The sequence below is a fragment of the Bacillus sp. KH172YL63 genome, from assembly GCF_011398925.1.
Lineage (GTDB): Bacteria > Bacillota > Bacilli > Bacillales > Bacillaceae_B > Rossellomorea.
Genome location: NZ_AP022842.1, coordinates 3940001 through 3997671 on the forward strand (window position 1 = coordinate 3940001; position 57671 = coordinate 3997671).

Below are 57671 nucleotides of genomic sequence, written 5' to 3' on the forward strand. Positions count from 1 at the left end.
ACCCTAACCTTTTGATCCGTAGTCAAACGCTCTATCCAATTGAGCTACGGGCGCAAGATGTAATTGTTGTTTTGTTCCTTTTAAAGCACCTTATGGAAAGATATTTTGCTTGTGCAAAAATCTATGGTGCCGAGGACCGGAATCGAACCGGTACGGTAGTCACCTACCGCAGGATTTTAAGTCCTGTGCGTCTGCCAGTTCCGCCACCCCGGCTAATATGGAGCGGAAGACGGGATTCGAACCCGCGACCCCACCTTGGCAAGGTGGTGTTCTACCACTGAACTACTTCCGCAAAACAAATGGTGCGGGTGAAGGGACTTGAACCCCCACGCCTCGCGGCGCCAGATCCTAAGTCTGGTGCGTCTGCCAATTCCGCCACACCCGCAAATTGTAAGTCATTGAACTTACATAAAAAATAATGGTGAGCCATGAAGGATTCGAACCTTCGACCCTCTGATTAAAAGTCAGATGCTCTACCAACTGAGCTAATGGCTCTCAAAAACAAAATGGTGCCGGCAAGAGGACTTGAACCCCCAACCTACTGATTACAAGTCAGTTGCTCTACCAGTTGAGCTACACCGGCAAGTGAATGGTGGAGGATGACGGGATCGAACCGCCGACCCTCTGCTTGTAAGGCAGATGCTCTCCCAGCTGAGCTAATCCTCCGTTTATTGCATTGTTCTCTACACAAAAGAAAAATGGTGACCCATACGGGATTCGAACCCGTGTTACCGCCGTGAAAGGGCGGTGTCTTAACCGCTTGACCAATGGGCCGTTTATTGTCATGTCCGTTTTGGACAAGTATTAATATATCATCTGATTTCGTAGAAGTCAACTTCTAAATTATATATTTTTTAGCATTGGCTTTTAAGTTTTCCAGAAAAAAAGATACCATATAAATACTGTTCTCCGCAATAACTTATTTGGTATGCTCTTCGTTTTTTATTAATGAAGTATTTTAGGTCTTTCCAATAAAAAAACTTGAGAAATGATTCCTCAAGCTTTCAAATCCAACATATAAAATTTTTACTGCAGATAATTTAATACCTCATTTACCACTGAACCTTTCATCCCACCACCGACTTGATGTACGTGAAATGAAGATTTATCAGCAATAGTATTTATTTGAGACTGATCTAAACCTTCTTGAGATAGCAATAATACCGGTACGCCCCATTTAGAGGCGAGTGGACCTGCAGAAAGGGCGTCGACCAGTTTCATAGTTTCTGACTTGGCTATCAGGACTGTTTGATAATGGTCATCTTTATAAAACCTTTCTATGACCTTAGCATTCGTTTCGAGACGCGTCTTGCCACTGATTCTGTTCTTCGAGACGTTTGTAGCAGTAATGTCATTAAATGAATCAATGATGTTCTGTCCTAGAACCGATGCACCTCCAATGAAAAATGCTGTAGACATGCCTTCAGTCTTCAACCAATCGTACGTTTCTTGTGGGACAGTTTTTTTATCCACTAAGATAATCGGTTGTTTCTTCACCCCTGAATAGGCAGCAATGGATAATGCGTCGGGCTCTCCTTTTCCATAAGCCAGATAAACCTCATTCACATCTTTGACTTTATCAAGCTCTTTGGCTAGAAGCAACGAGGTTTCGTAACGGTCCCTCCCGCCAATCCGAGATACGTCATATCCTTTTTTCATTAGCGAAGCTTTTACTTCTTTAGAGATAATACTACTTCCCCCGACCAGTACAATTTTCTTCGTGCCCAGTCTTTTTAATTCAGAAACTGTCTCTAAAGGAAGTTTATCTTTTGTAGTGAGTAAAATAGGAGCGTCATTGGCGGCTGCCAATGGCGTGGCGGTCAACCCGTCGGCTATCGCGCTGCCATTCACTAAATATACAGTGTGTGAAGCATCCCACCCTCTCGTTGAAACTTCAACAGCAGTGGAATACCTGGTATTTCCTATTAATCTTTTTAGTAGCGGCGCTTGTCTTTGAACTTGTACTTTTGTCGAAGAACTTTGGTTGCCTGCCTGATCTACTGCAACGATACTTACCTCGGTTGCTGGTTTCAAAGAATCAATGTGAATCAAAAATTCTCCTGAAAGATCTGCAAATGCCTGCCCTATATCGGTTGAGCCAATTTTAGCATATACCATGGCTTCCGCTTCTGTTTCTCCTGTGATTACAGTTGAGTGTACACCTACTGAATGGACAATCGGTTGAGAAGGGGCGGTTTTATCTTTCACTGTAAGAATAACTGATTCGCTTTCGTTCCCAGCCTGGTCCGTTGCAAAAACTTTTAATTCTGTACCAGCTGATTGCTTAGGAATTTGCACGGAGAATGAACCATTCGCTGAACTGATTCCCGAACCGATCAGTTTAGTTCCTGACTTCACTTTAATATTAGCTTCATTTTCACTTTTCCCCTTTACGGTTGTGTCACGATCCGCTACCTCATTTACTGTTGGAATCGGCGGAGGTGTTCCATCCCTTACATTTGCAACTGTTTCTATGGACCTTCCATCCAAGTTCATAGTCACCACTATCAAAGTACCTGCTGATTGCCTAGGTATCGGTATTTTAAAATACCCATTACTAGCATACCCACTGCCAATCACTTCACCATAAACCGATACTTCAATATAACTTTGTACTTTACTCTCAACCGTTCCGCTCACATTTTCAGAATAATCATATACATCTGAGACGCGAGGAGGGATAAGGGGATATTCCAGCTTCAGTGCCTTTCTGGCATTTACCCTTCCATGGCCATAATAAATATCTTTACCAGTCTCCCCCAGATCATCAGCACTTTCATACAGACGTTCCGCTATCTCATCATTTGTTATCGACGGATCATTCGCCATCAAAAGGGCAGCCACTCCTGCCACAACAGGCGATGCCATAGAAGTACCACTCATATATCCGTAATCAGAGTTGGAAAAGGTTGAGTATATTCTTGAACCCGGTGCCGAAATGTCGATATCATCACCATAATTGGAAAAAGTCGATTTATTATCATATTCATTGGTGGATGCCACTGAAATAACATTGGGATATGAGGAAGGATAGTGGGGGATACCCAAGTTATCGTTACCAGCTGCTGCAATCACTAGAACACCGTTATTGTGTGCATATTGGATCGCTTCATTATATGAACTGCTATACGAATAACTCCCTAAACTCATATTAATAATATCTGCCCCTTTATCTACAGCGTAATAGATCCCTTCAATCACATCAGAAATATATGCATACTCAGTAGTGAATACATCAATGGGCATGATACTTGTTGATGGGGCAATCCCTACCGCTCCTACACCGTTATCCATGGAGCTTCCGATGATCCCTGCTACGTGGGTGCCGTGGTCTCCACTGGAGAGTGTATAAGGACTGTCATGAACAGTATCATAAGGTGAAACGATATGTTGATTCAAATCTCTGTGATACAAATCAATCCCATTATCAATCACCGCAACTACCACATCCGATGAGCCAATCGTCTGATCCCAGCTTCTTTCGGCCTCAATCACACCTTGGTACCATTGAAGACTGTAATAAGGGTCACTCGGTGTATATTCTAACTCCACTAGTTCATCAGTCTCTGCGTATTCTACATTGGGATTATGCTCCAAACTTTTTATAAAGTCTTCTGCCTTTTGACCATCAGGTACATCCACTGTACTAAAGGGCTGACTCTTTCCTTCTGAATTCCCCAACAGATTATCCCCACTTACGGCAGACTCTTTAAACTTTACAATAACTCGCTCCGGCAATTCATTCGCTGTATCTTCCAAAGGACCTTTTGCTTCCGCAACGGTTGGAGAATACAAAGGCAAAATGGCTAACACCAATATCATCACCCAAGCAAAGATTTTTCTCATTAACAATCAAACCCCTTTATAACTCCCATTTTATCAATTATCCATTTTTAGGTATATTCTCACCGTACTCATAGCCTACCTTTTTATCAATCTATTACACATTATTAGACAATAAAGCAGGGTATTTCGCTAATAAAAAAACAACCGAATGCCGGTTGAATTTATTAAACATTCGTAATCTGAGATTCGAGAATAAAAATGGCCGATTATCTACAATAATCAGCCATTTCACTTAGATTGCCTGAGGAAAAGCAGTGATAATCCCTCGGGATTGAAGTTCGCTCTGCGCCTTCTCATCAGCAGGACGGTAACCCTTCTCAAGTAACTCTTTAATATAGATTTTATTATATACAAATGAAAAAATAATACCCGGAATCCATGCTCCAAAGCCAAATGTAAAGAATCCTACTACACTAGCTATAATGAACATAATTACAGCCCACTTTAAATCTCCTCTAATGAGGGCAGGAAAGAATCCAAAAAAGAACGTAGTCCAACTGAATCCAACTTTTACTTCCTTGGTGACACCTGCTTCATTCTTCAATTTCACTTTCATATTTACACCTCCTATTATCATAGTACGAATAGATTATACTACAAACTTTGGAAAATGATATAAATTATTACAAAACAGTTCATTTATATGTATTTTAATCAATTCAGTACTTTCCATTATCACTCTTCTGTTCGCCCCTCCAGCACAAGTCTAACCACCTACACAATCAATGATAATGTCCCTCACTAACTAACGAATATATAGTAGCAATAAAACTTCGCTGAGTACTTGATACATTGGGGCATGAGTTCCCCCACCCCCTTGAAAAAACTTCATATCTGACATAGGGTTGTCTTGATTAATGGCAATAAAAAGAGGAACAAGTGCAGGACCTGTTCCTCAAAGAGTGACACGATCCACTTGTTGACGCAGTTGAATCATGTTATTTTTTAGCCGTTTTGATATCTCACACAAAGCTTCAATGGACTTCCCTTTGTGATGGCTGAGCTGGTAGACGATATCATCAAAGAGCAGCTCCATCTCTTCATGGATGGCCTTCGCTGATACATTGTAAAGGTGGATATTGGCGTAGCCTGTTTGATCAAAGATGGCTGAATCTATGTAGGGCTTGAAGCTCTCCAGTAACGAAGGGAACCCGACGGTCAACCTGGTTAATCCATCTCTGAGTCCTTCAATGGTGGCTGCCAGTTCGTCAATCGGCTCCAATGCAGAAGATACGTATGAACGGATTTTATCATCGAAGTCTGAGAAGATACCGAGAAGCTTTCCAGGAAGCGTACCACTTAATGCAATGTTCATCGCACCTTTGATTTGTGCTGATATCAATTCCAGCGTATTCTCAATGGCGAATGCAAGCCCGGTCAACCCACCTAGCAACGGAAGCAGCAAACGGTGTGAAACTCCTTTGAAACCTTCAAACGATCCTTCCAATATTACATCCTTCACCTTCATCCCTATAAGCATATGATCAGAGGTTTGAAGGATATATTCGTTTTTCTTCGGCATCACAACATGATGCTGGACCGCTGCCCCTGATGAAATACTGGCACTTAAGGAGGCATCACGCGCTCTAAAGTTCTCTCCTAATTGCGAGACCTGATTTTGAAACTCTGCAATGTTACTATTCAGCTTCGCCGTATTATGGTTGATAATCTTATAGTGTGCGAGTATGTCGTTTACCAGAACATCCTCAAGCGTCTCCTTCCCTCCACTAAACAGCTCTGGAATTTCTTTATGGATGATCTTCTGAAGGAAGCCGGTCAGATTTGCAATTTCATCTTTGAACGCCACTAATTGACTCCGAGCCTGCCCGAAAACACTCTCAACACTGATGCTTCTGTTGAATAAGTGTTCTACCAATTCGACAGGCGGGGAGTTCAGCACGCCATTAAGAGACCGGCTGGCATTTTCAGCCATATTGACGAGAGAAATAAGGTGGTCGATTTCTGAGGTCAACCGGTGACTGGTTGTCGTAATACCGATAAACAAGGGATTCCCAATCATATGTTCGAAGGAATCCTCAAAGATCATCTGCAGCCGGCTTAAACGTTCAGAATAGCGGTCACCTTCGTGCCTCGCAATATCTTCTGAATGGGTCAAATATTCCTGAGCATGTTTCAACCTCGACAACACATCCCCTCCCATGGCTTCAGCCAATAGATTGAGATTGTCACGATTGATTTCGATTCTTTCTGAATGGCCGCCATAAAGAGGTTCTCCGGTCCAAATGCTTGTCATGATGTGGGCATCGGCTTCGTCATAGATGTAGCCATGACCTGGGGAATCAGGCTGACCAATTTCATACTTTCCACCCTCGATATAACCGGTATGGTTGTTTTTCAGAATGTTAAATCCTTCACCAGTCTCTGGTATACCTGTTGAAATATCATATCTCTTACCAGGGATGCGTGAATCGAGATTCAGGGCGATGAGCGTGCCTGTCAGGACATCATAGTTGGTGAAGTAGTTGGTGATGTTGTCGTAGTTTTTGTTGGGATCCACCATCCCTTTTGGGAGGAGGGCAGGGTTAAGCGTGACAGATTTCACTTCTGGATGGGTAATGGCGACAGAATTGGCCAATGGCCCACCTAGAGAATTTCCCGCAACGGATTTTACTCCTCCAATAGATTCATATTTTTGGTTCATCTTATTATAGTACTCTTGGGCTGCTTTCAGTTGGGGAAGGGAAAGGTCACTAAGTAGTTGAGCATCGGTTAAAAGGTCTTGCTTTCCGTTGTCGGCTGCTGCATCCGTTCCTACATAGATTATAGAAATTTCCCTTGACTTCTGATTAATAACCGTCATTGCATCCAAGCCCGTGATGTCTCCATATACTGTATCTAATACCAAATAATCTATTCCATTTACAGTTAAAATTTCTCGCGTAGGGGCACCCTTATAAGCGTGTAATCCTGCTAGTTCAACTAAATTCTTATCATTATTTACTGCTGTGACTCCGATTTGACTGTTTGGACTACTCATTAAGTCATACCCCCTTACTCTTTAATAATTTCATTTGGGGTCGTTTTTTCTAGCGAATTTTCTTTTACCCCTTCAAACGACTGTTTGAGGACTGTATTGTCATTGACGAAAATACTGTATGTTCCTTTTGGTATATCATCCATGCTTTCAATATCGTTTACAACTCTATTAAATACTTTTTCATCCGGGTCAGTTTCTTTATTTTTCATAAATAAATTAATGACTACCTCAAAATAAGTTGGATTAAATACTTGTTCATTGTAAGCAGCCCTTAGTTTTTCTTTACTAACATGAGGATTTTCCATATATAGCTCATAAACTGGTTTAATTGCTTCATCATTTGAAACGGAAGAAGATAAAAAGTAATAAGGTGTCATATAACCAGATCCACCAACATTTTGAAGGGAATCAACGGTTCTCCCCGTAACAGGTTCGTCATTGATTACCTCCTTTAAATATTCATCCAACCGATCAAACTCGTCTTTAAATATATTCCTGTATAAGCCTTCTGTTATGGCACTTTCCACCTGTCCTTCTTGAGAAAACACACGGTCGGACAGGATTTTTTTATTTGATTGATCAATTGGAACAATGGCATACGTATAAAAATGTAGCGGATTAGTTGATTCCACAAACACTGTCGCTCCGTCTACATTGCCCACAATATTATGAACCTTTACATCAGTCTTATATTCTTTCAAGAAAAAATCTTTAACCGCCTTTTCTACTTCTTCACGATTCTCTTCAGCAATTTTGTCTGTTTCTTCCCCGTTCTTAAGGGTGTATCCTTCCCCGTTGTATTCCTGCACGCTTACATACTGATTTACAACTTGTTTTTCAGTGCTCTCTTTCTCATCTACACCATTACCATTCGCATTATTCATATTCATACATCCTCCAAGAAATAATGAAAGTCCGATTCCGTATATGATCCACTTATTTTTTCTGTTCATGAATGTCTGATCCTCCTAATTGGATGGGTTCATTTAAAGAATTATCTTTATATTGTATAAAAATCTGTAAAGTATTAACAGTTTATTCGGTAAATCCATTATTCAATTAGGGAAAACAGGAAAAAAGCAGCACCCACAATCTCATTCTTCGTTTCTTTTATCCTATTTAAATCGGTAAGGTTAACCCATGCCTTCAGACTCACACACCTGTATAATTACCCCAATTATTCAAATTATAACCTATTTAAATTAGATGGTTAAAGATCGAGTCATTAGTCCAAATGGGAATTCCCTAGCATTTTCAAGAAAGCACTTTTATATTTATATAAACAATTTGTATATTTCTATTTCTGATTGAGAAAGGGCGGGACCAAGTGCTCCCTTCCGTTCATATTGTTTTGAATCTTGTCTGTTCCATTTAATTCATGCTCACCGGCCAGGTGCATTATATTTCATGGCTGTTATGTTTTTGTAATTTCGTCATGTCTAATATCACCTTTATTTAGATTTGATTACTTCCGTCCTAATCGAATTATCCTTATATCCCTCGAATGTTTCTTTGTGTACTCCATTGTCATTGATAATGATTTGATAAGTCCCCTTAGGAATTAACTCCATACTTTCTATATCAATTGAAATTTTTTCTAGAATGCTTTTACTTGGAGACACCTTCTCTTCCTTCATAAATAAAATAATGTTAATGTCTAGGTATTCTTCATTAAATGATTCTTTATTGAATGCACTTTTTAGGTCTTCTATTTTGGTATTAGGATTTCTCATATATAAATCAAACACTGGCTGTATTGCCTCATCACCATAAAAAGATGTAATAGTATAATTTGGTGTCATGAATCCTGATCCACCAACATTCTGTAGCGATTCAACAGTTCTTCCCACAACCTCTTTTTCAGATACTATTCCCTTAAGGTAATTATCCAGATTCTTAAATTCTTCTGCGAAAATCAGATGATACAAACCTTCTCGGATCCCTTCTTCCACAGCATCTTCTTGAGACCTTACCTCTTCAGATTTAATTTCTTTCGTTTTCTGATTGATCGGAACAATGGCATAAGAATAAAAGTGTACAGGCCCAGTCGATTCAACAAGTACCGTCACTCCATCCACATTCCCTACTAGATTATGAACTTGAACCTCAATCTTATATTTATCTAAAAAGAAATCCTTAACCGCTTTTTCCACTTCATCACTTTTTTCCTCAGCAATCTTATCGTTCTCATCGCCATTATTTAGAAAATAGCCTTCCCCTTTATACTCCTGCACACTTACATACTGATTTTCCACTGCATCCTGCCTATTCTTCTTTTCATCCACACCATTACCCAGATTCATACATCCTCCAAGAAATAATGAAAGTCCGATTCCATATATGATCCACTTATTTTTTCTGTTCATGAATGTCTGATCCTCCTAATGGGATGGGTTCGTTTAAAGAATTATCTTTATATTAAAAACTTGTAAAATATTAACAGTTTATTCAGGGAAATTCAATTAGGAGAACAAACGAGATATGTAAATACAAATTCAAGACAATGAGAGTCCCAAGAGAAAATCATATTTGGTCGATTCCTAGTATGTCTCACTTTCCATTTTCAGCTATTGCGTTTGTACCAACATACACTATTGTAATTTCGCTTGGGGAATCATTTCAAACTGTAAATGCATCTAGGCCAGTGACTATTTATTTTTTTATAATATAATCCGGGTCTGCCCTTTCAATAGTAGTATCTTTATCTCCGCTCCCCGTAACTTCACCAATCATATTGTCATGCAGAAGAAGATTATAGGCCCCATAAGTTAGCCCTTCCGCATTTTCAATAACTTTCGCAATTTCATCTAGTTCTTCGGTGGTCGGATTTGAACCTTTTTTGTTCTTAAAAAGTTGAATCGTAATATTTATTGACTCAGGGCTTAATTTCTCTAAATTCAATTCCTTGTACTCTTCCCTCGTAGTGTTAGGATTTTCTAAATAAAGTTCAACGATTTGCTCTGATAATTCCATATCAAAAAGTGAAACAAAATAGTATTCATTTCCAAATCCGAATGATTTAGTATGATTAATTGCTTGAATGGATTCCCCGGTATATGGATAATCTTTTATGACCTCTTCCAATACCCTATTCAACTCATTGAACTCATCTTCATATATCAACCCATAAACCCCAGAAGAAATGGCATTTTCCACCTCTCCTTCTAATGAATAAACCTGGTCAGTGAGGATCTTTTTCTCTTTTTGGTCTATGGGTACTACTGCATAGGTATGGAAATTTGGCCTACCAATCGACTCAACAAATACACTAGCTCCATCAACATTACCTACAATATTATGAACTTCGACATCCGTTTTATATTGTTCTAAGAAAAAACCTTTCACAGCCTTTTCCACTTCTTCACGGTTCTTTTCTGCAATTTTGTCATTTTCTTGGCCATTTTTTAAAGAAAATCCTTCCCCATTATATTCCTGAACACTTGCTAAACGATCGCTTTGATCCCCTGCATTCTGCGAATTCTTCTTCTCATCCACACCATTACCCATATTCATACATCCGCCAAGTAATAATGAAAGTCCGATTCCATATATGATCCACTTATTTTTTCTGTTCATGAATGTCTAATCCTCCTGATTGGATGGGTTCATTTAAAGAATTATCTCTATTACAGCGCCTGCATCTGTGCCCACAAAAATGACTGAAATTTCTTTTGTATTTAGGTTTTCAACAGTTAAAGCATCTAGTCCAGTTGGATCTTGATACAAGGTGTCTTTCACCTCATAATCATGTCCATTTACCTCAACAACTTTATGCCTCGATAGCTTCTGGTAAGCTACTAATCCTGCTAATTCAACTAAATCCCTGTCCATTTCAACTTGGTTTACATTTGCTATGTCTTTAGCTTCTATCACAGGCTTCTCTATTTTATTCATATTAACCACCTATTCGTTACGAATAATTTCCTGTTCAATTGAATTATCTTTGAACCCTTCGAATGATTCCTTATGGACCCCGTTATCACTTACTGCCACTCTATATGTCCCTTTCGGTAGAGCGCTCATTTGCTCAATATCACTTACTACACGGTTCATAACCTTTTCACTTGGTTCTGCGTTTTTTTCTTTCATAAAAAGCATAATATTAATTCTTAAGTGATTAGGATTAAACGATTCACCATCATACACTTCTTTTAATGCATCATTTGATGTTTTATGGCTTTCCATGAATAAATCATATACAGGTTTTATAGCTTCATCGCTATTTAAAGATGACATAGAGTAATAAGGTGTCATATTACCCGCCCCCCCAACATTTTCAAGGGACTCAACGGTTCTTCCTACCACTTCTTCTTCTGAAACAACCTTCTCAAAGTACGCGTCAAGGTTCTTAAATTCCTTCTCGAATACCAATCTATATAATCCTTCACGAATTCCTCGCTCCACTTCACCTTCCTGGGTACTCACATTCCTAGTCATAATTTCTTCTGTTTCTTGATTAATTGGAACAATGGCATAAGAATAAAAGTGCACAGGGCCAGTTGACTCCACAAAAACCGTCACTCCCTCTACATTTCCTACTAAATTATGAACTTTAACCTCAAGCTGGTAATTCTCTAAAAAGTAATCCTTAACAGCCTTTTCCACCTCTTCACTTTTAGCCTCGGCAATCTTATCGTTCTCATCGCCATTGTTTAAAAAGTAGCCTTCCCCTTTATACTCCTGCACACTTACATACTGATCTTCCACTTCATTCTGCGTATTCTTCTCACCCACACCATTACCCACCTTCATACATCCTCCAAGAAATAATGAAAGTCCGATTCCATATATGATCCACTTATTTTTTCTGTTCATGAATATCTGATCCTCCTAATTGGATGGGTTCATTTAAAGAATTATCTTTATATTGTATAAAGGTCCGCAAATTATTAACAGTTCATTTAGGAAATACATTATTCAATAAGGAAAAACAGGAAAAAAGCAGCAATCTTAATTCCACTCTTCATTTATTTTTCCCTATTTAAATCGGTAGGAAAACCACAATAAACCCAACCTCATTTACATTTTTTTAGCTTCTTGACCTGCTAATTGCACTAAGTTTTTATCATCACTATAGACGATAGAATTTGTTTTATCCCTAGTAATTTGTTAACTGGTCATTTATTAAACCACCTTATTCTTTTATGATCTCATCGGGGGAGGCTCGTTCAAGGGAATTATCTTTAACACCCTCAAAGGAATCCTTATGAATTCTATTATCATTCACGAAGACACTATATGCCCCCCTTGGAAAATCATTTGAGCCCTTTATATCTTTGATAATTTGATTAAAAACCTTTTCACTTGGTTCCATACCTTCTTCTTTCATGAAAAGCATGATGGATATACTTACATCTTTGGGGTCAAATGCTTCTTTTTTAAACGCTGCCTGTAATTGCTCAAAACCCGCATCAGGATTTTTTATATATAGTTCATATACAGGTTTTATTGCCTCATCTTGAATTGGTGATGTTGAAATGAAATAGTAAGGAGTCATATAACCATCCCCTCCTACATTTTTAAGGGATTCTTTTGTCCTTCCAACAACTACTCCTTCAGTTACGATCTTCTCAATATAACTGTCTAATTGGTTATATTCATTATCGAACAATCGTCTATATAAGCCACCTGTTATTGCACTTTCTACTTGACCTTCTTGGGACCAAACCTCAACAGATTGAATTGGCTGATCACTCGAATCAATTGGGACAATAGCATAAGTATAGAAAGAAAGAGGGCCAGTTGACTCTACAAACACTGTAGCCCCATCCACATTACCAACAATATTATGAACTTTGACTTCTGTACTATATTTATTCAGAAAAAAATCTTTTACCGCCTTCTCAACCTCTTCTCGATGTTCTTCTGCGATTCTGCCGTTTTCCTTACCATCTTTTAATGTGTAGCCTTCCCCTTTATACTCCTGCACACTTACATACTGATCTACCACTTCATTCTGCGTATTCTTCTTCTCATCCACACCATTATCTACATTCATACATCCTCCAAGAAATAAGGAAAGTCCGATTCCATATATAATCCACTTATTTTTTCTGGTCATGAATGTCTGATCCTCCTAATTGGATGGGTTCATTTAATTAATATCGCATAGAAATTTGTACATGATTAACAGTTCATTTTTCAATAAGAGTATCTGCCAGTTCCTATTCTTCTCACAGGCATTCTCTTACTCCAATAGAATCTACAATTACATAAATACCTCCTCTATCCAAAACCTAATCTACAAATATAGAAATTTATGTAAAAAAGGGCAATTCGCAAAATCACCCCAACCTTTTTAAGCAGTTCAATCCCAAACGGGTGCCGGCTTCCGACTAAGAGAAGAAAAGCATTTGATACCAAGACACCCCACAGTTAGCACCGTTATTTTTCACCCCCAAAAAACAGAAGGTCAGCTACCCTAGACATTCTCAACTTTTCAAATTTCCACTGTTGAGACACCAGTGAACCAATCCCTATATATACTTCTCGCCCTTAAAAAAGCCCCGATCTACCTTTCATTTAGATGATATTTTCTATAAGAAAAAACATCCTCAATATAAATGGTGTATTACATCATCCTTAGAGTAAAGAAATTAAAACCAAATTCACCCTTCTAACCCCCCCGCGAAATTTGTCGATATAATAATGTAGATATATTTTTTAAGGGGTATGACAAGTATGAGTGTAAGATTATTGCTCTCAGGAAGCTTTGCACTGCTGATATTGGTTCTGTCAGTAGCGCTAAGTTATACAATCAGCTTCCAAGCATCCAATGAAGTGAAGAAAGAGATCGGTTCTTCCCTTTCAAGTATTGCGTTTCAAACGTCTGATCATTTGGAGCGTTTTATGTGGGCAAGAAAAGGTGAAATAGATATATTAAGTCAGCTCGATGTCATCAAGGACCCTGATGACCATGAGGAAGTTTACAATTTATTGAGTAAGTTAAAAGAATCATTCCCCTCCTTTTCATGGGTGGGATTGACCGACGAAAAAGGAACGGTGCTCAGCTCGACTGACCACCTTCTCGAAGGGGCAGACATTTCTTCGAGACCCGTTTTTCAGGAAGCGTTGGAGGAGACGTTCATCGGTGATGTCCATGATGCTAAATTACTTGCTGATAAACTGCCGAACCCGACTGGGGAACCGATTCAATTTGTCGATATCAGCACGCCCATTGAAAATCACAATGGGGATTTTATCGGCGTCCTCGCCACCCATTTAAGCTGGGAGTGGTCAAAGGAAGTAGAAAAGGCCATCCTGGATTCGGTGGAGCAAAAAGAATTGGAACAGCTTCAGGTCTTCATCATCAGCCGGAAAGATCAAATCGTGCTTCTTGGACCGAAGGAGATGGTCGGGAAGCCATTAACGCTTGCCAGCATCGATTCGGCGCAAGACGGCGTCAACAATTATATGATCGAAAAGTGGCCAGATGGTCAACATTATGTCACAGGGTTCCATAGCGGGAAAGGATACTTGGACTATGAAGGGCTCGGCTGGACCGTACTCGTGCGTCAGCCTGAAGATGTCGCATTTGGGGCGGTCCACGATCTGCGGAAGAATATCATGTGGATCGGAACGTCGATTGCCTGTATGTTTGCCGTGATCGGCTGGTTTTTGGCAGGGTTCATTTCAAAGCCGTTGCAGAGAATCTCCAATGCATCGATCAAATTGAGAAACGGTGAAGATGTATCGATCCCGCAGATCAAAGGCATCGAAGAGATCCATATGCTTTCTTCCTCACTTCACGAACTAATCACCTCTTTGCTTCATACCGAACAGAAGCTTGGAAAGATGGAAGAGTTGGCTCAGCACGATAAACTGACGGGGCTGCCCAACCGGATCGCCCTGGAACTGTTTTTACCTGAAGCAACCTTGAAAGCAAAGAAAGAAAACGTGATCCTTTCCTTTTTATTTCTGGATTTGGATGGTTTCAAGGCAGTCAACGACTCCCTCGGCCATCATGCCGGAGACCTGTTGTTAAAGAAAGTCGCAGACCGAATCAGGAACTGTATGAGTGATGACAGTCGTCCTTTCCGGATTGGCGGAGATGAATTCCTTGTCGTGATCGACGGTCCACAGGAAAAAGTTCATGAAATGGAAATCGAGATATCCGGAGAAATCATCGCTAAGCTGAACGAACCCTTCGAACTCGATGGGGAAATTGTACAGATCGGATGCAGTATCGGCGGGGCTTCCTGGCCACAGGCTGATCCGGATCCCCAGAAAGTGATCCGCTACGCAGATCTAGCGCTTTATGAATCTAAGAGGGAAGGGAAAAATAGGTGTACGTTTCATCAATTGCAGCCAGTATAAGGGGAGCAGGGGGACGGTTCTCCTGCTCCCATGGCTACCTATACAAAAAAGAAGCAAAGGAACCGTCCCCTCGCACTAGAAGCAAGCGTCATGGGTAGGCATGTCTCAGTCTCCCTTCTCATAAACTGTAAATAAAAGAAGGGAGTTGGTTTCATGCTTGAGTGGAGCGCCGCCGTTGCAGCTGTCGCCTTTACCATTCTTGTCATCTATTTCATTTTGACATTACGAAAAATCATGGCGACATTGGATGACACACAGGAAACGCTGTCTGAGGCAAGGGCTGCCGTTCATGGCATCACAGAGGAAGCAGAGGAACTGATGCATACTGCCAATCAAATTTCCGTTGATGTAAAAGGAAAAATGGAAGCTGTGGACCCTTTGATTGAGTCGGCCCATGATATCGGGGATATGATCCATGATGTGACAAGCTCGATGAAAAGGACGGCCCTGCAGAAGAATAACCGGAAAACCATTCACCCAAGGGAAAACACACCTGTGCAAATTAAGTTGAAGTAAGCAAAAAATGGGGCCAGACCAAGGCCTCTTCTTTTGCTTATGAATACTTGTTGAGTCAGTCACACGCTTTTTTAAAAGCAGTATAACAACTAAAAAAGATATACGAAAGCAAGGGGACGGTTCTCCTGCTCCCATGGCTACCTATACAAAAAAGAAGCAAAGGAACCGTCCCCTCGCTTCCCCCCCTCACCCCATCTTCATCCGCCAATTAATCTCCTTCAAATCAAACTCCTCATATCCCTGCATCTTCCCCCACTCCTTCATTTCTTCATGTTCAGGATGGGCGGGGTCTTGAATGATGGAGAGGGATTGTTCATAGCCCGGTTCTGAGCCTACATCTTCAGGCGGGGCGTTTCCTTCTCCGTCCAGGCATATTGGATCATTGGAATTGACGTCGTGGAGCACTTCCTCCAATTCGATAAGATGCTCCCAGTTATCACCGAAGTCATAGGTGTAGATGATCCTCTCCGACAGGAACGGCTTCACCTGATAATCGGTTTCCATTTTCACCGGGTAACCGCAGTCGTCGGTTAAGGCTTCTTCTTCGCATACCAGTTCTAGGCTCGGCGTGATGGATCCGTCTTTTCTCTTCTCATAAACGGTAAAATCATGGAGGTGACTGTCATACCAGCCGAACGCTGCTTGAATGGCAGTGTGGAGCCCTCTGAACGTAGTGTTTGCCGGTACCCTGATCTTCCTCCACACCGAGTGGCCTTGAAGATCCAGCGTCACCTTCAGGACAAGGGCGTCCCGGTCGAACACGGGCTTGCCGGTCATTTCCTCCAGTGCCTTGTACATCGCTTCATTCGGAGAGAAATAAGAATTTCCTCCATCTCCAACAAGCAGCGAACTGATCCACCTGCTCATCTTCACCTGCACAATCGATTCCGGCTCCCAATATTTTTCTGCAAAATGGACCGATTCACATGCTTTGTTTAACCTGGCAACAAGCTTTCTGTCCTTCGTCTTGGCGAACGTGATGTCTGGTGCCCCACTCAAATATTCGTCAATCACCTGGTCGGAAATCGATTCACCGCGGAACACTTCTCGCATTGCCCTCACAATCAGCTCCTGAATATTCTTTCGATCCTTCGCCTTCAATCCATATAGCACGATGGCATACCGGTTTTGGTCATTCACGAGCACAAGAAATTTGTATCTACCGTTCTTTACAATATTGGCGTGCCAGGAAACCAACGGATTCACATTTTCCGCCTCTGTGACAGGCGTGACCTTCAATTCGTCAAGAAGCTTTTTGGTACATTGAATTAGCATAAGGACTCTCCTTTAAGACTTTGTATTTCCAGCATTATATCATGCCCACTCTTTTACATGTCGGCACGATGAAGCATCTCCACGAATGTTTGGAAAAGGATGCTCTCCTTTAACACCGGCACATCTTTCGAAAGCGATTCTCTTAAACACTCCACCAGCACTTCATCATCCCCTCGGCTGCATTTCACTTTATATGGCCCTTCTTTAAAATGAAGCAGACAAGTAGATTGGGGCTGCAATGATCTGAGTGTATGCCTCCACCAATGCAGGATTTCTTTCGCATCCACCCACTCTTCATCGGGAAAAGCAGTGCCGTCAATCATAAAATGAATTCTTGCCAGCTTGTCCCTGTCACTTTCTTTTATCCCTTTTTCTTCCACGATCAGCCTAATGCTCATGCTCTATCCCCTTTAGTAATCATTGCGCGCTTTTCACAACTCTTCGATTTCTCCATTTCCGACCCTTACCCTATCTACTTCTTCCACTGATCTATTCCCTTAGCTCTTTTAATCAACCAATCTAACAGACTCACTTATTACGGTATAATATTCCTGGATTTATTTCTATTAAAAGGAGGTCATCCCCATATCTGTTTCTAGAATATTAAAATGGACGACAGGGGCGTTTGAAGCTGTGCTTGGCATTCCATTGCTTGGGGCTACTATCATCATCAGTTTCTTAGGGTTCCCGTTAGTCATCATGCTTGTACTTCATATCACAACCCTTGTGCTCACCGTCAGAGATAAAGGCGCCATAACCGGGAGTATCCTCGGGGAGCAAGGGGACGGTTCTCTTGCTTCCAAATGAACAGAATTTTAGAGGAAGCAGCAGAACCGTCCCCTTGCTTCCCCTGCTCCCCCTCCCACTAAACCTTAAACACCAAACTCGGAGAAACCCCTAGTATTCTGGCAGCCTGCCTTTGCGACAACCCTGGTATTGTTTTTATGTTTTTGAGTATGGTCATTCTTTCTTCCCTTGGTAAGCTTTTCACTTGTGGTATTTGATAGGAACCAATATGTTTAATAATTTCCACTCTTGCCTCATCATCAGTCAATCTTATGACAGAACTTTCATCCAGGCATTGATCATTAGCATTTCTTTCATTAAATTGTTTGAATTCAGTCCGGGCAATGGGTAGATGGGGAGAAAACATTGATAGGAGATAGTTGGGGTCCAGCAGGGTAGGGGGATAGACAGTCTGTCCATAGTAGCCGAGGCAGCTGCTCCACTTCCATTCATGTGGAAGGGAGACAATCCCTGCCTTTATTGGATTCTGATGAATATATCTAGCAACAGTCAGAAAATACTTTTGGTTCTCTACACGTTCACTTTTAAACCGATCCTGGAAAAGATGACCCGCCGTTCTATATTTAGAGTGGTAATAGAACGCATAGCTTACACCCACCCGCTTCATCACAAGTGAAATACCTTCACTTTCCTCTTTCAACAACAAGTGAACATGGTTTCCCATCAGGCACCATGCATACATGCGAAAACCTGATTGGCTTTTATATCTCTTCAATAAATCAAGGTATTTTATGCGGTCATGATCATCGTGAAAGATTTCCTGTTTATTTACTCCCCGCACAATGACGTGATAGACTCCTGTTTTACTTTGGGTTCTAGCTTGCCGAGGCATCCATCTCACCTCCTTTCACCTTTTGGTATAGGCTCGAGATTTCAGACAGATAAAAAACAATGTTAGTCGGAAGATTGGGTCCTAGGTACACATAGGGAGATTTTTTTCAACTTTAGTCATATCTGAGGGGGAAGTGGGGGCAAGTTAAATTTATCATACTACTCTTATTATGGGGAAGTTTTTGGAAGGAAGCAGAGGAACAGTCCCTCAGCTTCCACCTCAGCTTCCAGAAGCAAGAGAACCGTCCCCATGCTCCCTGCCCCCCAACGCACTCCGCCGAACACCTATCCCCCCCAATATAAACAATCCCCCGATTAGTGAAAGCATAGTCAAAGACAAGGTCCCTCCCTTTTGATAGGGCAGATTCGTGTAATATCCATATTTATGTTCAGACAGACCATTGATCCATTGTGTTTCCATTTTAGACTTATGATCAATCGTGAAATTACTTACCTTCATGACACCATTTTCATTTATGTTGTAAGTACGGTAATTCTGTGATTCAGGCGTCAGGCGAAGGGCCACTATAAAGGATTCCTTCCCGGTTTCCTTATTCACCATGACTTTGTATTGAATGGCATTGGCAAATGCACTCATCCCTTTAGCATCAGGATCAACTACATAGTCTTTCATTTCTGCTTCTGGGTCATCCTTTACTTCAAGAATAATCCTTTCGGAAGGTTCCCCTTCAAGAAATGTATTCATTTTCACTCCATGAAACACCTGGACAGGATATACCTCCCCATCTTCCTCCAATGACTTAAACTCATACTGTTGGTCGAAAGCTCTTTGGTAAAAGGACTCCCTTATCGATTGAATGACAAAGTATGCCGCAATCATAAGAATAAGGGCCCCTAACAGAAATAAGATATGACTGATGTACAACAACCGTTTATTCATAAATTCATCACTCAAATCTATAGATTTTGATAGAAACGATCGATATAATATTAATTCTTTCTCCGCTCTCCATTAACCTTTGGGAACTCTGTCAAATTTTTTGAATATTTTTGTTGAAACCCATTGAATGATGTCTCATTATAAAAGCCAAGGGGCATATCAAATAACAACTTGGTGGTGGAACAATGGATTACTCAGTCATAGGGAAAAAGATAAAAGAAATGAGAAAGGTAGTAGGCATAACACAGAAGGACCTTGCTGAAGAAATCTGTACGCAAGCACTGATCAGCCGTATTGAGAAAGGAGATATTTACCCCAGTGCCACAACCTTATACCAAATTGCCATTAAGCTTGGTGTGGATGTGAATTATTTCTTTGAAATTGGAACTACACCCCGTTTGGATTACATCACAGAGGTGGAGAAGCAATTACGGGATTTAAGAACTTTCCGAAATTACGAGGAAATGATGGAATTGATCAAGACCGAGGAAAAGAACCCGCTTTTCTATAAGGATAACGAGAAATTGCAACTCCTCTATTGGCATAAGGGAATTTATCAGTTTGAAGTGAAGAAAGATCCCGACATGGCCTTCTCCCTTTTAGACCAAGCCTACCATTTAACAGCACATCGAAAAAAAGCCATGTCCGAACGTGAAATGCAAATTCTTTCAAGTAAAGGCTCGGTGTATTTCACCCTAAAAAACTATGACACAACCCTCCATTATTATCATCAAGTGGAAAACGCCATTCATAAAACAGGAATATTACAAGACAAGTCAATTAAAACCAAATTATATTACAATATTGCCAGGGTACTTACACGAAAGGGAGAATTGGCGCAATCGACTGCTTACTGCAAAAAAGCAATTAAATGGTGCTTCTCAGAAGAATTATTATGGGGAATCGGAGAATTGAATTATCAAATCGGTTATAATTATGAGCTGGATCATAAGTATGAACAAGCACTCAACTATTTTCACCGTGCCATGAATATGTTTGAATTGAGAAATGATGCAGCCAATATTACATTTCTTACCGATAAATTAAAGAAATTATCTGGTTCCATACCAACTTAGTACAAAAAAAGGCCTCCACCGTATATAGGGAGGCCTTTTCATTAGAGCATGTTAACCAATATATTAATAGAAGAATCCCTTCACTAACTTAACCCAACCAATAAATGAAACCCAAAGCGGTACACTCAATACCGTCCCCCAATACATTCCTACTATAAAGTTGCCTTCTTTCTTCATGATTCAGCACCCCTAACGTTTATTATCGATTAGAGCTATTGAACTGTGTATCTTTATTATAAGTAGTGATTGGTCAAAACATTGTCGTAATCGCTAAAAAGTTTATGAGTATTTTTATCATATTATAGCGAATCAGCTCTTATCCTTAGTAGATATTTCCCTAACCTCTCCCCCCTCAAACTTTTTCAATCTGTCTCAAGTCCCCCTACATATCCTATCCTTTTTCCCAAATTTTTGATTCTCTAATTAGAAATCCATGCTATACTTTTATGAGACAAAAATTGACACATTAAGTGAGGAATCATAATGAAAAAAGCAGGAATCATCATCGTTGGCGTCATAGGCGTCATCATAGTGGCTGCCGGTATATATTCAGCCTCTCTCTATCAATCAGTTAAAGACACTACAAGCCAAATGCATGAAGAAATCGACAGGGAGAAACCAAAAGCTTCCCCTAAGATTACTGAAGATAAAGATACCCACGCGGAACCCATTTCTCTTTTATTAATGGGGGTGGATGAAAGATCGAACGACCAGGGCCGGTCAGACGCACTAATCGTCATGACATTGAACCCTGAAAAGGAAAAAATGCAAATGATCAGTATTCCCCGTGATACCCGGACAGAAATTGTCGGACACGGCACAACAGACAAAATCAATCATGCGTATGCCTTTGGCGGAACCAAAATGGCTATCGAAACGGTTGAGAATTTCACTAATACCCCAATCGATTATTATATTAAAGTGAATATGGAAGCTCTCAGTTCCCTGGTGGATGCAATGGGTGGGGTGACCGTTCATAATGACCTTGATTGGTATGACGAAGGGTATTACAAGAAAGGCTATCACTATCGTGAGGGGGATATTCAGCTTAACGGACCAAAGGCACTCGGCTATGTGAGAATGAGACATTTAGATCCCCGCGGCGATTTCGGTCGGAATGATCGTCAACGTCAAATCATTGCTGCCATCATAGACAAAGCCTCGAGCGCATCAACAGTAACCAAATTTAATGATATTCTAAACGTCTTGGGAAGTAATGTGAAGACAGATCTAACCTTCGACGACATGATGGATATCCAGAAAAATTACCGTAATGCCAAGAACAAGATTGAACAATATGAAATAAAGGGACAAGGCGGCCTGATTGGTGGAACCTATTACCTGACCGTCCCGGAAGAAGAACAGACCAAAGTAACAGAAATGCTCCAGGATAATTTGAATAATGGTTGATTGAAAGCATGTCTGTGCGACTCCCTTTGAATAGGAACATATTGCCCATAATCACTAAAACAGACCTCTATGCTTTATATTGGTCTGTTTTTTGAATAAATTGGGGTAAAGTTAAGAATGGACATCCTATGTATTCTGCAGTTCATCCCAATACAAGGAAACTTCAGTGAAGAAAAAATAAAGATTGGTCGGTATGAAAGTCAGATAACCATTTATTTTTTGTGAATTTCTATTTGTATAGACCCCACTATTCAGTATGTCATACCGAAACAACCATCCTTCCATGAAAGGTACGTGAACAATGCCTGTCATTTATCATGAGATTCACATCAAAGCACCCATCAATGTCTGCTTTGATCTTGCTAGAAATGTAGATATACATATAGAAACAACCAGCCGCACAAAAGAAAGAGCTATCGGTGGTGTGACATCCGGCCTGCTGGAGAAAGGCGATTTCGTCACCTGGGAAGCGACTCATTTAGGAATGAGACAAACGTTAACAGCTAAGATCACCAAAATGGAAAAACCATATTCATTTACAGATGTTATGGTGAAAGGGGCATTCCACTCATTCACCCATGAACACCAATTTATAGATAGCGGGACAAGGACAATCATGAAAGATACCTTTTCTTATAAATCTCCACTTAGCATTCTGGGTATCATGGTTGATAAGGTATTCTTAGAAAAGTACATGAATTCTTTTATAAGCAGGCGTGCAAAAGAGTTAAAGAGGATTGCAGAATCATAAATCGCTGATCCGAAAATTGCACTTTTAAAAAGACCTGGTGAGATGCAGCCAAGTCTTTGATTAACATTTCATAAGGGGTATTTCTCCAAGGAAAGCAGCAAATCCTTTAAATCATCAATATCCCTGCTTACCCATTTATTTCTGTCTGTGGTACGGATAACCTTTTTGGAAGCAGATAGTAAGGACTCCCTTAATTGTTGAATCGTAAATAGCCCTGAAAATTCTGCTTTTAATGAACCGCCTTCACAGAATGACATTTCCACATGTTTGTCATCTATCTTCTTTGCAAAGACAATAGGCGTACCATCCATGAAATCAAACTCATAGCTCCTTCCAACCTCAGATACCATCAGCCCCTTGCAAGATTTAATCCCCCAAGACAGGATCCTCACAACAAAATCCGACCAATCCTGATCCGGAAAGTAATGATGATAATTAAACATAAAACAAATGGTGCCGGTAATATTCTTTCTTCTTTCTAACGTATTTACATCTATTTCAATCCTCACATCCTGGACCAATCCACCTCCCCCTTAAACAGTTACAAACATCACTTGAAAACATTCTTTCATTAACACTGGATTCTTTTCTTCCATCGCTCAGGAACACCTTTGTATTACTAACATTTCCTTCATTTAACCATAAAAAAGATGTATAGGCTTGTCATGAGACAAGGAATGGATATCCATCAGACTTCTGAGATGGGACCCTCAAAGGCTTGATGTCCTCTGAAAAACGGGCTTTCTCTCCAAAATCGCCTCCGACCATCATTTCTATCTCAATTTCTTTATCATATGTGAATACACTTTACATTTTATGGGTAATTAATCACCATAAACCACCAGGGAAAGGACAAAAGACTTAGGATACCTTCGGAAATATGTGTTCTTTTTCCTATTACCATCCGTTCTTCCATTTGATACCATTTATACTGGAGGAACTATGACATTTATTAAAAAGGGGATGAATCCGTTGTCCTATCTATCATATATGCAAGCTCAGCTCACTGAAAAAAAAGAGCAGGTCAATCGCTTAGAATCCAGTATCCGAGTGCTTGAGAACATACAAAACGAGTTCGTTTACAACCGGAACTCAATAGAAGATCCTGAACTCTCCCCACATACATGGCAGGGCCAGTCAGCGAATGCTTTTAACGAAATTCGTAAAGATATTTCATTGAGCTACAGGGACCTTTATCAATTTCAATTGAGCGAGTCTATCAATGTATTTGAAAATAAAGTTCATGCACTCTACTCTGAGATCCAGGCCCTGCAATACAGTATCTCTCAAGAAATTTCCAGAATAAATGAAGAAAAGAGGAAAGGAGAGAACCACGTTGGGTGAAGAACTTAAAATACGCTACAGTGCTGTAGAACAAGCTGTTACGAACATTGACAACGTTGCTGGGTCTCTTGACGCGGAACTGCCGACGGATGTTGCCAGTGGGAATCAACTGGAGGTAGTTGAACGAATAAATGAACTGAATCATCAATTGAGGGAGATCAGGGATTTGTATAAAGAAATTCTGGCAAAGAATAATCAGTCTGTAAAAAAATCATTAACCAGCATGGAGGAAGCGGACCATCAACTATCTTCCTCCATAAAGCTACCTTAGGAGGGCGAAGGTATGAAGATATTGGATTCACAATCACTACATACCGGTATCGCAAAATTGATAAACAATCTTTCAGCGGAAGGGAAGCAGATTCATGCCCTTCAACGTGATATTGAAGCTTTTATTCATCTTGACGATTCTTTTGAAGGAAAAGGAGGAGCTGCCATCCGTGCTTTCTATGAGGAATTTCATGGGACCCTTCTCTCTGCCTATTCCTATCTATTAGAAGACTTCGAGCGAACCCTTAGCAATATCAAGAGTGCAGCCGAAAACTTAGAGCCCAATCAAACCGGGTATATTCAACAATCATTTCTTTCCCATGACCTAAAAGCATCCTTAAGAAAGAGCGAAAACCTGACACTTGATCTGGTTGATGAAGCTAATTCCACAATCAGCCGGGTCAGTGATATTGTTTACTCACCACTTCTTCATGAAAACCGGTTTACTAGTCTGCAACAACAGGCTCAAAACAAAGTCGACCAAACAGTTGAAGACTTGACTGCATTTGATACCTCCCAAACAAAGGAACTTGATTCGGTCGAACAAAATATTCAGCTATTAAAAAAGTATTTATACGAAGTGAACGGGATGTTTAAGAATGAAACTTTAAACATTCATACTTACGAAAGTTCCATGCTAGATGACTCAAAGTTTCATGAACACGTACATTCATATCAACAAAATCGCAAGTTATCAGTCTTTGGGGACATGTTCCTATCACCATTTGATACTATCAATAGTAAAATGAGTTGGGGAGACAACCTTCTTGCAGGCTATCAAACGCTCTCCGTCCTGTCTGCAGGTGTATTTTCTTCCAAACTTAAAGTTCACTATCTTGGCAGCAAGCCCACACTGTGGCAGAAACTAAGAGGCAAATACGAGTTCAGTGTCAGAACCGATCCTTCTTGGACAAGTAAAGGGAAACACAGCTCCAAGCTGGCGAAAAAAATCCTTACATTTTCAAGAGCAGAAACGCCAAGTAACCCCATGTTAAGACAGTTGCAAAGATTCGTTAAGACGTACGAAAGCCCTGCCCACATATATAAACACGCTGCCGGTTTCCCAAAAAACTTTAATAAGTTAACCGGAACACAGTTAAAGACGAGTATATATAATCGTATGACGACTGGTACTAAAGAGATCATTGGAAATACAGCGAAGGCAAAAGGGCTTACTACAGTAGGTAAAAGAATTCCGATTGTTGGAACGGCCGTTTCAGTTGTGGCAAACTTAGGAGAATTCACCTCTCCCGAAAATGTAAACATGAGTCGCTCCGAGCAATTCGGTCGTTTTGCAGGTGGAGTAGGAACAGACATGTTAGCAATCGGTGCTGGTGCTCAGTTAGGGGCAACAATTGGCAGTGTAGGGGGACCTGTCGGCATAATCGTCGGCGGAGCGGTCGGGGGACTAGTCGGTGGTCTTGCAAGTTCTAAATTTGGTGGCAAAGTCAAGGATGTCACAGGAAAGATCAGCAAAGAAATTGGAGAAGTAGCAACTATGAAGATCAGTAAGATAAAGGATTCTGTAACCAGTTGGTTTAACTAAGAAGAAATCCCAGGAAAAAGGAGAACGATATGTTCTGGACAATAGGCGACACGATTGAAGTTATCAAAATAGGAGTCGGAGTGATCTTGTGTACTCAATTTGCTTACGGCTGTACGATAGCACTTTTAGAGAAAACAATGTTAGGTTTCTATGAGCTTTCGATATATGATCCACCAACTACAAGGTTTCAAAAAATAACAAACGTATTTCAAAAAGGATTGCTGGGTTCCGGGCATTATATTTATACAAAAATCGGAAAATACAATTGGTTCGTGCGCAAGATATTATTCCTAATTGCACTGGCAATTCAAGGGGTTCTCTCAATCACGCTATACTATATAATATCCGGGTTGCTGGAAGGTATTTTTTTATAACGGAAAAAAGGTGAGAAAACACCATGATTAGGAGAATCCTTTACCTTAAGCAAAATCATGCAGGCTCGAAAATATATTGCCTTCTAATGTTACATACACATTATTTTACAACCAATAGTTTTTCATCATATCCAGCAATGATTCATACGAGGAGTGATCAAATGAACCATTTACTAACCTGCACATCTGAAGAACTTGCCTTAATGGTCAGCTTATCAGGCTACGAAAGTGTAGCAAAGGGGATTGCAGAGGCTGCGATCGGAAAGAAGACCGAACAGGAATGGATTTCCATCATGGAGGCAACCAGTAAACAGCTGATCATGAAGCGCATCCTGGACGAAGAGCGGGACGCAAGAGGAGAGAATCCTTTAACGGAAGAAATGCTCCACTTTATCACCAATTATGTACAGTCCAAGAGGATGATCCGTTGTTCCAACACACCCGCTCAGTCTGTTCTGATGATTCATCACTACGAAAACGATGACTGGCTGCTCCACCTCATTGAAAAGGATATCATCCATGAATTTTCCATCATTTCTTCCAATGAGATAGATCATTATATGAAAGAATATTATGGCATACAGGAGCTCGACACAAAAGAGCATCGATCCTTCATACTAAGTGAGAAGAACTTCGACCGCTTAAGCAATCCGGACAAACTAAAAAAGGTGAGAAAAAGCTCGAAATTCACATCCGAAGAAGAGATCAGCTTCGACCTGTTTACTGAGGATTTAATACGCTTTGAATGGACACTATTCAACATATCCAATTTCAGAATTGTGTCACTGGAGGATGAAATGTATCTGGAAAATATCTTATTCTTCGTTCCATCCTCTCAAGGGATTTGGCTGAGCGAATACAACGATGATACAGAGACCATCCATTTTCATTTAGCCGATGAGAAAGAATGGGAAGACATGTTGCGGAGCATCGGAGAGTTTGCCTCCCACCTGGTTGAACAAGGTTGATACTTCGAATAAAAAAACCTCACTGTCATTAGTGAGGTTTTTTTATATGGGCATGAGGGGACAAACCGAACATACTTATCGTTCAGATTTATAAGCAATATATCCGCACCAAATAGCTAAACATATGGTCACGATGACCCAAAAACCGAACATCGAATTCACCTCAATTTCATCAATTCAAGCCTATTCCACCTGTCTTTGTGGAATATTATACCTTACTATTTAAGAGATGATAATATGAGATAAGTCTAGTCTTTCACTTTATGAAACTACAGTACTCTCCATCTGCTTCTAATAAAGTCATTGGCTGTTACCTCAGTTTTAAAGAAAACAATAGATACGAAGATATGAATCCCTCTACTTAAAAATGATAATCAAAGTGACCTAAATCCCATTTGACCTCTAATTTGCAGGACATCAATGGTCAAAAATGCTCTTGATTACTTCCTTGGAAACAGCACTTTCTCCACCAAGTACATATATTTTTCCTTTGTTGTTTTTTAAAAAGTTTTTTACTTCGTCAGGTGTTATAGTTGGATGCACTAATAATACCTTTGCATGTAATTGTTTTGCTAGCCCAGATGCAACAACCGCATCCGGGTAATCTTGCTTTGTTTTAGATGTTGACTCTCCGCGAACCAATATTACATTGGGGCTTGTTGTATATAATTGCTTGGCTCCATCTACACTCGTACCATAGCGATTCTTACCTGAAATACGGTTGACACTATAACCTTTAGCTTTTAGCCGATTGGAGAGTTTTTCAGAGATAACAGCCTTCCCTCCATAAATATCTACCGTATTAATGTGATTGGGTAACTCAACAGGTAAATTGTCGTTATTCGCTAAATATATGGGTACACCTTTAATAGACGCATATGCAGAAGCAGAAAGCGCATCAGCTACTGTATATCCGTTTGCAATAATAGCTTTAGTTACTTTACTTTCTTTAGATATGAGTTCATTAATTTTGGCCGCTGTTTCAAACCGGCTTGCACCGGACAGACGCTCAGTTTTGTATCCTAATCTTACTATTTTACTTTCAACTTCTTTACCTACTGCAGCAGTTCCGCCGACAAAGTATATTTTCTTAGGACTTAATCTCTTTAGTTCATCTAGTACAGCCTGGTTTATGTTTGATGAATAGGTTAGGAGAATAGGAGCGTTTTTAAGTCCCGAGAGACTAGACGCAGCTAGAGCATCAGCGGGATCATCTGCTCTAGCAATAATCACAGATTTTTCAGGACTAGTTAATCCAGTTGGCCATCCCTGTTTAGACACTTCAATTGCTGTATCTAGTCGATTAGATCCTGAAATGCGAACATAATTCATAGCGTTCTCTCCAGGAACTATTGTATAAACAGTTAGAATTTCCTCTACATTGGGAGAGAAAGGGTTGCTTATTGCAAATTTTTGTCCGCTATACTTTACCTGGCCAGTATAAGCACCATCTAAATGAAAAAGACCGGCTTGGTAAAATCCCACAATAGCCCCTTTACAATAGTTTGTAGGGGTTGCGGCATTTTCTATGCCTAGGTTATTCGTCATAATAGTCATTTCACAGGTTCCGGTGGTTCCCTCTTCTGCAAATGAATAAGACGGAAGAATTACAAACATAGAAATAATAAAAATTACACTTAATAACTTTTTCATGAGCTTTCACCTCAAAAAATTTTTTAATAAACAATAGATCTCTTATAACATCGTCACGAAATTAACTCTATTTAGGAATTGTTTATAAAATCTGCGAAACCATTTCTTCCTTCTCCCCTCTTTACAAATTAAAAAGTATCAAACAGAGCCCGGATCCAGCCCTTGCAACCAAATGTTAAAACGTACCCCAACCATAAAAAGGGACACATAAATCAATACGATTCAGTGTCCCTTTTTATCTTCAATTTAATATTCTTTAAATCAAAAGCAAGTCCAACCAAATCTAGATTAATGAAAGAACCCCATCACAACTTTCACCAAACAAAAAAATATTATCCAAAGTGGTACACTCAACAGGATTCCCCAATACATGCCTACAATAAAGTTACCTTCCTTTTTCATCATCCAAGCACCCCTGACAACTCATGATCCATTGGAACCATTGATTTAAACTGTCCAACATCAATAAGTAATGGTATTAGATATGATGGACAAATCGACATCAATTAAAACAGCTTTTCACTCCAATTGATGATAGATTCATAAATACAGTCATTCTCTCATGGATATCGGATGCCAAGGAAGGTCTAAGTTGTTTCCATGCTTCCCTGATTTCTCCAAGTCACTTGTTAGATGGGATTATGGTGATTTCACAGCATCTTTATTTTGGCGTGAAAGTATAAATGGAATAATATGAAAAAAACGGTCTTGGCGTACATCCTACGCTAAGACCGTTCTTATAAAATATTATTTCGCCAATTCGGTTAACATCCCATCAATTTTGTTCATCAACTCTTGCTTTAACTGAGCCAATTTCCGTTCACTTTCTTCCAAGGAACTTCCCACTACACTAAAATAGAACTTGATCTTAGGTTCCGTTCCAGATGGGCGGAGACAGATCCATGATCCATCTTCTAAGAAATACTTAATCACATTCGAAGTTGGAAGTGAGATTTTCTCTTCTGTGCCCTTAGAAATACGGGTGCTGGTCTGATAATCTTCACTCGTGACTACATTCAGCCCCCCTAACACTTTAAGAGGCTTCTCTCTGCACGTCCGCAGAATCGATTGAATTTGCTCTGATCCGTCTTTTCCTTTAAGGGTCAATGATTCCAACCCTTCTTGGTAGAAACCGAAGCGTTCATATAATTCCAGCAGCACATCATAAAGTGTCTTTCCTTGTTTCTTATAGTAAGCCGCTGCTTCAGCAGCCATCAAAACAGCCTGGATGGCATCTTTGTCTCGTGCGAAGTCCCCGATTAGGTAGCCATAGCTTTCTTCATAACCGAATAAAAACTCATATTCACCAGTCTGTTCATAGTTCTTGATTTTCTCACCGATAAATTTGAATCCTGTCAGAACGTCTTCCACGCTCGCTCCATATGATTCTGCGACTTTCCGGCCCAGCTCAGACGTGACAATGGTTTTGAACACCCGTCCATTGGCAGGCATCGTGCCCTTTGCTTGTTTACGGTTGAGGATATAGTTCATCAGGATTGCACCGGTCTGATTCCCTGTAAGAAGGATATATTCTCCGTTCACATCCTTCACGGCTACACCTAGGCGATCGGCATCAGGATCGGTTGCAATGAGAATGTCAGCGTTTCGTTCCCGCCCATCACGAATTGCCAGTTCAAATGCATCCTTTTCTTCAGGATTAGGTGATTTCACCGTAGAGAACTCAGGATCTGGCATTGATTGTTCCTTTACTACATGGACGTTTTCAAATCCAAGGGCAGCAAGCCCCTTCTCCGCCATTTTCAGCCCTGTTCCATGTAATGGAGAAAAAACGATGCTTAGATCTACTTCTTTCGAAATCCCAGGTGATTCTGAAATTGTCAGGAGTTGATCCAGATAAAAACGGTCCACTTTCTCTCCAATCATTTGGATAAGCCCTTTTTCTTTTAATTCTTCTTCAGATCTAACCAAAATGTCCAACTCATTTTCAACTTTGTTTACGTGTTGGATGACTTTATCAGCTTCTTCAGGAATCAATTGACCCCCGTCCTCTCCATATACTTTAAATCCGTTATATTCAGGAGGATTGTGACTTGCCGTAATAACGATACCGGAGAAAGCATGAAGATGCCTTACAGCAAAAGAAAGTTCCGGCGTAGGAGTCAATTCATCAAATACATATGTATGAATACCGTGGGTAGCTAATGTTTTAGCGGCTTCCATTGCAAACTCAGGAGACTTGTATCTTGAATCGTACGCAATGACCACTCCACGAATTTTTGCCTCTTCTCCTTGATTTACTATGTATCTTGCCAAACCTTCTGATGCTTTGCGAATGGTGTAGATGTTCATACGGTTCGTCCCGGGTCCCAATTCTCCCCGCATGCCCCCTGTGCCGAATTCAAGATTTTTATAGAAGGCATCTTCAAGGCTTTTTTCATCTGTATATTTCTCTATTAATTGTGTATTTAACTCTTGGTCTAGTTCCTGATACGATTTCCACTTATCTAATGATGCTTGCCAGTTCATTGGTTGGACCTCCATTGATGCATAGTCTATTTGTTTTACTTTTATATTATAAAGAAAGAATGGCCTTTTGATAAGTTCATTTGACTGGAAAAATCCAAATTCTTCATATTTTCCCTACCTTCATCCCAAAGTAATGCTTTCCAAACCTATATCCCCTTCACCCCACAACTCCGCCCCGACGCTCACGGTACTCCTTCAGCTCAGCCATCAACTTTGCCTTCTCCGCTTCAAACTCTTCATCATTTGTCTCCTGCACTCCCTCCCCCTCATCGGTGAACCAGTCCGGCAGCTTCTCGGTACGGATTAGCTTTCTACCCGTGCTATAAAGTTTCCGCTTATGCACTTTCTCGAACATGAACTGAAATTCTTTCATCTTCGCATCCTTCACATCACGCACATTCATCTGCTCCCATTTCACCAGGATCGCGTCCACATAACTCCAATAATGCTTCCCCTGTTCAACCGCCCGCTTCATCGCTTCTACAACCAAACTCTCTGAAAGACTTTCACACCAAGCTTTGATTTTCTCTTTCATATGAGAACCGAGTCTGCCGAATCCATTGTCATTGAAAAAGATCAGCGGACACTCGCATGTGCTTTGTTGTTGTTGTTCATTTTTTGAAGAATTCTTTGAAGTACTCTCTGTATACGTCCCCTCTTCCAGGAAAGGAGCCCCTTCATCCGGTTGGGACAGACCTTCCTTTGAAGTGGATATCATGATACGTTCTGTCGTACCCTGCGGACAAATAGACACAAGGTCAGCCACATTACACCGTTCATCCATAATCCGCTTCACGTTCTCCACGATCGGCTGCACATACATCACATTGTTCAAAATCAAACTGGATGTTGAAATCGTCCTGAACTCACGGACAAGCAAATGGTGATCAACAAGAAAATCAACGGCATCCTTCACCTGCCGCTTCGTAAAACCATATGTATCAGCGAAAGCCTGATAGCTCTTCTGCAGCATATCCGCCTTGAATTTCGTCTTGGCACCGATGATCATTCCACTGTCATCCCTGATCATCGTAGGTCTGTACCAATAAATGATATCGGCCAGTAACGCGATGGCAACAAAATGGGGCTTGCCGCTAGAGAAAGTGATGTTCTTGTACCATAAGTGAGGGATGATATTCCCCACGATTTCTAATGTATTGATTTGATCTGCAATGTGACAACCTGATTTCATGTTCTATTCCACCCTTCTGATCTATTCATTATTTAGATAGGGATCAATCGTGAAATAGGACACCCGTGTGAAAAATTTATTAATAAGATGAATCAGGAGGTCTCTTTGCTCCTCTACTTCACCTTTTTTTAAAAGCAATATAAAAACTAAAAAAAGAAAACAGTGCAACAAATAGACTGCCCATTCTCACATCGATGCCACCTTGCATAGTGAAAAACCGAAAAGCGAAATAAACGCCCGAGTCATGGGGACGGTTCTTCTGCTTCTGCTCCCCCTCCGAAACACTTAAAAAAGAAGCAAGAGAACCGTCCCCTTGCTTCCTTTCTTTTTGTTCTATAGATCTATGAAGAACTGGGCTATTCTATCCTCTCCAACAACCCATAAGCCTCTTCCCTCGTCTCCACATTCAACAACTGATTTCGATAGGCTTCATCCATCAGCTGGCGGGAGAGCATTTGCAGGATCTTCAGGTGCTCGTTTCCTTCGCTTTCTTTCGGTACGGCAATCATGAAGATGACTTTCGCATCGGAACCGTCTAAGCTGTTCCAGTCGACTCCCTTTTTCTTTAATCCAAAGACGACCCTTGGCTTTTGTACAGCGGGGGATTTCCCGTGGGGAATGGCGATGTTCATGCCGATTCCTGTGGTACTCTCTTCTTCCCGGTCAATGATGGCTTGTTTGAAATCAGCCGAAGAGGTGATGGTTCCCCCTTGTTCCAACTTATGAATCATCTCATCAATCACTTCATCACGGGTTGTACCTTTCAAATCCACTTCAATGAGGTCTAAGCTGGTGATGTCCGTCAGTTTCTTCATTTCGATTGTTTCCTTTGGCTGAGGCGCTTCTTCTGCGACTTCCTGTGAGCTTGCAGCCTCATTTTCGCTCACTTCAGCCGGGTGAGTGCTGACGTCTTTCTTTAATAAGTTGACGATGAGTGCCGTGACCACAGCTCCGACTATAACGGCTACGAAGAACATCAAGACGTTGTCCACCGCACCAAGCACAGCTACGATCGGACCACCATGAGCCACCCTGTCCCCTACATGCCCAAGCATGGCGATGACAGAACCTGTCATGGACCCTACCATAATACTCGGGATGACACGGAGAGGATCCTGTGCCGCAAACGGGATCGCGCCTTCTGTGATTCCGAATAATCCCATGGTGAAGGCTGCTTTTCCTGTTTCTCTTTCAGACGTTCCGTATTTCTTCTTGCCGATGAACGTTGCCAATCCCATCCCGATAGGCGGGATACAGATGGCAGCTGCAATCGGTCCCATGATTTCATAGTTTCCTTCTGCAATCATCGCCGAACCAAAGAGAAAGGCCACCTTATTGACTGGACCTCCCATATCAAATGAGATCATCGCACCCAGAATGAGGGCGAGTAAAATTGAACTTGTTCCTTGCATACTTGCGAGCCATCCGGTTAGAACTTCAAAGGTTTGAGCCACAGGTGCACCGATCAAGAATACAAATGCCAGTCCCACAATGAGGGATGCCAATACTGGAATGATGATGATCGGCATGATCGGTTGTATGGCTTTCGGAACTTTAATCTTTTTAATATAAAGGGCGACATACCCTGCGAGGAAACCGGCGATGATTCCACCGATGAAGCCGGCTCCTGCTTCACTTCCATAGAAGCTGCCGTTTGCTGCAATATACCCACCGACAACCCCGGGAGCAAGTCCCGGTCTGTCTGCAATACTATAGGCGATAAATCCAGCGAGGATCGGTACCATGAATGTAAAGGACGCTCCACCGATTCCTTCAATACTTTTCCAGAATGAATCTTCCGGAATGACAAGGCCACCTGGTGTCTTCACTCCACCCATCGTCAGGGCAACGGCAATCAATAATCCGCCGATGACGATGAACGGGATCATATATGACACGCCATTCATGAGGTGGCGATAGATTGGATTTTCCTTTTTGTCCGACTTTTTCGTTTCTTGTGCAGTGGATCGATAGACCGAGACTTCTCCACCCATCATTTTCTTGATTAGCTGCTCGGGCTTCCGAATGCCATCCTGCACTCCTGCCACTAGCACTTTCTTTCCGTTGAAACGGTCTTTGTTCACTGTTTTGTCTGCAGCGATGATGATTCCGTCTGCTTCCTGTATCTCTTTTTCCGTAAATTCATTCTCCACGCCAATGGATCCCTGCGTTTCTACTTTTAATTGAATGCCCAATTCTTTCGCTGCTTTTTCAAGGTTTTCAGCAGCCATATAAGTATGGGCGATTCCATTAGGACAAGACGTAATCGCTAATAATTTCATCTCTTTCTCCCCTTTATCGTAATCGCTTACATTTACTATACAATAATATTCCGGGATAAAAAGTCGTTTCTTTTACCGGAGCTCCGGTAAAAAAGATCAAAAAAGAAGCAAAGCGCTTTTACTTTGCTTCACTCACCCGTTAGTTCGGATAAAAAGTTCATCGTATTCTTCTGTTTCATCAGCAATTGAAGCTTCTTAGGGTTTTCACTTAAGAAAGAGATTTCACTGAATAATTGCTTCATTTCTTGTTGATTTTCATTTTTCACTGCGATTAAAAAGACGAGGGAGACTTTCTCGATCCCCCATTCAACCGGTTCCTTCAAGGTTACAATCCCGACAGCTGATTGCTTGATCAGGCTTGGGTGGCCATGTGGTATCGCAATGCCTGCACCAATGGTGGTGGCTGACATCCTTTCCCTGATCATCGTGCTTTCAATATATTCTTTTTCTACATAGCCTTTTGAGTGGAGGGAGGAAGCAGCCTTCTTGATGACTTCGAATTTGTTTGTTTCTTCCTGCTGAAGAAACACCAGGAATGGATTGGTGTATTTTAATAAAACCGATTCTTCATTAAGCCGCTTTACCTGCTGTGGATCTTGTTTTAACCATTGCTCTAAGCGGGATTCGTCACTTCTTTCCAACAGTGGGGACACAACAATATGAGGAACAGGTATATCAGATAGTGATACTGTACTGATCACCAGGTCAACCTGATGCGTACGAAGGAATGTCTTCAGTTCAGATTTTGCGATACTCCCGAGAATCATGACCGAGTGGAATTTCCGCTGTATTTTCGTTCTCAACAATTGAGACATACCCATCCCCATATGACAAACGAGTACAACTTTCTTCTGCGACAGTTGTTCAGTCTTTAACCTCTCTAATGCTGATTGGAAATGCAGGGTTACATACGCCGCTTCCTCCTCAGGTATATCACGTGCCAGCTCTTCATTGATTTCTACTAACGCAAGCATCACTCGGTCAAACATATATGGGTACATTTTCTTGATTTCATTAAGCATCACATTAGAAACAGGAAGACCATGCTTCAAGCGATTGAGCGTGGATTGCAGATGAACGTTCAATCCGCCCATCAGTTCCTTATCCCCTTTAAATTCAATGTTGGTGGAAGATGAAACCCGCTCCACCAGCATGTCCAACACATTTGCAAGAATACGAGAATCATCGTTGTCACTTAACATCATCTTTTGGGATCTATATGTCCCTCCGAGGAAATGAAGGGACAGGTATGCCCTTTCTTTATCAGGAAAATGAAGTGAAAGATACGGTTCAAGTTTTTGAAGGAATTCAGATGCCCATTCAAACTCTATGTTTCTGCTAAGATAGCGAAGCTCCTCAGTGGACATGGAAATCATTTGTCCAAGCTTTGATCTTTTGATCATAAGAAGGGTATGAAGGACAATGCGTTCAAAGCTTTCGTCCGTGAGTTGTAAGGAATGGGTACGATTGAGATCATTCAACACATTATCGACCATGTTGACTTCCGAAGAAGAAAACTGTTCCTTCATAAATTCGTGGATAAGGGCTTGTTGGGGGACCATTTCATATAACCTTGCCAATGCTGCACGTTTATTTTTTTCGGTTCCCTCAAGGGTAAGTCCGACTTTTTGTTTTGAGATCACCCTGATGTCATAACGCTTTATCCATGCCTCTATTTTCTCCACATCATTTTTTATCACTGCTTTACTTACATAATATCGCTTCATTAAGTCTTGGAATGTGATGGGTGAGGTATCCATTAACAGATGATAGGCCACTTGAAGAAGCCTTTCTTGTTCATCGGGATACCCCTTTGGGCGGTCGTTAGAATGGAGATAATCGAAGAGTGTCCGTTCGTCCTCTTCCTGAAACTGCAGACATACACCCAGTCCGGGTTTTCTGAGGAGTTTAGCAGATGAGATTTTCTCTACGTAAGATTGGATTACTTTCAGATCATTTCTAACTGTTTTTTCTGAGCAGCCCAAGTGGTCTGTCATCTGTCTGATTAATAGATATTGATTGGAATGCCGAGTCAGCATTCTCAGAATGTCCGTTTGTCTCTCGTTCATGATTTCACCTTCTTTATGACAGAATCTGGCCAATGTCTATTTTATGATACTTTTTGCTCATGAAAATGTAAACCGAATGAGGCCGGACCTTCTAAAATCCCTCCCCATAAGGTAAAATAATGACATATTCGAGAGCGACCAAGGAGGATGTCGATTGATTACAATCAAGGAAGTTGCGAAAAGGGCCCACGTTTCCAGTGCAACGGTATCTCGGATGCTGAATGAATCCGGATACGTGAGTGAAGATGCAAGAGAGCGAATCTTGAAAGTCATAGAGGAAACCGGATATGTGCCGAGTGAAAACGCCAAATCCCTCCGAACAAAGAAAACGAAGGTGATTGGTGTCATATTGCCGAAACTTGGTTCAGAAACGACCAGCAGGATGGTCAATGGATTGGACCGGGTACTTGCAGAAAAGGGTTATCAAATTCTCTTGGCGAATTCAAACCTTAACGCTGATAAGGAAATAGAATTCATTAAGCTGCTAAAAAGCAGGGACGTAGAAGGGATCGTGTTATCAGCCACAAATGCCAGCGAAGGGCTTGTTGAAGAAATCCAGAAACTGAAGATGCCGGTGGTGGTCGTCGGTCAAGACCTGCCTGATATCCCATCAGTCACTTTTAATGAAATGATGGCAGCGAAGGAGATGATTGCTTATTTTATTGATCAGCAGCATGAGAAAATCGCTTTTATCGGAGTAAGTGAGGCTGACCGGGCTGTTGGTTTATTAAGGAAGCAGGGTTATCTTGCGGCAATGGAAGAAAAAGGCCTTGAAATAGAAGACAATTGGATCCAAACAGCCGTCTTTGATGTGGAATCCGGTTATCAGGCTATGAAGAATATCATGGAGAATTCAGTAGAAAGACCCACTGCTGTATTCGCGGTTACCGACCGGCTCGCCATTGGGGCCATGAATTATCTTAAAGAAATCGGGTTGAACATTCCGGGGGATATCGCGCTTGCAGGAGTGGGTGCATCTGAACTTTCTCAATATGTCACACCGTCCCTGACAACCATTGATTTTCAATACAATAAAGCCGGTCAGGAAGCAGCGACCTTGCTTCTGTCTCAAATCAACCATGAAAATATTCAATCTACCAAAATTCAATTAGACTATAGACTAGCAAAAAAAGATAGTGTATAATCCTATGTAATCGATTACATAACGATATGTCGTATATGGAATCGATTACATATACGACAAAAGAAAGTACGTTTGTATGAGCATTCATTGCTGATACTTTTATTTTTACACTATGTGTAATCGATTACACATGTGAATGAGGAGGAGAAAAAGATGTCTGAGAACAGAAAAATCGCTGAAAATATCATTGCCGCAGTCGGCGGTAATGATAATATTCTTTCCGTTGCACACTGTGCGACCCGTCTGCGGATCATGATTAAAGATAAGGAACAAATCGATCAGTCCGCTGTAGAAAATACGGATAAAGTAAAGGGAGCTTTTTTTAACTCCGGTCAGTATCAGGTTATTTTCGGAACAGGAACGGTCAACCGGATTTATGAAGAAGTGAGAAAACTAGGGGTGACTGGATCTACGAAGGCTGAGCAGTCAAAAGAAGCAGTCAAGAGCGGAAACGCCTTACAACGGGCAATCCGGACTTTCGGAGATGTTTTTGTCCCGATCATTCCTGTGCTTGTGGCAACCGGTCTGTTCATGGGTTTCCGTGGCCTCGTCCTACAAGAACAAATCTTAGCTCTTTTCGGTATGACACCTGACGATATTTCACAAAACTTCATTCTATTTACCCAGATCCTGACAGATACTGCATTTATATTCTTACCTGCGCTTGTCGCCTGGTCAACGTTCAGAGTATTCGGCGGGACGCCGATTGTCGGCATGGTCCTCGGGTTAATGCTCGTCAGTCCATCCCTTCCAAATGCATGGGGGGTAGCCGGCGGAGATGTACAGCCACTTGAGTTTCTCGGATTCATTCCTGTCGTAGGATATCAAGGTTCTGTCCTGCCGGCGTTCATCGCAGGTATTCTCGGGGCCAAGCTTGAACAGCAAATACGAAAACGTACACCAGAAGCGCTTGATTTAATTATCACGCCGTTTCTAACATTACTGATCATGATTACATTAGCCCTGTTTGTAATCGGACCTGTTTTCCACAGTCTTGAAAACATTATTCTAGACGGTACCATTGCGGTTCTCGATTGGCCATTCGGAATCAGCGGCCTGATTATCGGCGGTCTCAACCAAATCATCGTAGTGACTGGTATTCATCATATCTTTAACTTGCTGGAAATTCAGCTGCTTGCGAAATTCGGTAACAATCCATATAATGCCATCATCACCTGTTCTATTGCAGCACAAGGAGGAGCAGCGTTGGCGGTTGGTCTAAAGACAAAGTCCAAAAAGCTGAAAGCACTGGCTCTGCCTTCTTCCCTTTCAGCGTTCTTAGGTATTACAGAACCTGCAATCTTCGGGGTGAACCTGCGCTACGGGAAGCCGTTCATCATGGCCCTCATCGGGGGAGCGGCAGGTGGATTCCTTGCTTCCATCCTTGGATTGAAAGCAACCGGGATGGCGATTACCGTTATCCCAGGTACACTTCTGTATTTAAATGGACAAGTCCTGCTTTATATCTTGATTAACCTTGTCTCCATCGGGGTCGCATTCGCCCTTACCTGGATGTTTGGATATTCAGACAAGAAAGAGCTTGAACAATAACTTTCATGAAAACTGAAGCAGGCAAGTGTCCCTCACTTTCCTGCTTTCTTTTTTTACCCCCTTTACGATTAGGATGAGGTCAGCGGGAAGGGACACCAGTCCGATCAATCATCGAATCAATATAGAAGACGAAAGGATGAATGCTTTTATGGCTAAATTTACTGAACCAAAATATCGCACTCTTCATGAAGCGGAAGAAAATGAATTAGATGCACTTCGGGATAAGCTGCAAGCCTCCAAATGGAAGCCGTCTTTTCATATCTTCCCAAGCTCCGGCCTGTTGAACGATCCAAACGGCCTCGCTTATTTCAACGGCGCATTCCATGTCTTCTATCAATGGTATCCGTTTGGGGCCATTCATGGGATGAAGCATTGGGCACATGTAAAATCAGTTGATTTAGTGAACTGGGAGCGACAGCCTGTCGCGCTCGTGCCTGAGGAAGCGTACGAATCCCACGGTGCCTATTCCGGCGCGTCTCTCGAAATGAACGACGAGCTATACCTTTACTATACGGGGAATATTAAATACAGCCCTAAATCAGAAGATCGCTCGGCCACTCAGTGTCTTGCGATCATGGATAAACAAGGAAACATCCGGAAGTATGAGCAAAACCCAATCATTGACGGGGTTCCGGAAGGGTATACCGGCCATGTCCGCGACCCGAAAGTGTTTAAGAAAAACGATCATTATTATATGTTGTTAGGCGCACAAAGAACCGATTTAACAGGGACTATTCTCGTGTATGAATCAACCGACGCGTTGAATTGGGGGCTAAAAGGTGAATTGAAATTGGATCTCGACCTCCCAGCATCCTGTTATATGCTCGAATGTCCCGATTACTTTGAAATCAATGGTCAAGGGGTACTTGTAGTCTCCCCGCAAGGTTTGGACGCAGGGGAACACGCGTATCAAAACTTGTTCAACGTGATTTATGCAGTTGGGACGCTAGATATCGAAAACCTTGAATATCAAGTGATCAATTATCAGGAAGTGGACAAAGGTTTTGATTTTTATGCTCCGCAGACGTTCAATGGGAAACATGACGAACGCCTTCTCTTCGGGTGGGCAGGGATGGGCGAAACCGACTATCCCACTGACGAAGAAGGTTGGGCCCACTCCCTGACGATCCCCCGGGAACTTTCGATTGTAAACAACACGCTGCTTCAAAAACCCGCGAATGCGCTGAAACAGCTTAGAAAACAGTCCTGTCCCGGAGAAGTGACAGTTGATACTGACAGTGTTCACCTTTCATCAACGTCCAATCAATATGAGATGGAAATGACGATTGACTGTAAAGCATCCGAATCGTTCGGACTGGAACTCTTTTCATCCGAAACGGAAGGACTCCTCCTGGAATTTAACCGTTCCACACAATCGGTTACGTTAAATCGGGAAAGGTTCGACGCTGAGCTAAGATCGGAGCATGGATTTACCCGAAGTGCCAAGCTCGAATGGGAGAACACGGTAAAGATCCAGGCGATCATCGACCACAGCATCGCTGAAATCTTCATCAATGACGGGGAAACGGTCTTTACAACAAGAGTCTTCCCAAAGAAAGAATCAACAGGGATCAAACTGTTCTCAAAGCAGAAAGTTACCGCCAGCTATCGCATACACGAACTAAAGAATGGGTCCCTGTAAGGGAAAGAGAAAGGTCCGTCCCTCATCGCTTTAATGCGATGAGGGACGGACCTTTCTTCACGGCACAAGCACCGTGACCTGCTCATATTCCGAGCAGCCGCACAATCTGTTCGACCGTCACCCGAATCTGCTTCTCTGTCACGTCGCTCCTTAATGCTTCTTCGAGTGATCGGCACTCTGTCTGAATCGAGAAGACGGCATCAAGGTAACGATTCACCTCTGCCAATTCTGTATCAATACGGCCTGCAATGCCGATCACCTTCTTGTTGTGTTTCTTGGCCAGCTTCGCAACGCCTACAGGTACTTTCCCCATGAGCGACTGCTGATCCAGGCTCCCTTCACCTGTTATGATGATATCCGATTTCATGACCTTTTCTTCCAATCCAGTCAGTTCGATCATTGTATCGACGCCAGATTGAAGGACACCATTCAATGCCGCTAAGATTCCTCCCCCAAGTCCTCCTGCAGCGCCTGAACCGGGGACTTCTTGAACGTCTATCCCATACTTCTCCTTGAACAAGGCCGCCAGCCGAACCATCGCCGCATCGAGCTCCTCGATCCCTTCAGCCGTTCCCCCTTTTTGTTTTCCATAAATACGCGCAGCACCATCCTCACCATGGAACGGATTCGTCACATCACTGGCAATCGTGAACGAGCATTGGTTTAGCTCCGGGAGACGATCACGCTCTGAGAAAGATCCTATCTTCAGCAATGGATTTCCTGCCGGCCCGACTTCTTTCCCGTCCACGTCATAGAATGTCCACCCCAACGCCTGGAGCATTCCCACGCCTCCATCATTCGTCGCACTTCCACCGAGGGAAATCACAATATCACGATAGCCATTCAACACTGCGTCCTTAATCTGTTCGCCCAATCCATATGTATTGGTCCGCAACGGATTTCTCTTTTCGAATGGGACAAGGGGAAGACCACTGCTTCTGGCACTTTCAATAAACGCCGTACGCTCATGCAGAATCACATATTTGGCACGGATTGTATTCATTAAAGGATCTTTCACCTCAACTTCACGCTCTTGTCCATCCATGGAATCCAGCAATGCATCGAGTGTCCCCTCTCCCCCGTCTGCCATCGGAGCATTTACTACATGGGCAACAGGCATTGCTGAAAGAATCCCCTCACGAGCCGCCTCACCCACGTCAAAGGCAGATAATGAATCCTTAAAGGAATCAGACGCGATCAGAAATCTCATTGTACACACCCTCCTATGAAAAGGTGCCAGAAGCCTCTTTGAGCCACTGGCACCTAATAGATATCATTTATTTTATCCACATGAACTCATATGGACGCAACGCTACTTTTCCCTCGACTGTCTTACCACTCAACACATCTACACCAGAATGAGGAAGCGTCGCTTCGGTTGAAGCAGCAGCTAAGTTGACTACAAACGTGATCTGCTCACTGGTCTCCTGATTACTTCGGACCAGCCCAAATAACCGAGGTCCCAATTCCAATACTTCCTGACCTGCATAAGGAGAAAAAGCCGACTCCTTCTGACGGACTGCAATCATGTCCTTTAATCCTTCAAAGATCCCTTTTCTTCGGGAATTCTGTTCTAATTCCTCCATCACTGTCCCTAACTCCAGCTTCTCCCGATTGATTCGCCTGTTGATCCCGGATGCTTCCACCCCGGCTTCATCATTATGAGAGCCAAGTAAAGAGTGATAATAAATAGCAGGAACCCCTACAAACGATAATAGAATGGCATGTGCGGCCAGCATCTTCTTCACTTCAAGCTCCTCTGTCTCATCCTCGCCTTTATTCACCAAGGCAGCTGAATAATTGATATTGAGCTCATAGACGGACTGACTGCCATCAGGATTCGCTTTATATGAGACCCGCCCGCCGTTTTCCATCACCTTATCCACGAGCAGCTGCTTCTCTTCCTCTGATAAAATCCCTTCGGTCGGACGCATCCCGATGCCATCATGACTGGCCAGGAAGTTAAAGTAGGTGGCATCAGAAGACACTGTATCAATCGTCCTTGCCCACTCTGATAACTTCTCTCCATTATGCGTGGTGAGTGAAAACAACACCAACGGCGGCAAGGAGAATTGATACACCATATTGGCCTCATCATTTCCATCCCCGAAGTAGCTGATATTTTCTTTATGAGGGACATTTGTTTCCGTGATGATCTGTGTATGCGGCTTGAAGAAATTCATGACATCCCGCCATAGCTTGATGATTTCATGAGCCTCCGGCAAATGAATGGAGGAGGTGCCGGACTCCTTCCAAATGAACCCGATGGCATCGAGGCGGATGCTTGTCCCGCCCCTGCTTGCATACTCAAGTAAAATATCGGTCGTTTCCACTAACACGGGAAAGTGGCGGAAGTTCAAGTCAACCTGATCCTCACTAAAAGTCGTCCAGGTCGTCTTCACTCCGTCTTTCCCCTCATATTCATGATACAGCGGTGAAGTGCGGGGACGAACGACCTGACTGTGGTCAAAAGTGTCATCCTTCTCGATGAAATAATCTTTATAGGTTGGGTCCCCATTCAAATAGCCTTGAAACCACCGACTCGATTTCGAGATGTGATTCGCCACAAAATCGAACATCAGCCGATAATCGTCAGAAAGCTCTTCAATATCCGCCCAGTCCCCAAGCTTCGAATCCACTTCCCGATAATTCACGACCGAAAAACCATCATCTGATGTATAAGGGAACATCGGCAATAAGTGGACATCGGTGATTGCCCCCTTCACCCGCTCATTTAAAAATGTATGAAGAGACGAAAGCGTCTGCTTTCCTTCTTCGTATATGCTGTCTCCGTAAGTGATGAGGTACACATTTTCTTCCGAGACAGGTGCAGCCTTCTGGAATGAGTGAGCTTCCCACTTATCGAAAAGCTCCTCAAACGTTTCCATGAACGCTTCTTTATAATCTTGACCATAGATGTTACGCAATTTGGATTCTACGCTTTGTAATACTTGTTGCTTCGTCATGATATCACCTGCTTATGATAGTTTGATCGTGAGATGGCTTTTAGGAAGAATATCAATTTCACTGCCTGCCTCTTGCTGCCATTCTTCCGCCAGGTTCGTGATGGAAATCTCTTCAAAGCCATGTTGTACTGTACACGTTTGAACAGATTCAGTCGGGTTGAATAATCGGATGACAACAGAAGAATCATCATACGCCCGCTTACAAGTACTCATGAAAATGGAAGGATGATCAATCTGCACGAATGTTGCAGCACCCTCCATTTCCTTGAGCGGATATGGAATTTCAAATCGCTCGAGTCTCTCTTCAAAGGTGTTCAAGCTTTGTTTCTGATAGCCTGCATGACGACCGATATAGCGGTCGGTTATGTTAAATATTCCTGCCGGTTCTACAGGCCCTGCGTAAAGCGCATATTCGAATGTCATCTTTTGTTTCATTTGTGCATCAGGTGTATAAACCACCTTATTATTAATGCCCGAGGCTCGTCCAGGACGCCAAGCCAAGTCGTCTTTCCCCAATAATCCAACGCTTCTAAATAGCGTCAGCGCCAGTTCACCGGTATCTCCCATCACTTCATACTCTTTCATCCCCCGTGTAATGGCAGCGAAGGTATGCGCTTCACCACATACCCCGGCAAAATTTTCGAGAGAGTAGATCGGTACGGGGGCTTCAGCAAATCCATTACCCTTCCAATCCTTCATATACGGATTGTCCACGCTCCGCTCAATCAGCCCAAACCCCTGATCGGCGAAGGTTGTCTCCGGCTGCCCCGCTCCAGTATTCAGCATGACACGTACCCGATGATCTTCCACTTTATTCTCGATCGTATGCTTCATACGGACCAGACGTTCGTTCTTTCGCAATTCTATAGTGGTAAGGATCACCAACGGTTCACTGTTTGTTCCCGACTGACGCTCGGTCAAGTTTCCGGGTACGAATCGCTCATGCTTCATGACGATCTTCTGCGAAAGTGCACCTGTGTCAACTGATACCAGTTCTCCACCTTCCAACCATAATGGCTGATCACCTTCCAACGGCGAAAAGTCATAGGAGTCCCCGGCATCGCCAACATCCTCAAAACGTATCAAATCCGTTATCTTAGTCCCGTTATGCTTTTCAGTCAGGGTTACATTCCCTTCGATGAATTCTACTTTTACATGTTCATTTTCAATCGACGGATTCCTGCTCTCTTCCACTTTCCCCATCGGATCGCTGGTTTCTTCCACGATGTATGCTTCGTATCCCAATCCGGAAACTTCGTTTAATTCTGCCATGATGACGGTCCGGTAATATCCAGGTACCTCTACCTGTTTCTCCCCTTCTGCAGTCACAACAATCTTCTTACCGCCGCTGATATACTCCTGATCGACGGCTTCCATATTCACGGTCTCACCACTGAGTTTTTTCAATTTGAAGTGCCGGGATTTCGTAAACAGTACAGCTTCCACTGTACCTGAAAAGACTGCAGCGTCCGTATTGAAGAAGACAAAGATGGAATCTGTGCCAAGCTTATGGCTGATTGCTTCCGTCATCTGTTTCTTCAAGATATTCAGAAGTCCGTCTGCCATACGATCCACCTTTTCAAGGCGTTGAACGATAGCAGAATTCGTGTCGTCAGAGTTACAGCCACCGATGCTGTCATGGGCATGGACATCAAAGAGTTCTTTCCACATTCCGTCCAGCCATGCCTGCGGATAACGGAGGCCGGCTGATTGAGCAATGACGGCCAACGGTTCAAGTACATTCAGTATTTTATGTTCCACTTCATAATTCAACTTTTTAATATCATAACGCTGAGAACGAATCGTATTGTGAATGCGGGATTTCTGTGTCGCAGTCAGTTCGCCTTCTATGATGTTGGTGAACTTGTCACTGTTTTCCCACGCATCCTGCATAAAGGTCTCGTAGTCTGAAAGGACAAACTCATATTCTTCCGAGCCCTCATTCAATTTCTTGATCGTCTCAGGGAAATGCTCACGGACGAGTACCTGATCGCCTCCAGCAGGAAGGAGGAGGTGATCACTATTCTGATTCAAATCTGCGAGCTTCTCCAGGATCGGATACAACCGCTCCTCTTTATACTCCTCTGAAGCTTCAAGGAATTTCCCCGGACCATACCCGAAATAAAGATTGTTGGCATGAACCGTGACGCCGTCAGGAGATTTCCATTTAAAGTTCACATCCCCTTTCAGCTGATCGGTGTAGATCCCCCGCTGAAGGACACTGTTGTCTATGCCGAATCCCTGGAATATGGAAGGCAGATACTGATTCTGACCGAAGATATCCGGCAGATAACCACAATTCATGCTGTGGCCATAGCTTTTTGAAATCTTCGTACCGTAAAGCAGGTTGCGAATGATCGACTCTTTATTCACAAGCAAGGAATCTGTCTGCGTATACCATGGACCGATAAAGAGCTTCTTCTCTTCCACAAGCTGACCTAAACGGTCTCTGTTTTCAGGGCGGACTTTTACATACTCTTCTACAATACTTGCCTGGGCGTCGAATACATAACCCGTATAGTCTCCGTCTGTTTCAAGGACATTTATGAGGTGATCAAGATTTTCCGCCAATAAGATGTTCGAATCTTCTATAGTGAAGTACCACTCCCGATCCCAATGGGAATGGGGTACGACGTATACACGCTTTTTCATGGATGTTCCCTCCAAATAATAGGTAAAGGGTTCCGGGTCAATGAAGATCCGGCCCCCTTTATATGATTATTTTTCGTTCTTTTTCAATAGTGCGAAGCGGATAAAGATGTTAGAGAATGCAATGAACAGCGTTCCGACCGCCAGCCCGAGCAAGTATGCCCACACATTTTCCACAAGAGGCCATCCCCAGATGGCAGGAAGCGGATACCATTGGACTGCACCGAGCAGCACTGCCGTCACGGCACCCAGTATCGCACCGATGATGTTTATCGGAATCGTGATGAGCGGATTCCGGAGCATGAATGGAATCGCACCCTCACTGATGGCGATGAATCCAAGCAATAATGACGTATTCCCTGCCACCCGCAGGTTCGCATCGAACACTCTGCGACCTACAACATATTTATCAATGACCGTTGCCAGTCCAAGCCCGATCGGCGGGATGACAATCGCCAGCACCCTTGGCGTCAGTGGATAAATTTGATCCGCCGCCAGCCCGATTGCGATGGCACCTGCCGCCTTATTGATCGGACCGCCAAGGTCGAATGCAGTGGCTGCAGCGATGATGCTCGCGAGCACGACGTTTCCTGCGCCTTGCGCTGCTGTGATCCATTCACTCAGAAGGGCATTCAATCCCCCGAAGACAGGATCGACAATGTAGAAATTCAGGAAGAAAATCGATAAGACCGAGATCGCCGGAATGATGAGCATCGGCTTCATTGCAATCAGATTTTTATTCAGCTTGATTTTTTCATTTAAGAATTTTGACACATATCCTGCGGTTAGTCCGAGAATCAATGCGCCGAGGAAACCAGATGGAATTCCTCCTTCAATTCCCCAGAACGTGTAGTGAAGTCCTGCAGCAAATACACCCCCGATAAACCCGGAAACAAGTCCAACCCGGTCTGCTATTGCATAGGCAACGAAAGCACCGAAGATCGGATACATGAATTTAAAGATCATTCCACCGAATTTATCCAAATAATGAAGGATGACTAACAGTTCATTTGAATGGGTGGCGTATTTCACATCATTGATGGTGTCAACAAGCCCAAGCGGCATGGCGACAAGCTTTGCGATCCCCATCATGAGACCCGCTGCCACGAGGACGGGAATCATATATGAAATTCCGGTCATGACTGCCTGGGTGATCTCCGACATAAGACCTTGCTTACTTCCACCCGTCGACATCTCTTCTTCACTGCTGTCACCTGTTACGGTTCCATCAGGATTCGTCAACGCCCGGTTGATGATATCCTTCGCATGCTTCAACGGTTCTGCCACACGGGTCTGTACATACGGCTTGCCTGCGAAGCGCTCTTTATTCTTAGGGGCAATGTCTGTCGCAAACACAACCGCATCTGCTTCTTTTAAAATCTTTCCACGGTGCTCGTCTTCAATCCCGTTCGCACCCTGTTTCTCTGTGAGGACCCGGACACCCAATTCGCGCCCCGCTTTCTCAAGTGCCTCTGCCGACATATATGTATGGGCGATTCCCGCCGCACACGCTGTGATGGCAAGGACGGTTTTTGTATATTCTTGAGGTGCGTCTTCTTTTACTCTCTGACCGTCAAGCGCTGTCAGAAACTCACTTGGTGAAGTAGCAGCCATCAGACGATCGATGAACGCTTTATCCATTAACCTGGTGCTTAATTCAGAAAGGATGCTCAAATGAGTGGACCCTGCCTCACCATCGGGAATGGCCAGCAGGAATACAAGCTCGACGTGATTCTCAGGATCGATGCTTTCCCATGTATCTATTCCTTTTTGCAGTCTCGCAACGGCAAATTGTGCTTTCTTTACGGCTTTGCTTTTCCCGTGGGGGATGGCAAGCCCTGCCTCTAATCCCGTTGGGGAAATCTTCTCCCTCTCGAGCACTGCCTGCATAAACGCTTCTTTAGATGTTAAAACACCCTGTTTATCCAACGCATCTACAAGCGTTTCAAGAATCTCTTGCTTAGAGGTTGATGTACGATCAAATATGACTAGCTGTTCATCTGTCATTTTTCTTAATTCCATGAGGTTCACCTCTCTATATGTTCTCTGAAATCCCTTACAATGTATTTATATCATAGAAAAAACGCGTCTTTTGTACATCCAGCGTATAATTGTACATAATGAAAGCCTTCTCATAAGCCGGATGCGCTAAAATTGTCTTGCAATCAATGATATAATGAGATTATAAACGATGAAACGGTTTACAAAGGAGTCTATATGGGGAAAGTATTGGATCGGTTTTCACCTTATATCGGGGAACTTACATACGCAGAAAAGCATGTTCTTTATTATGTAGAGGAAAGCCTGGAAACGGCGAAGAATCAGTCATTGACCTCAATGGCCGAAAGCAACAGCGTCAGCACAACCACCATCATCCGCATGTGCCACAAGCTTGGACTCAGCGGATTCTCTGAATTCAAGTTCCACCTGAAGAGCATGGATGAAAATGTGGGACCGGCTGAGAATATGCTGGAGCGTTACCGTCAGGATACGAATGCAACACTGGCATCCCTGCGGGTAGAAGAATTGGAGAAGATCAGTCAGCAATTATTACAGGCGAACCGCGTCATGATTGTGGCCGTCGGCTTGACGAAGATGGTCGGGGAGTACTTCAGCAAACTGTTCATGCAGGTGAATAAACCGACGTCTTATGTATATGAATCTCATATCATCGACCTGCTTCCCAACATGGTACAACAGGACGACCTCATCGTCTTCATCTCCTCCAGCGGAGAAACGAAGACCATTGTCGGGGCAGCGGAGAAAATCCGCTACAAACATGCAGACTCCCTCTCGATCACCAATTCAGCCGACAGTACGCTGGCGAAGATCACCCGGAATGCGATCAGTGCCGATGTACAGAAAGTACAGTTTGCCGGCTATGATTTGACACCAAGATCTACGATGGTGATCTTGATTGATTTGATTTTCGAGTTTTATTTGAAGAAAGTGATGAAGTGAGGATTAAACAACTGTTTAGATGAATCATACCTTTAGTAGAAGCGTTCAAAGATGTTAATTAAACGTTTGGTTAAATGCAAAAAAGCGAGAAGCTTCCCGTGTCCAGGAAGCTTCTCGCTTTTATTCATCCACATCACACATGTGAAACAATCAATTCAACTTGTCCTTCAATCTCAAATGTTTCTACATCCTCCGGCAGGATGAAATGATCTCCTTTACTCAGGGCATACTCTTCCCCGTGGATTTTCAGGACACCGTTCCCTGTCAGGACACTCCCGAGCTGAAAAGGCTGGTCCTGTACAAATGAGGCATGTCCATCCACTTTCCACTTATAAACAGTGAAGTATTCTGCTTCCACAAACGTCGTGGCTTCCAATCCTTCACGTTTTTCCACGACCGGTTCTACCGCTTCGGCTTTGTGGGGGATCGTCGTCACTTCTATCGATTTTCCGATGTGAAGCTCACGTGTATTTCCTTCAGCATCCTTGCGGTCATAGTCATATACGCGATATGTCGTATCGGAGCTTTGCTGTGTTTCCAGTACCAGTGTCCCTTTGCACAATGCGTGAATCGTACCGCTTGGGACGTAGAAGAAATCACCAGGCTTCACCGGGATGCGGCGGAGCAGGTCATTCCACTCACCTTTTTCAATCATCGAAACAAACTCTTCCTTCGACTGGGCGCTGTGTCCGAAGATCATTTCCGCATCTTCGTCACAATCGATGATATACCAGCACTCGGTTTTACCCAATTCTCCATTTTCATGTTCCTTCGCGTAGGCATCATTCGGATGAACCTGCACAGACAAATCTGCGTTCGCATCCAATATTTTCGTCAATAACGGGAACACCGGGGACGGATGGTTTCCAAACAATTCACGATGCTCATTCCAAAGCTCACCGATTGTCTTACCTGTGAACTCCCCATTGATGACTGTACTTTGTCCGTTCGGATGACCTGAGATCGCCCAGCATTCCCCTGTTATGTCAGATGGGATATCGTAGTTGAACTGGTCCTTCAGGGCAGTGCCTCCCCAGATTCGTTCCTGGAATACGGGTTGTAGAAATAGTGGTTGGTTCATGGTAGCCTCCTATATTTCGTTTATTCTATGTACGATGATGTCGTTGATACGATCAACAATCTCATTTAAATGATTCTTTTGTACATGATGCTTATACTCATTGATTACCTTTTTATTAATCTTTAGACTTTGTAACTCTTCCCAACTGATTGTCTTACATAAATCCAGATCTTTCAAGAAGAAAATGGTATTCTGGTCTTCTTTCATTGACTGACGGTCGATGATCAATAGTGGTGTTTCCCCAATAACTGCTTCACTGATCGAACCCCATCCCGCCTTTGTTATCGCAAGATCTGCTGCAGCGATGAAGTTCTGTGAATCAAGATAATCTTGAGGAATATGAAAAACATTCCCCTTTGAAATGTTCATGTTGGAAGACACAATGAAAATCACGTCCTCCTGATCCCATAAACCCACCCCATCAAGAGAATCGTGCGTAATCTTCATGCCCAGCCCGGCATATACCAATACTTTATCCCCGTCAGGATTCAGCATTTGGCGAATCCTATGCACTTCCTGTTCATCTATCCTCCGTGAAAAGAAATCAAAAGACCGCTTTTCTGTAGTCCAAGGTGGCTCGTTCTCACCGGCCAACGAGAAGAAAGCATCCATGCTGCCATATGCTTTTTTTAACGGGGCCAACTTTTCTTCACTGATCAATCCTTCATAGGCCGTATACCAAGTGAAGTTTGAAATCCCGATGGAAGGAATCCCGGCCTTTTTTGCAGCTGGAAAGGCTGTCGGTACGATATCAGATAGGATTAAATCAATCTGTTGATCTTGAAGAAAAGAAACTTCATCCTCTACCTTCTCATCCCATTGCTTGATAAAAGAATCATATTCTCTATTTAAACGATCCCTATCCGGCTCCAAAGAATCTTTCTTTAGGAAATAGCCTAAATCTGTTTCCATGTGCCGGAATATGACCCGTTCATCTCGAAAGTTCGCTCTCAGAAAAGGCATGGCAAAGGAATGACGCAAGGTGATTTCAACTCGATTAATGGTATCTAGAAGCCCTTGTATGACAGCAGAACTTCTCGTAGCATGACCATACCCATAATCAGAGATGTAATAAGCAATTTTGATGATACCATTCTTTTTTACACTCACTTTGATAAAGCCAATCCCAACGACCCAACCAGCCCCGCATTGTCACCAAGTCCCGGCGGAACGATATAAGAGTCGATGTCTTCAAGGATCTGCTTATGATGGACATACCCGCCCAACATTGCCGTCACCTGTTCCCTAATGAGGGGAAACAATTGTTTCTGGTTCATCACCCCGCCGCCAAGGATGACTTTCTTCGGCGATAGGATCAGGATGTAGTTGGTGATTGCCTGTGCTAGGTAATAGGCTTCGATTTCCCATACTTTTGTGTCGTCCACGAGATCAATCGCTTTCTTCCCCCATCTCGCTTCAATGGCCGGACCGGCTGCCATTCCTTCCAAACAGTCACCGTGGTATGGGCACTTTCCGGCGTATGGATCCTCAGGGTGTCGTCTGACCACGATATGTCCCATTTCAGGGTGAGTCAGTCCGTGGACCAGTTTACCTTCTGTTAACGATCCGACCCCAATTCCTGTACCGACTGTCATATAAAGACAGCTGTCCAGTCCCTTGGCCGCTCCCCATGTACTCTCGCCGAGGGCCGCAGCGTTTACATCAGTATCGAATGCCACGGGTACGGAGAAGTGCTTCTTTAATTCTCCAACAAGATTGAAGTGGCTCCAATGGGGTTTTGGTGTACTCGTGATCGACCCGTAACCCTCACTCTCCGGATCAAGGTCGACGGGGCCGAAAGAACCTACACTTAATCTTTCTATATTCTTCCCTTCAAAGAAATCCACGACCTGTTTTAACGTCTCACTTGGGGTGGTGGTGGGGATGGTGACCCGCTCGAGGATTTCTCCCGACTCGTTACCGATTCCACAGACGAACTTTGTGCCTCCCGCTTCAATTGCTCCAATGATCATATCCATCCATCCTTTCAACTAGAAATGTCTCTAAATATCATTCTATCATTCAATTTCTCACGAATGCATTCCACTACGAAAAAAGGCCAAAACCGTCAAGCGGTTTTGGCAGAACGTCAATTCATATACGTAAGTGAATCAAGTATTTCTGACAAGCTTAACTCAGCACATGCCATAGACGTATCGGCTACGCCGTAATACATTTTCACGACATCCTCTTCGACAATCACACCGCAAGAGAAGACGACATTTCCGAAGAACCCATCCACTTCATAGTCCGCCTCAGGCTCTACCAACGGGGTTTCTGAACGGGCAATCACCTTTGATGGATCATCCAAATCAAGCAACACCCCGCCCATGCAATATCGATGATCGTCTGAAGCTCCGTGGTATAATTCAAGCCAGCCTTGATCGGTCTTGATCGGGACTGCTCCTCCGCCAATCCGGCCATTATCCCACATGCCATCCCTCAGCCCGATGAGATGTTTGTGGTTGCCCCAATAGAATAAGTTATCTGATTCTGCAATCCAGATCTCCGGATTCCCGTTGCTGTTCGGAACAGGGCGGTGGAGGGCATAGTACTTCCCATTAATCTTCTCCGGAAAGATCAGCACGTCTTTGTTCTCAGGAGCGAAAATCATCCCGTGATGCACGACCTCTTTGAAATCCTCGGTGGACACCATGGACTCACCGACGCCAACCGGAGACACAGCGCTGTAATAAATATAATAGGTATCCTCTATTTTCGTGATGCGGGGATCCTCGATTCCGAAGCTTTCCAGTTTAGCAGATGGATAGATGAACGGCTCCTTATCAATCGTAAAGGAACGGCCATCCTTACTTCTGGCGATGCGTATATATGATAAGGAAGTCAAATACGCGAACTTATCACTCCCGCTATACTTGATGACCCTTGGATCAGAGAAGTCATAGGCAGGATCATGAATATCGAACTCCAGGATCTCCAATTCCTTGGTCTCATCATTCAGAATAGGGGCCTTCACCCTGTCCTCGCTTTCTGACAGCGGTCTTTCCGCCACCCGCAGAAGCAGGATCGTTTCATCATTGTATGTGGTGACACCTGCATTGAAGGCGCCGATCACTTCAAACCCTTCATGAAAAGGCGTAATGTCCAGGGGGGTGATCAATGGATTTTCTTCATATCGGTATACATTCATCAGCTTAGCTCCTCACTTCTCATATTGTGTAAATGGATCTTCCAGTACGATTCTTTGGGCCTCAGCATCACTGATTCCCGCATAGAGATGGGCGGTGCCATTGCCCATTCTGACTAACCCGCCGCTGAAGACCACATCCTCTAAATCGGGACGTTTCGACTCCCCCTCTAGAAAATCAGAACGGGTCCCGATCAATTGAAGGTCGGTATGCTCACCCGTATCAGGGTTCAAGGCAAAGACCATCGGGTAATAGTGGCGGTCTCCCGCTTCATCAAATGACGCAATATGCCCAAGGACCCCGATCCATCCATTCGATAGCAGATGGGCTTCATTCGCTCCTCCCCACTCTTCTTCGGTAAATTGATTCTCTAATAATGGAGCAGCGTCTATCACCCCGGCCGTTAATTCTTCCAAGGAATCAATCTTAACGAAGCCAATCTTACCGCGACCGCCCTTTTCTCCCTGGGGCCTTGTGAATACACCAATTGAGCCATCCTTCAGTTCAATCAATCTGATGTCTTTCATCCCGTCAGGTCCGGTAGCAAACCGATGTAATTCAGCAATCGATTGCCCTTTGAAGAAGACCGTCCGCCACCCCAATGCATCCTCTACAGTCGGGTGGGGAAAAATTTCCACCCCGCCTAAAATGAGTTCACCATGAATGAAAGTATAGAAGGGGTCCTGCAGCTCCAATACCGGCGCACCCTCACGAGGAATCCACACACCGTTATCTTCAACAAAAAAAACGACTTCCGAATGTTCAGAATCCCTTTTCTCAACACGGCCGGCAATCACATATTCCCCGGCATCCTGAAAAGGCGCCGTGATATTATACACATCCCGATCCCCCACTCCTTTAAAAATCAGTTTTTCGGGTTGTTCAGGTTTTCTCTTCTGTTGAAGCTCCTTGATTAATTCCTGACAAGTCTTCATTCACCATTACCCCTTCATGATTTGATCGTTTTGCGAGCGCTTACTTTGCTGTCGAATGTTTAAGCCTTTCTTTGCAAAAGACATTCTTTAAATATAATGGATTGATTATCATCAGCTTACATTACATATAATTACTTTTAAATTACAAAATTACTCCTTACACTATTCTTACATTACAAAAATAAGGAAGTCAATAGATTTATATATTTCCTTTTTTCTTATACAAAACCACTAAAATTGTAGTGTTAATTTTTAAAATATCTTTATAGTTACTAAGAGAAGAATTGAAAATTACGAAAATTGTAATTGACTACCTACAGTAATCATGTCATAATCAGGTCAATAAGTAACGTTACATTAATGTAAATCACCTTTAAGTTGTCATTCATCAAAATGATAACGCTACCAAACTATTGATAATGGGGGTACGAAGATGAAGGGAAAATGGTTTTCTAAGCTTACTGCAGGAATATTAATGTCTTCTTTACTGGTGGCAGGCTGTTCAAACTCCGAAGAAAGCAGTACAGGCGGAAAGGACGGCCCGGTTGAATTGAAGGTCGGTACGTGGGCTGGCGCGACAGAGTTGAAGGAGTTCCAGGAAATCGTCGATGAGCTGAACGCAGAAACAGACGAGTACAACTTAACGATCCAGAGTATACCAGCAGACTATTATAAGAAAATCCAAACGATGGCATCGGCCAAGCAGGCACCTGATCTCTTCTGGCTTTCCCAGGAATACATACCGATGTATGCAGAGCTTGGGGTCATCTCGCCAATTGATAAATACGTTTCAGATCATGAAGACGTGCAATTAGACGACTATTTCGATGGACCGCTTGCGATCAGTCAGCTTAATGACAAGCTATACGGACTTCCATGGATCAACCAACCAATCATGATGTACTACAATAAATCCCTCTTTGAAAAAGAAGGTATCGACGTCCCTCAAGCAGATTGGACGTGGGACGATTTCTCGAAAGCGGCTAAAGCCATCACGAAAGATACGAACGGAGACGGAAAAACCGATCAATACGGAACCAATATAGATGGATGGCCTCCTATCTCCACTTGGGTATGGACGTATGGTGGAGAAATCATCGATGAGGACGGAAAGGTAAAAATCGATGAGCCGGAAGCAATTGAAGGCGTTAAGATGTTCGATCAGTTGATCAATCAAGACAAGGTCGCTCCTGACAAGACGCAATCGCAGAACACCGGCGGACCTGAAATGTTCAAGACAGGTAAGATCGGAATGTTCTTCGGAGGCGCAGGGGACGATTTTGAAAAACAAATCGGAGATGCGTTTGAAGTCGGGATGACAGAGATCCCACACGCTACAGAAAAAGCCACGTTCAGCTGGATTGCAGACACGGTCATGTCGAACAATACAAAGAATAAAGAAGTGGCTGCAGAAGCATTGATCGATCTAACGAATGCCATGCACGAGTGGAAGATCCTCCCTCCTACTAAATCTGATCTTGAAAATGTAGCAGACATCCGTCCAGAGAAGGAATATGCACTGGATGTCGTAAAGGAAGCCTCCGCCTATTCTAGAGGGTACAACAACCAAAACAAACAGAATGAAATCGATACAACCATCTGGCAATATTTATATGAACCGATCCTATTAGGGGATAAATCACCTGAAGACGCTGCAAAAGAAACAGCAAAAGCTCTCCGAAAAATTCTTGGCCAATAACATAATACAAAAGAATAAGCTGGTGAAAATCAGCTTTTTCTTTTTCAAAAGGTGTTGATAATCATGAAGAAGCTGAAGAAATATGAAGGATTATTATTTATATCACCCTATATTCTCGGGTTCCTGATCTTTACCCTATTCCCGATTTCATTCGCTTTCTATATCGGATTCACCGATTGGAACTCGTTTACGGATCCGACGTTCATCGGACTGCAGAACTATGTAGACTTATTTCATGATCCCAACTTCTTAAACTCATTGAAAGTAACCTGTATATATGCCCTCTTCGCCATTCCGCTGGGCATCCTTTCTTCCTTGACGATTGCAGCGATTGTGAACATCAAGGTAAAAGGGGTCTATTTCTTCCGGACGGCGCTTTATATGCCCGCTGTCGTATCCGGTGTTTCGATCGCCCTCTTATGGCGTTGGATCCTTGATCCGGAATACGGACTGATCAACCTTTTGCTCTCTTATATAGGTATTGACGGGCCCAACTGGCTCGGCGATCCCACCTGGGTCCTTCCCTCCTATATCATGATGGCGATCTGGGGCGCAGGCGGCGGCATGCTGACCTACCTTGCCGGGCTGCAGGATATCCCCCGGAGCCTCTATGAATCTGCAGAGATCGACGGGGCGAATTGGTGGACGAAATTCACGCAAATTACGATTCCGATGTTAAGCCCTGTCATCTTCTATAATCTTGTCATGGGGATCGTCGGTTCCTTCCGTAAGTTCAACGACGCATACATCATCGGAGGCGCCGGAAACCAGGGGCAGTTCTATATGGTCTATCTGTATGAAAATGCCTTTAACTATTACAAGATGGGATACGCAACCGCCATGGCGTGGATCCTGTTTCTTATCATCCTACTTCTGACCCTGCTTGTATTTAAATCATCCTCCCTTTGGGTGTTCTATGCAGGTGAAGTGGAGCCTTCAAAGAAAAAGAAACGAACGTTACCGTTATTCAAGAAAAGACCCT

At 42.8% G+C, this 57671-nt stretch carries 45 protein-coding genes and 8 tRNA genes (2 of these 53 running past the window's edge); 17 read left to right on the forward strand and 36 right to left on the reverse strand.

What is annotated here, in order from left to right; all coding sequences use genetic code 11:
- The 17 genes from KH172YL63_RS20015 to KH172YL63_RS20095 form a co-directional block, all read right to left on the reverse strand.
- Window positions 1-54, reverse strand: a tRNA-Arg gene (locus KH172YL63_RS20015); it reaches 17 nt to the left of the window's first position.
- Between the two features lie 70 nt (window positions 55-124).
- Window positions 125-213 (reverse strand) — tRNA-Leu (locus tag KH172YL63_RS20020).
- A 5-nt stretch (window positions 214-218) separates the two neighbouring features.
- Window positions 219-292: transfer RNA gene (locus KH172YL63_RS20025), tRNA-Gly, on the reverse strand.
- Between the two features lie 8 nt (window positions 293-300).
- A tRNA-Leu gene (locus KH172YL63_RS20030) sits at window positions 301-385 on the reverse strand.
- Window positions 386-419: 34 nt separating this feature from the next.
- A tRNA-Lys gene (locus KH172YL63_RS20035) sits at window positions 420-495 on the reverse strand.
- A 12-nt stretch (window positions 496-507) separates the two neighbouring features.
- Window positions 508-583, reverse strand: a tRNA-Thr gene (locus tag KH172YL63_RS20040).
- 7 nt (window positions 584-590) lie between these two features.
- Window positions 591-666: transfer RNA gene (locus KH172YL63_RS20045), tRNA-Val, on the reverse strand.
- Between the two features lie 33 nt (window positions 667-699).
- Window positions 700-774, reverse strand: a tRNA-Glu gene (locus KH172YL63_RS20050).
- Between the two features lie 252 nt (window positions 775-1026).
- Window positions 1027-3846 carry a S8 family serine peptidase gene (locus tag KH172YL63_RS20055; protein WP_173107732.1) on the reverse strand — a complete coding sequence of 940 codons (2820 nt, stop codon included), beginning with the start codon at window positions 3844-3846 and terminating at the stop codon, window positions 1027-1029.
- A gap of 232 nt (window positions 3847-4078) precedes the next feature.
- Window positions 4079-4402 carry a DUF2628 domain-containing protein gene (locus KH172YL63_RS20060; protein WP_173107733.1) on the reverse strand — a complete coding sequence of 108 codons (324 nt, stop codon included), beginning with the start codon at window positions 4400-4402 and terminating at the stop codon, window positions 4079-4081.
- A 339-nt stretch (window positions 4403-4741) separates the two neighbouring features.
- Window positions 4742-6844: an SA1320 family protein gene (locus KH172YL63_RS20065; protein ID WP_173107734.1), complete on the reverse strand. Its 2103-nt coding sequence runs from the start codon at window positions 6842-6844 to the stop codon at window positions 4742-4744.
- A gap of 14 nt (window positions 6845-6858) precedes the next feature.
- Entirely contained in the window at window positions 6859-7797 is a 939-nt protein-coding gene (locus KH172YL63_RS20070) for a DUF1672 family protein (protein ID WP_173107735.1), read from the reverse strand.
- 498 nt (window positions 7798-8295) lie between these two features.
- Entirely contained in the window at window positions 8296-9210 is a 915-nt protein-coding gene (locus KH172YL63_RS20075; RefSeq protein WP_173107736.1) for a DUF1672 family protein, read from the reverse strand.
- 286 nt (window positions 9211-9496) lie between these two features.
- On the reverse strand, window positions 9497-10420 hold the full coding sequence (locus tag KH172YL63_RS20080) for a DUF1672 family protein (RefSeq protein WP_173107737.1): 924 nt from the start codon (window positions 10418-10420) through the stop codon (window positions 9497-9499).
- A 33-nt stretch (window positions 10421-10453) separates the two neighbouring features.
- A complete protein-coding gene (locus KH172YL63_RS20085) occupies window positions 10454-10738 on the reverse strand; it encodes a hypothetical protein (protein ID WP_173107738.1) in 285 nt (94 codons plus the stop codon).
- A gap of 9 nt (window positions 10739-10747) precedes the next feature.
- Window positions 10748-11659, reverse strand: coding sequence for a DUF1672 family protein (locus tag KH172YL63_RS20090; protein WP_173107739.1), 912 nt, complete (start codon window positions 11657-11659; stop codon window positions 10748-10750).
- 319 nt (window positions 11660-11978) lie between these two features.
- The gene (locus KH172YL63_RS20095; RefSeq protein ID WP_173107740.1) at window positions 11979-12905 is read right to left on the reverse strand and encodes a DUF1672 family protein; all 927 of its coding nucleotides are present in this window, start codon (window positions 12903-12905) and stop codon (window positions 11979-11981) included.
- Between the two features lie 620 nt (window positions 12906-13525).
- Here KH172YL63_RS20095 and KH172YL63_RS20100 point away from each other — a divergent pair.
- Together KH172YL63_RS20100 and KH172YL63_RS20105 are read left to right on the forward strand one after the other, a co-directional pair.
- Entirely contained in the window at window positions 13526-15160 is a 1635-nt protein-coding gene (locus tag KH172YL63_RS20100; protein ID WP_232066067.1) for a sensor domain-containing diguanylate cyclase, read from the forward strand.
- A gap of 153 nt (window positions 15161-15313) precedes the next feature.
- Entirely contained in the window at window positions 15314-15676 is a 363-nt protein-coding gene (locus tag KH172YL63_RS20105; RefSeq protein WP_173107742.1) for a DUF948 domain-containing protein, read from the forward strand.
- A 186-nt stretch (window positions 15677-15862) separates the two neighbouring features.
- Here KH172YL63_RS20105 and KH172YL63_RS20110 read toward each other — a convergent pair whose 3' ends face one another.
- Window positions 15863-16951 carry a plasmid pRiA4b ORF-3 family protein gene (locus KH172YL63_RS20110; RefSeq protein ID WP_173107743.1) on the reverse strand — a complete coding sequence of 363 codons (1089 nt, stop codon included), beginning with the start codon at window positions 16949-16951 and terminating at the stop codon, window positions 15863-15865.
- 53 nt (window positions 16952-17004) lie between these two features.
- Window positions 17005-17349 (reverse strand): hypothetical protein, encoded by a 345-nt coding sequence (locus KH172YL63_RS20115; protein WP_173107744.1) that lies wholly within the window; start codon window positions 17347-17349, stop codon window positions 17005-17007.
- A gap of 235 nt (window positions 17350-17584) precedes the next feature.
- Between KH172YL63_RS20115 and KH172YL63_RS20120 the strand changes: the two genes are divergently transcribed.
- Window positions 17585-17758 carry a hypothetical protein gene (locus KH172YL63_RS20120; RefSeq protein WP_197747083.1) on the forward strand — a complete coding sequence of 58 codons (174 nt, stop codon included), beginning with the start codon at window positions 17585-17587 and terminating at the stop codon, window positions 17756-17758.
- A gap of 58 nt (window positions 17759-17816) precedes the next feature.
- Here the strand turns inward: KH172YL63_RS20120 and KH172YL63_RS20125 are convergent, their stop codons facing one another.
- Window positions 17817-18590, reverse strand: coding sequence for a transposase (locus KH172YL63_RS20125; RefSeq protein WP_173107745.1), 774 nt, complete (start codon window positions 18588-18590; stop codon window positions 17817-17819).
- Window positions 18591-18809: 219 nt separating this feature from the next.
- Entirely contained in the window at window positions 18810-19490 is a 681-nt protein-coding gene (locus KH172YL63_RS20130; protein ID WP_173107746.1) for a hypothetical protein, read from the reverse strand.
- Between the two features lie 185 nt (window positions 19491-19675).
- On the opposite strand from KH172YL63_RS20130, the gene KH172YL63_RS20135 reads away from it, so the two are divergent.
- From KH172YL63_RS20135 to KH172YL63_RS20145, 3 genes are all read left to right on the forward strand, one after another.
- On the forward strand, window positions 19676-20566 hold the full coding sequence (locus KH172YL63_RS20135) for a helix-turn-helix transcriptional regulator (protein ID WP_173107747.1): 891 nt from the start codon (window positions 19676-19678) through the stop codon (window positions 20564-20566).
- Window positions 20567-21046: 480 nt separating this feature from the next.
- The gene (locus tag KH172YL63_RS20140; protein WP_442858793.1) at window positions 21047-21976 is read left to right on the forward strand and encodes an LCP family glycopolymer transferase; all 930 of its coding nucleotides are present in this window, start codon (window positions 21047-21049) and stop codon (window positions 21974-21976) included.
- Window positions 21977-22277: 301 nt separating this feature from the next.
- On the forward strand, window positions 22278-22727 hold the full coding sequence (locus KH172YL63_RS20145; RefSeq protein WP_173107749.1) for an SRPBCC family protein: 450 nt from the start codon (window positions 22278-22280) through the stop codon (window positions 22725-22727).
- Window positions 22728-22795: 68 nt separating this feature from the next.
- Here the strand turns inward: KH172YL63_RS20145 and KH172YL63_RS20150 are convergent, their stop codons facing one another.
- Window positions 22796-23248 (reverse strand): hypothetical protein, encoded by a 453-nt coding sequence (locus KH172YL63_RS20150; protein ID WP_173107750.1) that lies wholly within the window; start codon window positions 23246-23248, stop codon window positions 22796-22798.
- Window positions 23249-23669: 421 nt separating this feature from the next.
- Here KH172YL63_RS20150 and KH172YL63_RS20155 point away from each other — a divergent pair, with 421 nt between their 5' ends.
- The 5 genes from KH172YL63_RS20155 to KH172YL63_RS20175 all read left to right on the forward strand — a co-directional run bounded on the left by KH172YL63_RS20155 (window position 23670) and on the right by KH172YL63_RS20175 (window position 27229).
- The gene (locus tag KH172YL63_RS20155; protein ID WP_173107751.1) at window positions 23670-24071 is read left to right on the forward strand and encodes a YwqH-like family protein; all 402 of its coding nucleotides are present in this window, start codon (window positions 23670-23672) and stop codon (window positions 24069-24071) included.
- Window positions 24064-24342: a YwqI/YxiC family protein gene (locus KH172YL63_RS20160; protein WP_173107752.1), complete on the forward strand. Its 279-nt coding sequence runs from the start codon at window positions 24064-24066 to the stop codon at window positions 24340-24342. The genes KH172YL63_RS20155 and KH172YL63_RS20160 overlap by 8 nt, the downstream gene beginning before the upstream one ends.
- 12 nt (window positions 24343-24354) lie before the next feature.
- Window positions 24355-25887 (forward strand): LXG domain-containing protein, encoded by a 1533-nt coding sequence (locus KH172YL63_RS20165; protein ID WP_173107753.1) that lies wholly within the window; start codon window positions 24355-24357, stop codon window positions 25885-25887.
- A 29-nt stretch (window positions 25888-25916) separates the two neighbouring features.
- Window positions 25917-26261: a hypothetical protein gene (locus tag KH172YL63_RS20170; RefSeq protein WP_173107754.1), complete on the forward strand. Its 345-nt coding sequence runs from the start codon at window positions 25917-25919 to the stop codon at window positions 26259-26261.
- Window positions 26262-26422: 161 nt separating this feature from the next.
- Window positions 26423-27229, forward strand: a complete 807-nt coding sequence (locus tag KH172YL63_RS20175; protein ID WP_173107755.1) for a hypothetical protein — start codon at window positions 26423-26425, stop codon at window positions 27227-27229.
- A gap of 417 nt (window positions 27230-27646) precedes the next feature.
- On the opposite strand, the gene KH172YL63_RS20180 is transcribed toward KH172YL63_RS20175, so the two are convergent.
- From KH172YL63_RS20180 to KH172YL63_RS20200, 5 genes are all read right to left on the reverse strand, one after another.
- A complete protein-coding gene (locus KH172YL63_RS20180) occupies window positions 27647-28882 on the reverse strand; it encodes a cell wall-binding repeat-containing protein (RefSeq protein WP_173107756.1) in 1236 nt (411 codons plus the stop codon).
- 747 nt (window positions 28883-29629) lie between these two features.
- Entirely contained in the window at window positions 29630-31369 is a 1740-nt protein-coding gene (locus tag KH172YL63_RS20185; protein ID WP_173107757.1) for a phospho-sugar mutase, read from the reverse strand.
- Window positions 31370-31526: 157 nt separating this feature from the next.
- Complete coding sequence (locus KH172YL63_RS20190) at window positions 31527-32561, reverse strand: DnaD domain-containing protein (protein ID WP_173107758.1); 1035 nt, start codon at window positions 32559-32561, stop codon at window positions 31527-31529.
- A 356-nt stretch (window positions 32562-32917) separates the two neighbouring features.
- Window positions 32918-34843 (reverse strand): PTS fructose transporter subunit IIABC, encoded by a 1926-nt coding sequence (locus KH172YL63_RS20195; protein ID WP_173107759.1) that lies wholly within the window; start codon window positions 34841-34843, stop codon window positions 32918-32920.
- A 128-nt stretch (window positions 34844-34971) separates the two neighbouring features.
- Entirely contained in the window at window positions 34972-36912 is a 1941-nt protein-coding gene (locus tag KH172YL63_RS20200; RefSeq protein ID WP_173107760.1) for a BglG family transcription antiterminator, read from the reverse strand.
- 154 nt (window positions 36913-37066) lie between these two features.
- Between KH172YL63_RS20200 and KH172YL63_RS20205 the strand changes: the two genes are divergently transcribed.
- The 3 genes from KH172YL63_RS20205 (at window position 37067) to KH172YL63_RS20215 (ending at window position 41249) form a co-directional block, all read left to right on the forward strand.
- Window positions 37067-38056 carry a LacI family DNA-binding transcriptional regulator gene (locus KH172YL63_RS20205; protein ID WP_173107761.1) on the forward strand — a complete coding sequence of 330 codons (990 nt, stop codon included), beginning with the start codon at window positions 37067-37069 and terminating at the stop codon, window positions 38054-38056.
- 153 nt (window positions 38057-38209) lie between these two features.
- Window positions 38210-39607: a sucrose-specific PTS transporter subunit IIBC gene (locus KH172YL63_RS20210; protein ID WP_173107762.1), complete on the forward strand. Its 1398-nt coding sequence runs from the start codon at window positions 38210-38212 to the stop codon at window positions 39605-39607.
- 148 nt (window positions 39608-39755) lie between these two features.
- A complete protein-coding gene (locus KH172YL63_RS20215) occupies window positions 39756-41249 on the forward strand; it encodes a glycoside hydrolase family 32 protein (RefSeq protein ID WP_173107763.1) in 1494 nt (497 codons plus the stop codon).
- A gap of 82 nt (window positions 41250-41331) precedes the next feature.
- Here KH172YL63_RS20215 and KH172YL63_RS20220 read toward each other — a convergent pair whose 3' ends face one another.
- The 4 genes from KH172YL63_RS20220 to KH172YL63_RS20235 form a co-directional block, all read right to left on the reverse strand.
- Window positions 41332-42459, reverse strand: a complete 1128-nt coding sequence (locus KH172YL63_RS20220; protein ID WP_173107764.1) for a glycerate kinase family protein — start codon at window positions 42457-42459, stop codon at window positions 41332-41334.
- 67 nt (window positions 42460-42526) lie between these two features.
- The gene (locus KH172YL63_RS20225) at window positions 42527-44215 is read right to left on the reverse strand and encodes an alpha-amylase family glycosyl hydrolase (protein WP_173107765.1); all 1689 of its coding nucleotides are present in this window, start codon (window positions 44213-44215) and stop codon (window positions 42527-42529) included.
- Window positions 44216-44227: 12 nt separating this feature from the next.
- The gene (locus KH172YL63_RS20230; RefSeq protein ID WP_173107766.1) at window positions 44228-46867 is read right to left on the reverse strand and encodes a glycoside hydrolase family 38 N-terminal domain-containing protein; all 2640 of its coding nucleotides are present in this window, start codon (window positions 46865-46867) and stop codon (window positions 44228-44230) included.
- A 66-nt stretch (window positions 46868-46933) separates the two neighbouring features.
- A complete protein-coding gene (locus KH172YL63_RS20235) occupies window positions 46934-48886 on the reverse strand; it encodes a fructose-specific PTS transporter subunit EIIC (protein ID WP_173107767.1) in 1953 nt (650 codons plus the stop codon).
- A 195-nt stretch (window positions 48887-49081) separates the two neighbouring features.
- Here KH172YL63_RS20235 and KH172YL63_RS20240 point away from each other — a divergent pair, with 195 nt between their 5' ends.
- A complete protein-coding gene (locus KH172YL63_RS20240; RefSeq protein WP_173107768.1) occupies window positions 49082-49825 on the forward strand; it encodes a MurR/RpiR family transcriptional regulator in 744 nt (247 codons plus the stop codon).
- Between the two features lie 133 nt (window positions 49826-49958).
- Here KH172YL63_RS20240 and manA read toward each other — a convergent pair whose 3' ends face one another.
- The 5 genes from manA to KH172YL63_RS20260 form a co-directional block, all read right to left on the reverse strand.
- A complete protein-coding gene (gene manA, locus KH172YL63_RS21670; protein WP_232066068.1) occupies window positions 49959-50906 on the reverse strand; it encodes a mannose-6-phosphate isomerase, class I in 948 nt (315 codons plus the stop codon).
- Between the two features lie 9 nt (window positions 50907-50915).
- Window positions 50916-52016, reverse strand: a complete 1101-nt coding sequence (locus KH172YL63_RS21675; protein ID WP_232066069.1) for a glycosyltransferase — start codon at window positions 52014-52016, stop codon at window positions 50916-50918.
- Window positions 52013-52879 carry an ROK family protein gene (locus KH172YL63_RS20250; protein ID WP_269475177.1) on the reverse strand — a complete coding sequence of 289 codons (867 nt, stop codon included), beginning with the start codon at window positions 52877-52879 and terminating at the stop codon, window positions 52013-52015. The genes KH172YL63_RS21675 and KH172YL63_RS20250 overlap by 4 nt, the downstream gene beginning before the upstream one ends.
- A gap of 116 nt (window positions 52880-52995) precedes the next feature.
- Window positions 52996-54057, reverse strand: coding sequence for a BtaManbiosPhlase (locus tag KH172YL63_RS20255; RefSeq protein WP_173107769.1), 1062 nt, complete (start codon window positions 54055-54057; stop codon window positions 52996-52998).
- A 12-nt stretch (window positions 54058-54069) separates the two neighbouring features.
- Entirely contained in the window at window positions 54070-54990 is a 921-nt protein-coding gene (locus KH172YL63_RS20260) for an MTP-1 family protein (RefSeq protein ID WP_173107770.1), read from the reverse strand.
- Between the two features lie 433 nt (window positions 54991-55423).
- Here KH172YL63_RS20260 and KH172YL63_RS20265 point away from each other — a divergent pair, with 433 nt between their 5' ends.
- Window positions 55424-56689, forward strand: a complete 1266-nt coding sequence (locus KH172YL63_RS20265) for an ABC transporter substrate-binding protein (protein ID WP_173107771.1) — start codon at window positions 55424-55426, stop codon at window positions 56687-56689.
- A 63-nt stretch (window positions 56690-56752) separates the two neighbouring features.
- Window positions 56753-57671, forward strand: the 5' portion of a protein-coding gene (locus tag KH172YL63_RS20270; protein ID WP_173107772.1) for a carbohydrate ABC transporter permease. The gene runs 2 nt beyond the window's last position; 919 of the gene's 921 nt are visible here — the first part of the coding sequence; the start codon lies at window positions 56753-56755; only part of the stop codon is in view: it crosses the right edge, with 1 base visible at window position 57671.

Bases quoted from the DNA above. Each gene is read 5' to 3' on its own strand.
- KH172YL63_RS20210 (WP_173107762.1), top strand. From the start codon at position 38,210: ATGTCTGAGAACAGAAAAATCGCTGAAAATATCATTGCCGCAGTCGGC.
- KH172YL63_RS20075 (WP_173107736.1), bottom strand. From the start codon at position 9,210: ATGAACAGAAAAAATAAGTGGATCATATATGGAATCGGACTTTCATTA.
- KH172YL63_RS20195 (WP_173107759.1), bottom strand. From the start codon at position 34,843: ATGAAATTATTAGCGATTACGTCTTGTCCTAATGGAATCGCCCATACT.
- KH172YL63_RS20260 (WP_173107770.1), bottom strand. From the start codon at position 54,990: ATGAAGACTTGTCAGGAATTAATCAAGGAGCTTCAACAGAAGAGAAAA.
- KH172YL63_RS20155 (WP_173107751.1), top strand. From the start codon at position 23,670: ATGACATTTATTAAAAAGGGGATGAATCCGTTGTCCTATCTATCATAT.
- KH172YL63_RS20080 (WP_173107737.1), bottom strand. From the start codon at position 10,420: ATGAACAGAAAAAATAAGTGGATCATATATGGAATCGGACTTTCATTA.
- KH172YL63_RS20125 (WP_173107745.1), bottom strand. From the start codon at position 18,590: ATGCCTCGGCAAGCTAGAACCCAAAGTAAAACAGGAGTCTATCACGTC.
- KH172YL63_RS20055 (WP_173107732.1), bottom strand. From the start codon at position 3,846: ATGAGAAAAATCTTTGCTTGGGTGATGATATTGGTGTTAGCCATTTTG.
- KH172YL63_RS20175 (WP_173107755.1), top strand. From the start codon at position 26,423: ATGAACCATTTACTAACCTGCACATCTGAAGAACTTGCCTTAATGGTC.
- KH172YL63_RS20230 (WP_173107766.1), bottom strand. From the start codon at position 46,867: ATGAAAAAGCGTGTATACGTCGTACCCCATTCCCATTGGGATCGGGAG.
- KH172YL63_RS20215 (WP_173107763.1), top strand. From the start codon at position 39,756: ATGGCTAAATTTACTGAACCAAAATATCGCACTCTTCATGAAGCGGAA.
- KH172YL63_RS20200 (WP_173107760.1), bottom strand. From the start codon at position 36,912: ATGAACGAGAGACAAACGGACATTCTGAGAATGCTGACTCGGCATTCC.
- KH172YL63_RS20135 (WP_173107747.1), top strand. From the start codon at position 19,676: ATGGATTACTCAGTCATAGGGAAAAAGATAAAAGAAATGAGAAAGGTA.
- KH172YL63_RS20185 (WP_173107757.1), bottom strand. From the start codon at position 31,369: ATGAACTGGCAAGCATCATTAGATAAGTGGAAATCGTATCAGGAACTA.
- KH172YL63_RS20255 (WP_173107769.1), bottom strand. From the start codon at position 54,057: ATGAATGTATACCGATATGAAGAAAATCCATTGATCACCCCCCTGGAC.
- KH172YL63_RS20105 (WP_173107742.1), top strand. From the start codon at position 15,314: ATGCTTGAGTGGAGCGCCGCCGTTGCAGCTGTCGCCTTTACCATTCTT.
- KH172YL63_RS20165 (WP_173107753.1), top strand. From the start codon at position 24,355: ATGAAGATATTGGATTCACAATCACTACATACCGGTATCGCAAAATTG.
- KH172YL63_RS20065 (WP_173107734.1), bottom strand. From the start codon at position 6,844: ATGAGTAGTCCAAACAGTCAAATCGGAGTCACAGCAGTAAATAATGAT.
- KH172YL63_RS20170 (WP_173107754.1), top strand. From the start codon at position 25,917: ATGTTCTGGACAATAGGCGACACGATTGAAGTTATCAAAATAGGAGTC.
- KH172YL63_RS20240 (WP_173107768.1), top strand. From the start codon at position 49,082: ATGGGGAAAGTATTGGATCGGTTTTCACCTTATATCGGGGAACTTACA.
- KH172YL63_RS20265 (WP_173107771.1), top strand. From the start codon at position 55,424: ATGAAGGGAAAATGGTTTTCTAAGCTTACTGCAGGAATATTAATGTCT.
- KH172YL63_RS20085 (WP_173107738.1), bottom strand. From the start codon at position 10,738: ATGAATAAAATAGAGAAGCCTGTGATAGAAGCTAAAGACATAGCAAAT.
- KH172YL63_RS20225 (WP_173107765.1), bottom strand. From the start codon at position 44,215: ATGACGAAGCAACAAGTATTACAAAGCGTAGAATCCAAATTGCGTAAC.
- KH172YL63_RS20090 (WP_173107739.1), bottom strand. From the start codon at position 11,659: ATGAACAGAAAAAATAAGTGGATCATATATGGAATCGGACTTTCATTA.
- KH172YL63_RS20060 (WP_173107733.1), bottom strand. From the start codon at position 4,402: ATGAAAGTGAAATTGAAGAATGAAGCAGGTGTCACCAAGGAAGTAAAA.
- KH172YL63_RS20110 (WP_173107743.1), bottom strand. From the start codon at position 16,951: ATGCTAATTCAATGTACCAAAAAGCTTCTTGACGAATTGAAGGTCACG.
- KH172YL63_RS20100 (WP_232066067.1), top strand. From the start codon at position 13,526: ATGAGTGTAAGATTATTGCTCTCAGGAAGCTTTGCACTGCTGATATTG.
- KH172YL63_RS20235 (WP_173107767.1), bottom strand. From the start codon at position 48,886: ATGGAATTAAGAAAAATGACAGATGAACAGCTAGTCATATTTGATCGT.
- KH172YL63_RS20115 (WP_173107744.1), bottom strand. From the start codon at position 17,349: ATGAGCATTAGGCTGATCGTGGAAGAAAAAGGGATAAAAGAAAGTGAC.
- manA (WP_232066068.1), bottom strand. From the start codon at position 50,906: ATGAACCAACCACTATTTCTACAACCCGTATTCCAGGAACGAATCTGG.
- KH172YL63_RS20095 (WP_173107740.1), bottom strand. From the start codon at position 12,905: ATGACCAGAAAAAATAAGTGGATTATATATGGAATCGGACTTTCCTTA.
- KH172YL63_RS20250 (WP_269475177.1), bottom strand. From the start codon at position 52,879: ATGATCATTGGAGCAATTGAAGCGGGAGGCACAAAGTTCGTCTGTGGA.
- KH172YL63_RS20130 (WP_173107746.1), bottom strand. From the start codon at position 19,490: ATGAATAAACGGTTGTTGTACATCAGTCATATCTTATTTCTGTTAGGG.
- KH172YL63_RS20190 (WP_173107758.1), bottom strand. From the start codon at position 32,561: ATGAAATCAGGTTGTCACATTGCAGATCAAATCAATACATTAGAAATC.
- KH172YL63_RS20220 (WP_173107764.1), bottom strand. From the start codon at position 42,459: ATGAGATTTCTGATCGCGTCTGATTCCTTTAAGGATTCATTATCTGCC.
- KH172YL63_RS20180 (WP_173107756.1), bottom strand. From the start codon at position 28,882: ATGAAAAAGTTATTAAGTGTAATTTTTATTATTTCTATGTTTGTAATT.
- KH172YL63_RS20070 (WP_173107735.1), bottom strand. From the start codon at position 7,797: ATGAACAGAAAAAATAAGTGGATCATATACGGAATCGGACTTTCATTA.
- KH172YL63_RS20145 (WP_173107749.1), top strand. From the start codon at position 22,278: ATGCCTGTCATTTATCATGAGATTCACATCAAAGCACCCATCAATGTC.